The organism is Archangium sp. (assembly GCF_036277355.1).
Classification (GTDB): Bacteria; Myxococcota; Myxococcia; order Myxococcales; family Myxococcaceae; genus Archangium.
In genome coordinates this window covers 1-56481 of record NZ_DASUNC010000202.1, presented here as the reverse complement: position 1 = coordinate 56481, position 56481 = coordinate 1, and the positions used below count along the sequence as shown (strand labels likewise).

At 70.6% G+C, this 56481-nt stretch carries 51 protein-coding genes (1 of these 51 only partly in view); 30 read left to right on the top strand and 21 right to left on the bottom strand.

Features of this window, described 5'->3' with window-relative positions:
- Positions 1-4228, top strand: the 3' portion of a protein-coding gene (locus VFZ09_RS49950; RefSeq protein ID WP_329734948.1) for a lamin tail domain-containing protein. 437 nt of this gene lie to the left of the window's left edge; the window shows 4228 of its 4665 coding nt (coding positions 438-4665); its start codon lies beyond the left edge, outside the window; it ends in the stop codon at positions 4226-4228.
- A gap of 104 nt (positions 4229-4332) precedes the next feature.
- Here VFZ09_RS49950 and VFZ09_RS49945 read toward each other — a convergent pair whose 3' ends face one another.
- From VFZ09_RS49945 to VFZ09_RS49930, 4 genes are all read right to left on the bottom strand, one after another.
- The gene (locus VFZ09_RS49945) at positions 4333-4968 is read right to left on the bottom strand and encodes a TetR/AcrR family transcriptional regulator (protein WP_329734947.1); all 636 of its coding nucleotides are present in this window, start codon (positions 4966-4968) and stop codon (positions 4333-4335) included.
- Positions 4969-5015: 47 nt separating this feature from the next.
- The gene (locus tag VFZ09_RS49940; RefSeq protein ID WP_329734946.1) at positions 5016-6227 is read right to left on the bottom strand and encodes a metallophosphoesterase; all 1212 of its coding nucleotides are present in this window, start codon (positions 6225-6227) and stop codon (positions 5016-5018) included.
- Between the two features lie 73 nt (positions 6228-6300).
- Entirely contained in the window at positions 6301-7206 is a 906-nt protein-coding gene (locus tag VFZ09_RS49935) for a TIGR01777 family oxidoreductase (RefSeq protein ID WP_329734945.1), read from the bottom strand.
- A complete protein-coding gene (locus VFZ09_RS49930) occupies positions 7203-7637 on the bottom strand; it encodes a hypothetical protein (protein ID WP_329734944.1) in 435 nt (144 codons plus the stop codon). The genes VFZ09_RS49935 and VFZ09_RS49930 overlap by 4 nt, the downstream gene beginning before the upstream one ends.
- 266 nt (positions 7638-7903) lie before the next feature.
- On the opposite strand from VFZ09_RS49930, the gene VFZ09_RS49925 reads away from it, so the two are divergent.
- From VFZ09_RS49925 to VFZ09_RS49860, 14 genes are read left to right on the top strand one after another with little or no spacing between them, the layout of a single operon-like run.
- A complete protein-coding gene (locus tag VFZ09_RS49925; protein ID WP_329734943.1) occupies positions 7904-8956 on the top strand; it encodes a polyprenyl synthetase family protein in 1053 nt (350 codons plus the stop codon).
- Between the two features lie 13 nt (positions 8957-8969).
- Entirely contained in the window at positions 8970-10514 is a 1545-nt protein-coding gene (locus tag VFZ09_RS49920) for a phytoene desaturase family protein (protein ID WP_329734942.1), read from the top strand.
- Positions 10511-11536 carry a phytoene/squalene synthase family protein gene (locus tag VFZ09_RS49915; protein WP_329734941.1) on the top strand — a complete coding sequence of 342 codons (1026 nt, stop codon included), beginning with the start codon at positions 10511-10513 and terminating at the stop codon, positions 11534-11536. Before VFZ09_RS49920 ends, VFZ09_RS49915 begins: the two co-directional genes overlap by 4 nt.
- Positions 11533-11727, top strand: coding sequence for a hypothetical protein (locus VFZ09_RS49910; protein ID WP_329734940.1), 195 nt, complete (start codon positions 11533-11535; stop codon positions 11725-11727). The genes VFZ09_RS49915 and VFZ09_RS49910 overlap by 4 nt, the downstream gene beginning before the upstream one ends.
- Positions 11724-13181: a phytoene desaturase family protein gene (locus VFZ09_RS49905; protein WP_329734939.1), complete on the top strand. Its 1458-nt coding sequence runs from the start codon at positions 11724-11726 to the stop codon at positions 13179-13181. The genes VFZ09_RS49910 and VFZ09_RS49905 overlap by 4 nt, the downstream gene beginning before the upstream one ends.
- The gene (locus tag VFZ09_RS49900) at positions 13178-14155 is read left to right on the top strand and encodes a carotenoid 1,2-hydratase (protein ID WP_329734938.1); all 978 of its coding nucleotides are present in this window, start codon (positions 13178-13180) and stop codon (positions 14153-14155) included. The genes VFZ09_RS49905 and VFZ09_RS49900 overlap by 4 nt, the downstream gene beginning before the upstream one ends.
- Positions 14152-15306, top strand: coding sequence for a glycosyltransferase family 2 protein (locus VFZ09_RS49895; RefSeq protein WP_329734937.1), 1155 nt, complete (start codon positions 14152-14154; stop codon positions 15304-15306). Before VFZ09_RS49900 ends, VFZ09_RS49895 begins: the two co-directional genes overlap by 4 nt.
- Positions 15303-15689 carry a lycopene cyclase domain-containing protein gene (locus VFZ09_RS49890; protein ID WP_329734936.1) on the top strand — a complete coding sequence of 129 codons (387 nt, stop codon included), beginning with the start codon at positions 15303-15305 and terminating at the stop codon, positions 15687-15689. Before VFZ09_RS49895 ends, VFZ09_RS49890 begins: the two co-directional genes overlap by 4 nt.
- Positions 15686-16033: a lycopene cyclase domain-containing protein gene (locus VFZ09_RS49885; protein WP_329734935.1), complete on the top strand. Its 348-nt coding sequence runs from the start codon at positions 15686-15688 to the stop codon at positions 16031-16033. Before VFZ09_RS49890 ends, VFZ09_RS49885 begins: the two co-directional genes overlap by 4 nt.
- Positions 16030-16713 carry a lysophospholipid acyltransferase family protein gene (locus VFZ09_RS49880; protein WP_329734934.1) on the top strand — a complete coding sequence of 228 codons (684 nt, stop codon included), beginning with the start codon at positions 16030-16032 and terminating at the stop codon, positions 16711-16713. Before VFZ09_RS49885 ends, VFZ09_RS49880 begins: the two co-directional genes overlap by 4 nt.
- Entirely contained in the window at positions 16710-17573 is an 864-nt protein-coding gene (locus VFZ09_RS49875) for a MerR family transcriptional regulator (RefSeq protein WP_329734933.1), read from the top strand. The genes VFZ09_RS49880 and VFZ09_RS49875 overlap by 4 nt, the downstream gene beginning before the upstream one ends.
- 27 nt (positions 17574-17600) lie before the next feature.
- A complete protein-coding gene (locus tag VFZ09_RS49870) occupies positions 17601-18503 on the top strand; it encodes a MerR family transcriptional regulator (protein WP_329734932.1) in 903 nt (300 codons plus the stop codon).
- A 57-nt stretch (positions 18504-18560) separates the two neighbouring features.
- Entirely contained in the window at positions 18561-19118 is a 558-nt protein-coding gene (locus VFZ09_RS49865) for a hypothetical protein (RefSeq protein WP_329734931.1), read from the top strand.
- A 56-nt stretch (positions 19119-19174) separates the two neighbouring features.
- Positions 19175-19879 (top strand): hypothetical protein, encoded by a 705-nt coding sequence (locus VFZ09_RS49860; protein ID WP_329734930.1) that lies wholly within the window; start codon positions 19175-19177, stop codon positions 19877-19879.
- A 13-nt stretch (positions 19880-19892) separates the two neighbouring features.
- Here VFZ09_RS49860 and VFZ09_RS49855 read toward each other — a convergent pair whose 3' ends face one another.
- Together VFZ09_RS49855 and VFZ09_RS49850 are read right to left on the bottom strand one after the other, a co-directional pair.
- The gene (locus VFZ09_RS49855) at positions 19893-21443 is read right to left on the bottom strand and encodes a peptide MFS transporter (protein ID WP_329734929.1); all 1551 of its coding nucleotides are present in this window, start codon (positions 21441-21443) and stop codon (positions 19893-19895) included.
- A gap of 46 nt (positions 21444-21489) precedes the next feature.
- Entirely contained in the window at positions 21490-23421 is a 1932-nt protein-coding gene (locus tag VFZ09_RS49850; protein WP_329734928.1) for a thiamine pyrophosphate-binding protein, read from the bottom strand.
- Between the two features lie 333 nt (positions 23422-23754).
- Here VFZ09_RS49850 and VFZ09_RS49845 point away from each other — a divergent pair, with 333 nt between their 5' ends.
- Genes VFZ09_RS49845 through VFZ09_RS49830 form a run of 4 tightly spaced genes read left to right on the top strand, consistent with a single transcriptional unit; the run spans position 23755 to position 27315 of the window.
- A complete protein-coding gene (locus VFZ09_RS49845; RefSeq protein ID WP_329734927.1) occupies positions 23755-24183 on the top strand; it encodes a hypothetical protein in 429 nt (142 codons plus the stop codon).
- A gap of 13 nt (positions 24184-24196) precedes the next feature.
- Entirely contained in the window at positions 24197-25336 is a 1140-nt protein-coding gene (locus VFZ09_RS49840; RefSeq protein ID WP_329734926.1) for a DegT/DnrJ/EryC1/StrS family aminotransferase, read from the top strand.
- Complete coding sequence (locus VFZ09_RS49835) at positions 25333-26685, top strand: coproporphyrinogen-III oxidase family protein (RefSeq protein ID WP_329734925.1); 1353 nt, start codon at positions 25333-25335, stop codon at positions 26683-26685. Before VFZ09_RS49840 ends, VFZ09_RS49835 begins: the two co-directional genes overlap by 4 nt.
- A 21-nt stretch (positions 26686-26706) precedes the next feature.
- The gene (locus VFZ09_RS49830) at positions 26707-27315 is read left to right on the top strand and encodes an MBL fold metallo-hydrolase (RefSeq protein WP_329734924.1); all 609 of its coding nucleotides are present in this window, start codon (positions 26707-26709) and stop codon (positions 27313-27315) included.
- On the opposite strand, the gene VFZ09_RS49825 is transcribed toward VFZ09_RS49830, so the two are convergent.
- From VFZ09_RS49825 to VFZ09_RS49815, 3 genes are all read right to left on the bottom strand, one after another.
- Positions 27304-27531 carry a hypothetical protein gene (locus VFZ09_RS49825; RefSeq protein ID WP_329734923.1) on the bottom strand — a complete coding sequence of 76 codons (228 nt, stop codon included), beginning with the start codon at positions 27529-27531 and terminating at the stop codon, positions 27304-27306. The genes VFZ09_RS49830 and VFZ09_RS49825 overlap by 12 nt on opposite strands.
- 108 nt (positions 27532-27639) lie before the next feature.
- Positions 27640-28983 (bottom strand): MFS transporter, encoded by a 1344-nt coding sequence (locus tag VFZ09_RS49820; RefSeq protein WP_329734922.1) that lies wholly within the window; start codon positions 28981-28983, stop codon positions 27640-27642.
- 138 nt (positions 28984-29121) lie between these two features.
- Positions 29122-29811 (bottom strand): HPP family protein, encoded by a 690-nt coding sequence (locus tag VFZ09_RS49815; RefSeq protein WP_329734921.1) that lies wholly within the window; start codon positions 29809-29811, stop codon positions 29122-29124.
- A 133-nt stretch (positions 29812-29944) separates the two neighbouring features.
- Between VFZ09_RS49815 and VFZ09_RS49810 the strand changes: the two genes are divergently transcribed.
- Entirely contained in the window at positions 29945-31285 is a 1341-nt protein-coding gene (locus VFZ09_RS49810; RefSeq protein WP_329734956.1) for a M24 family metallopeptidase, read from the top strand.
- 21 nt (positions 31286-31306) lie between these two features.
- Here the strand turns inward: VFZ09_RS49810 and VFZ09_RS49805 are convergent, their stop codons facing one another.
- A complete protein-coding gene (locus VFZ09_RS49805) occupies positions 31307-32497 on the bottom strand; it encodes a hydroxymethylglutaryl-CoA synthase (RefSeq protein ID WP_329734920.1) in 1191 nt (396 codons plus the stop codon).
- Positions 32498-32654: 157 nt separating this feature from the next.
- Between VFZ09_RS49805 and VFZ09_RS49800 the strand changes: the two genes are divergently transcribed.
- Positions 32655-33425 carry a DUF2071 domain-containing protein gene (locus tag VFZ09_RS49800; protein ID WP_329734919.1) on the top strand — a complete coding sequence of 257 codons (771 nt, stop codon included), beginning with the start codon at positions 32655-32657 and terminating at the stop codon, positions 33423-33425.
- Between the two features lie 3 nt (positions 33426-33428).
- Here VFZ09_RS49800 and VFZ09_RS49795 read toward each other — a convergent pair whose 3' ends face one another.
- On the bottom strand, positions 33429-34331 hold the full coding sequence (locus tag VFZ09_RS49795) for a hypothetical protein (protein ID WP_329734918.1): 903 nt from the start codon (positions 34329-34331) through the stop codon (positions 33429-33431).
- 333 nt (positions 34332-34664) lie between these two features.
- A complete protein-coding gene (locus VFZ09_RS49790; RefSeq protein ID WP_414640817.1) occupies positions 34665-36056 on the bottom strand; it encodes a serine/threonine-protein kinase in 1392 nt (463 codons plus the stop codon).
- A gap of 207 nt (positions 36057-36263) precedes the next feature.
- Here VFZ09_RS49790 and VFZ09_RS49785 point away from each other — a divergent pair, with 207 nt between their 5' ends.
- Together VFZ09_RS49785 and VFZ09_RS49780 are read left to right on the top strand one after the other, a co-directional pair.
- Entirely contained in the window at positions 36264-38579 is a 2316-nt protein-coding gene (locus VFZ09_RS49785) for an ATP-binding protein (protein ID WP_329734917.1), read from the top strand.
- Entirely contained in the window at positions 38576-40399 is a 1824-nt protein-coding gene (locus tag VFZ09_RS49780; protein WP_329734916.1) for an OPT family oligopeptide transporter, read from the top strand. Before VFZ09_RS49785 ends, VFZ09_RS49780 begins: the two co-directional genes overlap by 4 nt.
- A gap of 7 nt (positions 40400-40406) precedes the next feature.
- Here the strand turns inward: VFZ09_RS49780 and VFZ09_RS49775 are convergent, their stop codons facing one another.
- The 3 genes from VFZ09_RS49775 to VFZ09_RS49765 form a co-directional block, all read right to left on the bottom strand.
- The gene (locus tag VFZ09_RS49775) at positions 40407-42044 is read right to left on the bottom strand and encodes a hypothetical protein (protein ID WP_329734915.1); all 1638 of its coding nucleotides are present in this window, start codon (positions 42042-42044) and stop codon (positions 40407-40409) included.
- A gap of 87 nt (positions 42045-42131) precedes the next feature.
- A complete protein-coding gene (locus VFZ09_RS49770) occupies positions 42132-46142 on the bottom strand; it encodes a protein kinase domain-containing protein (RefSeq protein ID WP_329734914.1) in 4011 nt (1336 codons plus the stop codon).
- Positions 46143-46251: 109 nt separating this feature from the next.
- A complete protein-coding gene (locus tag VFZ09_RS49765; RefSeq protein WP_329734913.1) occupies positions 46252-46878 on the bottom strand; it encodes a TIGR02265 family protein in 627 nt (208 codons plus the stop codon).
- A gap of 469 nt (positions 46879-47347) precedes the next feature.
- Between VFZ09_RS49765 and VFZ09_RS49760 the strand changes: the two genes are divergently transcribed.
- The 7 genes from VFZ09_RS49760 (at position 47348) to VFZ09_RS49730 (ending at position 53502) form a co-directional block, all read left to right on the top strand.
- Positions 47348-47905, top strand: a complete 558-nt coding sequence (locus VFZ09_RS49760; protein WP_329734912.1) for a hypothetical protein — start codon at positions 47348-47350, stop codon at positions 47903-47905.
- A gap of 29 nt (positions 47906-47934) precedes the next feature.
- A complete protein-coding gene (locus VFZ09_RS49755; RefSeq protein WP_329734911.1) occupies positions 47935-49113 on the top strand; it encodes a protein kinase domain-containing protein in 1179 nt (392 codons plus the stop codon).
- Positions 49114-49121: 8 nt separating this feature from the next.
- Positions 49122-49544, top strand: a complete 423-nt coding sequence (locus VFZ09_RS49750) for a helix-turn-helix transcriptional regulator (protein WP_329734910.1) — start codon at positions 49122-49124, stop codon at positions 49542-49544.
- Positions 49545-49551: 7 nt separating this feature from the next.
- Positions 49552-49944, top strand: a complete 393-nt coding sequence (locus VFZ09_RS49745; protein ID WP_329734909.1) for a helix-turn-helix transcriptional regulator — start codon at positions 49552-49554, stop codon at positions 49942-49944.
- Positions 49945-49952: 8 nt separating this feature from the next.
- Entirely contained in the window at positions 49953-50327 is a 375-nt protein-coding gene (locus tag VFZ09_RS49740; protein ID WP_329734908.1) for a helix-turn-helix transcriptional regulator, read from the top strand.
- A 47-nt stretch (positions 50328-50374) separates the two neighbouring features.
- On the top strand, positions 50375-52450 hold the full coding sequence (locus tag VFZ09_RS49735) for a serine/threonine protein kinase (protein ID WP_329734907.1): 2076 nt from the start codon (positions 50375-50377) through the stop codon (positions 52448-52450).
- Between the two features lie 110 nt (positions 52451-52560).
- Positions 52561-53502 carry a DUF2381 family protein gene (locus tag VFZ09_RS49730; protein ID WP_329734906.1) on the top strand — a complete coding sequence of 314 codons (942 nt, stop codon included), beginning with the start codon at positions 52561-52563 and terminating at the stop codon, positions 53500-53502.
- A gap of 82 nt (positions 53503-53584) precedes the next feature.
- Here the strand turns inward: VFZ09_RS49730 and VFZ09_RS49725 are convergent, their stop codons facing one another.
- The 6 genes from VFZ09_RS49725 to VFZ09_RS49700 are packed head-to-tail and all read right to left on the bottom strand — an operon-like array spanning position 53585 to position 56480.
- Positions 53585-54055, bottom strand: a complete 471-nt coding sequence (locus VFZ09_RS49725; RefSeq protein WP_329734905.1) for an NUDIX hydrolase — start codon at positions 54053-54055, stop codon at positions 53585-53587.
- 21 nt (positions 54056-54076) lie between these two features.
- Positions 54077-54547 carry an NUDIX hydrolase gene (locus tag VFZ09_RS49720; RefSeq protein ID WP_329734904.1) on the bottom strand — a complete coding sequence of 157 codons (471 nt, stop codon included), beginning with the start codon at positions 54545-54547 and terminating at the stop codon, positions 54077-54079.
- A gap of 21 nt (positions 54548-54568) precedes the next feature.
- The gene (locus VFZ09_RS49715) at positions 54569-55039 is read right to left on the bottom strand and encodes an NUDIX hydrolase (protein ID WP_329734903.1); all 471 of its coding nucleotides are present in this window, start codon (positions 55037-55039) and stop codon (positions 54569-54571) included.
- Positions 55040-55060: 21 nt separating this feature from the next.
- Positions 55061-55531, bottom strand: a complete 471-nt coding sequence (locus VFZ09_RS49710; RefSeq protein ID WP_329734902.1) for an NUDIX hydrolase — start codon at positions 55529-55531, stop codon at positions 55061-55063.
- Positions 55532-55553: 22 nt separating this feature from the next.
- Complete coding sequence (locus VFZ09_RS49705; protein ID WP_329734901.1) at positions 55554-56024, bottom strand: NUDIX hydrolase; 471 nt, start codon at positions 56022-56024, stop codon at positions 55554-55556.
- Between the two features lie 21 nt (positions 56025-56045).
- Positions 56046-56480 carry an NUDIX hydrolase gene (locus tag VFZ09_RS49700; protein ID WP_329734900.1) on the bottom strand — a complete coding sequence of 145 codons (435 nt, stop codon included), beginning with the start codon at positions 56478-56480 and terminating at the stop codon, positions 56046-56048.
- Between the last annotated feature and the right edge of the window lies 1 nt (position 56481).

The following is a 56481-nucleotide window of genomic DNA, read 5'->3' as shown; positions in this document are numbered from 1 at the left end:
GCAGCCGACGGCCGGTGAGACCTGCAAGGTGCTCGCTGGTACCGGCACGGCGCGCCTCTACAAGGGCGTGGTGCTGATGGATGGCAAGACGCTCAATGGCGGCCAGGTGCTGGTGGACGACAAGGGCATCATCCAGTGCTCGGCGTGCGACTGCTCGGGCACGGCGGGGGCGGACACCGCCACGGTCATTGCCTGCCCGCAGGGCGTCATCTCCCCGGCGCTCATCAACGCGCACGATCACATCGACTACCAGAAGGCGCCGGAGGCCGGGCGTGCGGAGCGCTACGAGCACCGCCACGACTGGCGTGTGGGCGGGGCCGCGCATGACGGGCACACCAAGCTGTCCGCGGGCTCCACGGCGGCGGACCTCGGCGTGCGCTGGGCCGAGCTGCGCCAGGTGATGGCCGGCACCACCGCCATCGCCAGCAGCGGCGGCCGTCCCGGCTTCCTGCGCGATCTGAACTCCTCGGGCACGGCCCAGGAGGGCCTCGCCGAGCCGGAGCTGAACTTCCAGACGTTCCCCATCGGTGACTCCGGCGGCGAGGAGCTGTCGAGCGGGTGCAACTACAGGACGAGCCTCGACACGCCGAGCGAGATTCCGCCCCTGTCGGCCTACCTGCCGCACATCGCCGAGGGCATCGCGGAGTCGGCGCGCAACGAGTTCCGCTGCCTCTCCGGTGAGGGCACGGGCAGCCAGCAGCTGCTGGCGTCGAACACGGCCATCATCCACGGCATCGGTCTCACGGCGGCGGACATCGCCAAGATGGCCGCGAAGGGCACGGGCCTCATTTGGTCGCCGCGCTCCAACATCTCCCTGTACGGCGAGACGGCCATGGTCACCGCCTACAAGCAGCTGGGTGTGAACATCGCGCTGGGCACGGACTGGCTGCAGTCGGGCTCGATGAACATCCTGCGCGAGCTGCGCTGCGCCAGCTACCTCAACGAGGTGCACTACTCGCGGACCTTCACCGACGAGGAGCTGTGGCGGATGGTCACGGCGAACGCCGCGGACCTGACGGAGACCTGGGAGAAGATTGGCCGCATCGCCCCCAAGAAGGTGGCGGATCTGGCCATCTTCAAGCTCAAGACCTTCGCCTACTCCCCGCACCGCGCCGTCATCGAGGCCCGGCCGGACGACGTGGTCCTCACCGTGCGCGGCGGCAAGCCGCTCTTCGGCGACAAGGCGGTCGTGGCCGCGCTGACCGTGGGCGCGACGGAGCCCTGTGAGGACCTTCCCATGTGCGGCAGTGCCAAGGCGGCGTGCGTGAAGTCCGAGACGGGCAAGACGCTGGCCGAGCTGAGGGAGGTCAACAAGAGCGCATACGAGCTGTTCTTCTGCGCCGATGTGACCCCGACGAACGAGCCCTCCTGCGAGCCGCAGCGCACGGCCACCGCCCCGGTGGCCGCCTCGCAGAATGGCTCCACCGTCTACAGCGGCATCCGCCGGCTCGCCGACTTCGATGGTGACGGCGTCGCCAACGCCGAGGACAACTGCCCCATCGTCTTCAACCCCATCCGCCCCCTGGACGACCGCAAGCAGGCGGATACCGACGGCGACGGCGTGGGTGATGCGTGCGACCCGTGCCCGCTGGAGGCCGGTGTCTCCACCTGCACCGCGCCCAACCCGGCGGACGAGGACGGTGATGGCAAGTTCAGCCCCGGTGACAACTGCCCCGGTGTGGCCAACCCGGAGCAGACGGACACGGATGGCGATGGCCGCGGTGACGCGTGCGACGCGTGCCCCAACGCCAACCCGAACGACGTGCTCTGCTCGGTCTCCCTCTACGACGTCAAGCGGCCGGTGTCCGGCGCCATCCCGCTCATGGGCTACACCGTCACCATTCCCAAGGCGGTGGTGACGGCCATCGCGGGCAACAGCTACTACGTCCAGATTCCCACGGCGGAGCTGACCTCCGGCCCGGACTGGTCCGGCGTCTACGTCTTCTCCTCGTCCTCCACCGCCGCCAAGCCCGCGGTGGGCGATCTCATCGAGATCAAGACGGCCCTGGTGAAGGACTACTTCGGGCAGCTCCAGCTCAACAACGTCACCTTCACGAAGCTGGGCACCGCCCCGCTGCCGGCGCCCGTCGCCGTCTCCCCCTCCGATGTGAACACGGGCGGCTCGCGCGCCGCGGCGCTCGAGAGCGTGCTGGTGGAGGTCACCAACGTCTTCGTGTCCAAGCAGGAGCCCACCCCGGGCACGGCCGACTACGCGCCCACGTACGAGTTCGTCGTGGACACCCGGGCGGATGGCACGGAGACGCAGGGCCTGCGGGTGAACGATCTCATGTACCGCCACCCCATGCCCGAGGTGGGCACGGAGTTCCGCCGCGTGCGCGGCATCCTCGAGTGGCGCAATGGCAACTCCAAGCTCGAGCCGCGCAGCGCGGACGATCTGCTCCTGCCTCCGCCGCCCCTGGCCTCCTTCGGGCTGCCCTCCACCCCGTTCATCCGGGTGAATCCCGCGTGTGACCCCAACGGGTGCTCGATCATCGGGCCGGCGAAGCTCCTGGTGTCGCTGCCGGCGGCCTACGGTGAGGACGTCGAGGTCACCGTCACCTCGTCCGACACGGCCAGCCTGCGGGTGGCTCAGAGCGGCAAGGTGATCATCCCCAAGGGGCAGCTCAGCGCCGAGGTGAAGCTCATCCCCGTGGCCATGGCGAGCAGTGTGACGCTGAAGGCCACGATGGGTGCCTCCTCGAAGGAGACCACGGTGCGCGTGCTGGGCGCCGCGGAGCAGCCCAGGCTCACCACGCTCGCCCCGGGCCGCATCGTCACCGCCGCGTCCAACGACGTGACGCTCCTGGCGACCCTGGATATCCCGGCTCCGGCGGGCACCACCCTCGAGCTCGAGGTGTTGCCCACGGAGCTCGGCACGATCGATCCAGTGACGGTGGGCACCGACAGCCTCCTGGTCCCCTTCACCTTCAAGACGTCCGCGGCGCCTGGCACCGGCCCGGGGACGCTCACCGCCCGGGTGGCGGGCACCACCGCGTCCCAGAGCTCCACCATCGAGCTGGCCACCGCCAGCCTCCCGGAGATCGTCAGCATCACCCCGAGCCCGGTCGCCGTCTTCCAGGGCACCACCCAGCCGTTCACGGTGACGCTCAGTGGGGCGGCTCCGGGAGACATGCTCGTGCGGCTGGTGGCGACGCCTCCCACGGCGGGAGCGGCCTTCGGGACGGTGCCCCTCACGGTGCCGGTGGCCTCGGGGGCCAGCACGGCCGTCTTCGACTTCACCGCGGATGCCACGGGCAGTGGCACGGGCACCATCAAGGCCTCGCTCGGCGCGAAGGAGGTCACCGCCAACGTGACGGTGCGTCTGCCCTTCCCGAGGATCGCCAGCATCACCCCCGCCCAGGCCAAGCTCGTTCCCAAGGCCTCGCGCACCTTCACCGTGACGCTCGACAAGGCGGCCGAGACCGACGGCTTCACCGTGCTGCTCGCCCTCACGCCTCCTGAGCTGGGCACCCTCAACGCGGCGACCGCGACCATCGCCTCGGGCGCCAAGACGGTGGATGTGACGTTCACCGCGGGCGAGCAGGAGGTGACGGGCAAGCTCGTGGCCTCCAACACCCTGGGCGCGGGCAGCTCGGCCACGGCCAACATCGAGGTCGCGGCGCTGCCTCCGCACGTGGTCATCAGCGAGATCTCCGCGCGCGGCGGCCCCACGAGCACCAGCCCGGACGAGCAACAGGACGAGTTCGTGGAGCTCTACAACCCGTCCAGTGAGCCCGTGGACCTGAGCGGCTGGAAGCTCCAGTACAAGAGCGCGGGCGGGACGACCTACGGCAGCTCGAACACCTACACCATCCCGGACGGCAAGAGCATCCCGGCGTATGGGTACTTCCTGCTCGCCAACGGGAACTACCGTGGCGCCGTCACCCCGGATGCGACCCACGCGCTCAACATGTCGGGCTCGGCGGGCGCCCTGCGCATCGGCAAGCCCGAGGTGGGCGCGTCGCTCGATGACCCGAACGCGGTGGATACGCTCGGCTACGGCTCCACCGCCGTGGGTTCCGAGACCAGGTACGGCCCCGCGCACCCGTCTCCGGGCGGCAGCCTCGAGCGCAAGGCGCTCGCCACCTCGACGGCCGCCACGATGGCCACGGGCGGCGCCGACGCGGCGAAGGGCAACGGCTACGACTCCAACGACAACTCGGTGGACTTCCTGCAGCGCACCACGCGCGATCCGCAGAACTCCTCGAGCCCGACCGAGCAGCCCTGACGGATGCCGGGCCCGTCCGCCTCCACCGGGGGGCGGGCGGGGCCGGTGAAGTCCCAACGCCCTCCGTGTCACGCAGTCCGGGTGACGCGGGGGGCGTTGCCGTTTCAGCGCGTGACGGTGCCTTCCACCAGCAGCTGCGCCAGCGCGGTGTGCATGCCGTCGTACGGCACCGACTCGCGGAACAGGTTCTGATGCAGCATCGCGCCGATGAAGGCGCCGATGATGCCGTGCGCGGCATGCTTCGCGTCCACGTCCTGGCGGAACTCCTTCGTCTGCTGCTGGCCGTGGAGGATGATGTTCTCCACCGCCGTGACGTAGATGCCCAGCTTCTCCCGGAGGGCCTCCGCCACCCGGTCGTTGTTCTCCGCCGACTCCGCCGCCACCATCCCGAAGAAGATGCCGTACTCGCGGTGGCTGCGCAGGAACTGATGCGTGCGCTCCATGAACGTCTTGAGCCGCACGCTCGCCGGAAACGTCTGCTGCTCGGTCAGCACCGGATCGAACTCGGCGTAGTAGCGCCCGTGCAGCTCGTCGATGGCCGCCAGCAGCAGATCCTCCTTCGTGGGGAAGTGCCAGTAGAGCGCCCCCGGCGTCATCCGGATGGCCTTGGCCAGCTGGGCCATCGTCGTCGCGAGGATTCCCCGTCGCGCGAACAACGTGATGGCCGCCTCCAGGATTTCCACTCGCGTCCGAGCCGCGCGCTCCTGCTTGATCTCCCGCTTCTCCGCTGCCTTACGCATCCAGTTAGATATCCTACCCAGGCTCGAGATGTGGCGTCACGTTCGTGTCACGCCAGGAGCGTCACCTTGACGATCTCCGGCGGGGCGGCCACCCGGAGCGGCGGGCCCCAGAAGCCCGTGCCGCGGCTGACGTAGATGTGGCTGTCGCCCTCGCGGAACAGGCCGGCGTCGTGCTCCCAGATGGCGGAGACCACCAGGTTGAAGGGGAAGAACTGCCCCCCGTGGGTGTGCCCGGACAGCTGCAGCCCCATGCCCGCCTTCAGCGCGTGCTCACGCCAGCCGGAGGGCTGGTGCGCCAGCAGCACCGCGGCTCGCGACGGGTCTCTCCCCGCCGTGGCCGCCGCCAGGTCATAGCTGCGCTCGCGCGGATAGCCCGAGCGGTGCGCGCCCCAGTCATCCACGCCCACCAGGTCGAACGAGGCCCCCGGCTCGCCGATGCGCACGTGGCGGTTGCGCAGCACCGTCACCCCCATGCGCGTGAGCGCCTCGGCCCACTCCTCGTCCCCCGAGTAGTACTCGTGGTTGCCCGTGACGAAGTACGTGCCGTGCCGCGAGCGCAGGTTGTTCAGCGCGCCCACCCCGTGCGCCAGCTGCGCCACCCGGCCGTCCACCAGGTCCCCCGTGATGCACACGAGGTCCCCCTTCAGGGCGTTGCACTGCGCCACCACCGCGTCCATGAAGCGGCGCTGGATGAGCGGCCCCACGTGCACGTCGCTGAGCTGGATGATGCTGAAGCCGTCCAGCGCCTTGGGCAGGCCGGGCAGCTTCACCGCCACCTCGTTCACCACCGGCGGGTGGAAGGCGCGCCACACGCCATAGCCGGCCATGCCTCCCGCGGCCGCCACCGCCACCCCCGCCGTCGTCCGGGCGAGGAACTGCCGCCGCGCTTCATCCACCACCGGCTCCACCACCGGGGCGGCCACGGGCGTCTCCTCCACGCGGCGGCGCTCCAGCCAGCCGGAGAGCGTGCGCAGGCCTCCCAGCGACAGCACCGCCAGCAGCAGGTAGGTGGCCACGCCCATCCAGAACCAGTTGAGCTGCGAGAGGACGGACGCCGTCTCCTGGGGCAGCAGGCGCGGCACGAACCACCAACTCGTCATGAGCGTGGCCAGCAGGCCCATCAGCACCACGCCCGCCCGCCGCCAGTGGGGGTGCTTCGCCGTGTCCCGGAAGAGCCGGCGGTACAGGTAGACGTGCCCCAGCACCACGATGAGGGACATGGTGCCGAAGAAGATGAGCGACTGAAGGGTGAAGCGCATGGTGGTCCCAATACTCACCGGCGCTCCGCGCGCCGCAACCCCATCGTACGTGAAGAAACGTGAAGCCGGGCCCTCACCCCACGAGCGTGCGGAGGGCCTCGGACAGCTCGGGGTGCTGGAAGCGGTAACCGGCCTCGAGCGCGCGCCGGGGCAGCACCCGCTGGCCTCCCAGCACCACCTCGGACATCTCCCCCAGCGCCGCCTTCAGCGCGAAGCCGGGCACCGGGAGCACCGCCGGCCGGTGCAGCGCCGCCCCCAGGGCCCGCGAGAAGTCCGCGTTCGTCACCGGCTCCGGCGCCGTCACGTTCACCGGGCCCGTCAGCTCCGGCTGCTCCAGCGCGAAGAGCAGCAGGCCCAGCGTGTCGTCGCGGTGCACCCAGCTCATGTACTGCTGCCCCGAGCCCATCTTCCCGCCCAGGCCCAGGCGGAAGGCGGGCAGCATCTGCTTCAGCGCGCCGCCCTCCGGGTGCAGCACCACGCCGATGCGCGCCACCACCGTGCGGATGTCCGCCGCGGCGGCCCGCTGCGCCTCGGCCTCCCAGTCCCGGCACACCCGAGCGAGGAAGTCCTCTCCGGGGGCGCTGCTCTCCGTGAGGGGCTCCGCGCCCCGGTCTCCCCCGTAGTAGCCGATGGCCGAGGCCGATACGAAGTGCCGCACCGTGCCCGCCGCCTGCATGGCCTCCACCAGCAGCCGCGTGCCCACCACCCGGCTGTCGTGGATGCGCCGGCGCGCGCTCTCCGTCCACCGCTGCGCCACCGGCTCGCCCGCCAGGTGCACCACCGCGCCGGCGCCCCCCAGCGCGTCCGGCGGCAGCGGCGTGGACGCGTCGAAGAAGGCGCCGCTCACTCCCGCCGGCAGCCCCTTCAACGCGCGCTCCACGTCGCGCGCCAGCACGTGCACGGCATGGCCCTTGTCCAACAGCCGCCGCACGAGCTGGGGACCGAGGAAGCCACTGGCTCCGGTGAGGGCGACCTTCACGGGTGCTCCTCCTCGGGAATCTCCCGGCCGAGCAGCCCACCGAGCGTCTGGAAGAAGGCCCTCTGGTCCTCGTCCCCCATGCGGCCGGAGTACCGGTAGACGAGCGCTCCGTTCCCATCCAACAGCAACACCGAGGACGTCTTGGTGGGCAGGTTCCACGGCGAGGCCCCCAGCGTTCCCTTCAGGTCCACCAGGATGGGAATGCCCCACTTCTTCTCCTCGTCGCGCACGTAGGACAACGCGATTCCCCGCGCGGGGAAGAAGTCGAACGACTCCAGGTTGGCCACCGCCACCACGAACGCCGCGTCCAGCAGCCCCATTTTCTGACCCTTCGAGAAGAGGGCCTCCTTCAAGGGCGAGTTGAGTGTCGTGGAGTGGCGATCCTCATAGAAGAGAATGACGGGTTTTCCCCGCCATCGGGAGATCGCCACTTCCTTTCCATTGGAGCCCCGCAAGGTTGCGTCCATCGGTCCAACCTGTGGCTCGGCGGCGCGCGATGGACTCGCGGCCAACAGAGCAGCCGTCAGCATGCCAGCAATCCGTGCAGTCATCGGGGCCTCCTGTGAACGAAGCTTGTACGAACCTTGAACATAACCTTGACAGAGCCTGGACACAAAGGTTACCTCCAGGACAGTCGTCATCCATCCGCCGGGAGGAAGGTTGTATGGGGCTCACGCCCTTCATCTCTGCAGCGCCCATGCCGGCTCCCTCGGTGGAGCAGGCGTGGCTGCAGTTGGTGCAGGCCCGGGTGGATGCGTCGCTGGCGGAGCTGTTGGAGCTGCCGGACGAGAGCAGGTTGGACATCCGTTGGACGGAAGCCCTGGGACACGTCCGCGAGTACGTGTCGCGCCCCGCCTGGAGGATGCGCCCGGCGCTGCTGCTGGCCGGCTACTGCCTGGCCCGGGGCTCGGCGTCCGTGCCGGCGGGGCTGTGGCGCTTCGCCGCGGGCGTGGAGCTGCTGCACGCCTTCGCGGCCGTCCATGACGACGCGACGGAGCAGTCGGTGCTGCGGCGCGGAGGGCTGACGCTGCACCACCTGCTGGGGCCGGGCGCCACGGGCCAGCACCTGTCCGTGGTGGTGGGGGATCATCTCTTCGCCCGCGCCATGGAGACGCTGCTGGGCTCGGAGCTGCCGGGCGCCACGCAGGCCAGCCAGTACTACCTGAAGCTGTGCCGCTACTCGGCGGTGGGCCGCTACGTGGAGCTGGAGCGCGGCGGCGAGTGCCTGGGCCCCGGGGGCGTGATGCGGGCCTGGCGGCTGGCGCGCATGCAGGTGGTGCGCGAGGGCCTGGCCCCGGCGCTGGTGTGCGGGGCGATGCTGGCGGGGGCGGACGCGGGGCTGCGGCTGCGGCTGGCGCGCGTGGGCTGCCACGTGGGGCTCGCCTACGAGCTGCGCGAGCAGGTGCTGGGCCTCTTCGAGGACGGCCGGGTGGGCGTCCGGGCCCCGCGGTGCGACTTCCTCCGGGGCCGGCGGACCTTCCCGGTGGCGGCGGCCTGGTCGCGGGCGTTGCCCGAGGTGCGCCGGGAGCTGGAGGCGCTGTGGGCCCTGCCCGTGGAGCGCAGGGACGAGCTCGCGCTCGGGCGGGTGCGGCGGCTGGTGGAGGAGGGCGGGGGGCGGAGCGCCACGGAGAATCTGGTGACACGGGCCTCGCACGGCGCGGTGCGCGCGCTGGCCGAGCTGCCCAACCCCAACGGTCTGCGCGAGCTGGTGCAGTCCCTCATCGGCCAGCTGGCCCACCGTATCGTCTGAGAGGAGCCGTACCGTGAGCCGTGGCAAACGACAGGCGGTGGTGGTGGGCGCGGGCGTGGGTGGGCTCGCGGCGGCGGCGCGGCTGGCCCACCAGGGCTTCGACGTGCAGCTGTTCGAGAAGACGGGCGGCCCCGGCGGGCGCTGCAACCGCCTGCAGGTGGACGGCTTCACCTGGGACATCGGCCCCACCATCGTCCTCATGCCCGAGGTGTTCCAGGAGACGTTCGCCTCGCTCGGCCGGCGCCTGGAGGACTACCTCACGCTGCTGCGGTGTGACCCGAACTACCGCATCCACTACCGCGACGGCTCGGCCATCACCTTCACCTCCGAGCTGTGCGCCATGGGGCGCGAGCTGGAGCGGATAGAGCCCGGCAGCTACGCGCGCTACCTGGCCTTCCTCGCGCAGGGCCGCACCCAGTACCGCACCAGCCTGGACCACCTGGTGGGCCGCAACTACGCGGGCATCTCCGACTACTTCGCGCCCTCGGTGCTCAAGAAGATCTTCCAGGTCCGCGCCCACCGCCGCATGTACGCGGACGTCAGCCGCTTCTTCCAGGACGAGCGGCTGCGCGCGGCGATGACCTTCCAGACGATGTACCTGGGCGTGTCGCCCTTCGCATCGCCCGCGGTGTACGGGCTGCTGCCCTTCACGGAGCTGGGCGTGGGCGTGTGGTTCCCCAAGGGAGGCCTGTACGCCATTCCCCTCGCGCTGGAGAAGGTGGCGCGCGAGGAGGGAGTGCGGCTGCACTACAACACGCCCGTCCAGCGCATCCTCACCGACGGCGCGCGCGCGGTGGGCGTGCGGCTCGAGGACGGGCAGGTGGTGAAGGCGGACGTGGTGCTCTGTAACGCGGATCTGCCCTACGCGTACGAGAAGCTGTTGGACCCGGGCGTCACCCGGCTCAAGCGCGCGAAGAAGCTGCGCTACACGTCCAGTGGCTACATGCTCTACCTGGGACTCAAGCGCCGGTACGAGGGGCTCCAGCACCACAACGTGGTGTTCGGCAGCGACTACAAGGGCTCGTTCGACGACATCTTCGAGCGCTTCCGCGTGCCCGAGGACCCGAGCTTCTACGTCAACGCTCCGGCGCACACGGATGAGAGCCTGGCGCCTCCGGGCAAGGACTCGCTCTACGTCCTGGTGCCGGTGCCTCATCAGCACCCGGGGTTGGACTGGAAGGTGGAGGGCCCGAAGGTGAGGGCCAAGGTGTTCCGGCGCCTGGCCGAGCTGGGCTACCCGGAGCTGGAGCGGGACATCGAGGTGGAGCGCGTCTACACGCCGGATGACTGGGCGGCCACCTTCAACCTGGCCCGGGGCAGTGCGTTCGGGCTGGCGCAGAACTTCTTCCAGATTGGCCCCTTCCGCCCCGCGAACCAGGATGCCCGGGTACGGAATCTGTTCTTCGTGGGGGCCTCCACCCAGCCGGGCACCGGTCTTCCCACGGTGCTCATCTCCGCGCGGCTGGTGGTGGAGCGTATCCTGGAGTGGTCGGGCGCGGCGCAAGTGGTGAAGGAGCCCGGAAGTGACGGGCGCGGAGCAATCGAGGAGGCGGCATGAAGAAGTCGGACAACATCCTGGTGACCCGTGGTTACGACATGGCGGAGCGCGTGACGCGTCATCACGCCAAGAGCTTCTTCTTCGCCTCGTTCATGCTCTTCGGGCTGCGGCGCAAGGCGGCCTTCGCGCTCTATGCCTACTGCCGGCGCCTGGACGACATGGTGGACGTGGCGGACGGCGCGGACCGGGGCGCGGTGCCCGAGGACCTGGGCGAGCGGTTGAGCCGCGCGCGCCGGGCGGTGGCCGAGCTCTTCGTGGACGTGCCGGAGCTGGGAGACCCGCGCATGCCTCCGCCCTCCACGCGCGCCAGTGGGGGCGATGGCCCGTGGGATCCGGCCGAGTTCGCCGCGCTCCAGGACGTCATCCGCCGCTTCCGCGTCCCCGAGCAGCCCATGCAGGACCTCATCTCCGGCATGGAGATGGACCTGACGAAGCGCCGCTACGAGAGCTGGGCCGAGCTGGACCTGTACTGCTACCGCGTGGCCGGCGTGGTGGGGCTGATGATGGCGCCCATGCTGGGGTGCTCGGCGGAGTGGGCGCTCGGGCCGGCGGCGGACCTGGGCCGCGCCATGCAGCTCACCAACATCCTCCGGGACGTGAAGGAGGACCTGGACCGCGACCGCGTCTACCTGCCGCGGGAGGAGCTGGAGGCCTTCGGCCTCACGGTGGACGACCTGCGCGCGGGCGTGGTGGATGACCGGTGGCGCGACTTCATGCGCTTCCAGATCGACCGGGCGCGCGCCTACTACGCGCGGGCGGCGGCGGGCATCCCCGCGCTCACCGGCTTCGGCTGCCAGCGCATGGTGAAGCTGATGGGCTCCATCTACGGGGACATCCTGCGCGTCATCGAGCAGAACGACTACGACGTCTTCAAGGGCCGGCTGTCGGTGCCGGGCAAGCGCAAGCTGGCGCTGGCCTCCACCATCCTGGTGCGGCCGGCGGCCGTGCTGCCCGCGCCGCCGACGCCCGAGGTGACGGTGCCTCTTCTTCCCAGGGGGGTCACCACGGGAGTGAGGTTATGAGCGACGACAAGGTACAGACGTTGAAGGTGAAGCGCTCCTCGCGCCTGTCGGGTTTCTACCGGCAGTCGCCGGAGCGCCGCCGGACGCGGCTGGTGGAGTCGCGCTGGCTGGCGCGCGAGCGCGTCTACCGGCCCGAGCGTGCGCGGGAGATCCTCGCCGAGGAGGCCCGTCGGAAGGGGACCGTGCGATGAAGACGATGCGTGTCGCGGTGGTGGGCGGCGGAATCGGGGGGCTGACGGCCGCCGGGCTCCTGGCGAAGGAGGGCCACGACGTCACGCTCTTCGAGGGAAGCCCCACCCTCGGAGGAAAGGCGCAGTGCGTGCGGGTGGACGGGCTCCGGCTGGACACCGGGCCCACGCTGCTCACGCTGCCGGACGTGGTCAAGGGGCTGTTCGAGCGCCTGGGCGGTGCGGACCTGTTGCCGCCCATCGCCGAGCTGGAGCCCCAGTGCACCTATCGCTTCGCGGACGGGTGCGGTTTCGTGGCGTACAAGGACGTCGAGCGCACGGCGCAGAGCGCGGGTGAGATGCGGCCCAGCGAGCGGCGCGGGGTGCACGGCTTCTATGAGGAGGCCGAGGCCATCTGGCGCGCCGCGGGCGAGCCGTACCTGGAGGCGCCCTTCGAGGGCCTGGCCGGCTTCATGACGCGGGTGGCGCGGCGGGGCGTGACGGCGATGGCCAAGGGGATGAAGCTGGCCACGCTGGATGAGCTGGCGCGGGCCCACTTCAAGACGGACCACATGCAGCAGTTCGTGGGCCGCTTCGCCACGTACGCGGGGGCCTCGCCCTACGAGGCGAGCGCGGCCTACGCCCTCATCCCCCACATCGAGCGCGCGTATGGCGTGCACCACGTACAGGGCGGCATCGGCGCGCTGGTGGATGGGCTGGGCGCGGCGGTGAAGCGCCAGGGCGTGAAGGTGCACCTCAACGTGCGGGTGGGCTACACGCGCGACGCGCGGGGTTACCGCGTGGGGCCGCCGGGCGGCGAGGAGCGCTTCGACTCGGTGGTGGTGAACGCGGATCCGCTGGACAAGCTGGGGCGGGGAAGCGAGCCGCTGTCGCTGTCGGGCTACGTGCTGCTGCTGGAGGTGGATGGCCGCCCCGCGCTGCCGCACCACACCGTGCTCTTCGGCCGGGACTACCGCCGCGAGTTCGACGAGCTCTTCGGGGGCCAGCTGGCCAATGATCCGACGGTGTACTTCTGCAACCCCTCGGCGACGGACCCGACGGTGGCACCGCCGGACAAGACGGGCCTCTTCGTCATGGTGAATGCCCCGGCGCTGCCGCGCGAGCCGGCCGCGTACGAGCGGGCGGCGGCCGCGTGGGAGCTGCAGGCCGAGCGGGTGAAGACGCAGATGTTCGACAAGCTGCTGGTGCACTACCCGGAGCTGCGCGGGCGCATGCGGGTGGTGGGGCAGCGCACGCCGGTGGACCTGGCGGCCCTGGGCGCGCCGGGCGGCTCCATCTACGGCTTCCTGCCGCACGGGAAGTTCGGCCCGTTCCGCCGTCCGCGCATCCGGGGCGGGACGCCGGGGCTCTTCTTCGCGGGCGGAGGCACGCACCCGGGCGGCGGGGTTCCGCTGGTGATGCTGTCCGGCCGCTTCGCCGCGGAGATGGCGTCCGAGCACCTGCGGAGGAGCGCATGAGGCGCATGGACTTCGCCGTCCCCGGCTCGCCGAAGGGGTATGCGTGGCGCGACGCGCTGCCGCCGCTGCCGGACACCCCGGGGGCGTACCGCTGGTTCTACGCCGACGTGACGGCGGGCGAGTACAGCGCGGTGTGCATCTTCATGGTGGGCTCGCTCTTCTCTCCGCGCTACTCGGCGGGGGTGAAGCGGGGCGCGCTGCCGTTGGAGCACTGCGCGGTGAACTTCGCGCTGTACCACCGGGGCACGGGCCGGCGCTGGGTGCTGAGCGAGTACCCGCACGCGGCGGTGCAGGTGCAGCGGGGAGGCCGGGCGCTGCGCGTCGGCGGCTCGCTGCTGGAGTACGGGCTGGACGGCGCGGTGCGCATGGAGGTGGACGAGCGGTGCGCGCCCTTCGGTGGGCCGCTGCGCGCGCGGCTGGAGCTGGAGCCCCAGGTGACGGCGGCGGAGGAGGTGCAGCTGGTGCCGGGGCTGCCGCACTACTGGCGGGCGCTGGCGCCGCGGGCGAAGGCTCGGCTGGAGGTGTCCTCCGAGGGCGTGGTGGCGGAGGGAATGGGCTACCACGACACCAACCATGGCGAGGAGCTGCTGGGCGCGCGGCTGCCGGGGTGGCACTGGGCGCGGGTGCACGGGCTGGAGGAGACGGTGGTGGACTACCACCTGCCGGGCGGGGTGGCGCCGCTGCGCGTGACGGCGGGCGCGCTGGGCACGAAGGCCGAGCGGAGGCCGCTGCTGGCCGAGGCGCGCGACACGAGCCTGACGGGCTGGGGCTTGCGCGTGCCGGCGAAGCTGTACGCGGGCAACGAGGCGGTGGGCGCGCCGAGGCTGTTGGAGTCCTCGCCCTTCTACGCGCGGGTGGAGGCGCGGCGGGACGGGCTGGACGTGATGGGGGAGGTGGCGGACTTCCGCCGTTTCCACTCGCCCTTCATCCGCTGGATGGCGCACTTCCGCACGCGCGTGGAGCGTGGGGCATGAATGCGCTGGTGGCCATGGGCCTGGGCTGGGTGGTGCTGGCGGGAGGCTTCAGCGCGGTGGCGCTGGGGCGCCTGTTGAGCCAGCGCCGCCGTGCGCCCGGGTCCACGCGGGTGCCGGTGCTGCTGCTGCGTCCGGTGGACGCGCCCACGGAGCGCGAGCTGGAGAACCTGGCGAGGCCCATCGACTACGCGGGGCCGCTGACGCACGTGGTGCTCTCGCCGCAGCGGCCGAGGCTGCCCCAGGACGTGCTGTGGCTGAAGAGCGACCCGGTGGCGCCGAACCGGAAGGTGGGGCACCTGCTGTACGCGCTGGAGAAGCTGCCGCGGGACGGGCGGGTGGTGCTGGTGGTGGACGCGGACGTGGCGGTGACGGGAGCGCTGGTGGAGGGCCTGGCGGCGCCGGTGGAGGCGGGAGCGGCGCTGAGCACGGCGGTGCCGACGCCGGTGGGCGAGCGGGCGCTGGCGGACCGGGCGGTGGCGGGGCTGCTGCGCCGTACGCACCACAGCTTCCGGGCGCTGCACGTGATGAGCGCGGGGGCCAAGGCGGTGTGCGGCAAGGCGCTCGGGTTGAGCGATCGGGCGATCGCGGAGCTCCGGCCGCTGGAGGACCACATCGGCGAGGACCTGGAGCTGTCCAAGCGGTTGCACGCGAAGGGGCTCGAGGTTGAGCTGTGCGAGGTGCCCGCGCTGGTGCCGATGGCGCCGGGCACGTGGAGCGCGGCGCTGGAGCGCTTCACGAGGTGGATGCAGGTGCTGAGCAGCCACCGGCCGGGGCTGTACCCGACGGTGCCGCTGCTCTTCACGCCGACGTGGCCGTTGCTGGCGCTCAGCCTTTTGATGGGCTCCATGTGGCTGTCGGCGGGAGTCGCGGGTCTCCTCATGGTGAGAACCCTGCTCTCCTGGCGCCTGACCGTGCTCACCACGCCCACTGCGCCTGCTTCCCCTCTCCCCTCGGGAGAGGGACGGGGTGAGGGTATCGGGTTCACCCCTCCGGCCCCGTTGCTGTGGGACTGGCTGCTCGGCGAGGCCCTGTTGCTCGCCGCGTTCATGACTTCTCTCGTGCGGCCGTCGCGGGTGACGTGGCGGGGCCGCACCTACGCGTTGTATTCCGGGGGCCGCATGTCGCCGGAGCTCGGTGGAGGCCGGGGATGACGTACGCACGCTTCCTGGGACTGTTCGTCGTCCTGCCGATTCTCTTCCAGCTGGTGCGCTACCGGCGCACGCTGACGCCACGGGGGCTGGCGCCCATGGGGCTGCTGATGGTGGTGGTCTACGCGGCGACGTCTCCGTGGGACAACCTGGCGGTGAAGTGGGGCCTGTGGGGCTTCAAGCCGGAGCTCATCTGGGGCATCAAGCTGGGCTACCTGCCGGTGGAGGAGTACCTCTTCTTCGGGCTGCAGACGCTGCTGGTGGGGCTGTGGGCGCGCGCGCGGCTGCTGCGGGTGCTCGAGTCTCCCGAGCCCCAGCGCCGTCCGGCCGAGGGCGCCGCGGTGCCCAAGCCTCGGCCGGCGGACGCCAAGGAGGTGGCGTCATGATGGAGTCGCGCTGGGCGTACATGATCCACCTGCTGTCGTGGGCGGTGCCCTTCATCGTGCTGCAGCTGGCGGTGCTGGTGCACCACTTCCGGAGCCGCACGGGGGCGGTGCTGTGGGCGGTGCTGCCACCGGCGCTGGTGGTGGGGACGTACCTGGCGGTGGCGGACCACCTGGCCATCCGCGTGGGCATCTGGAACTTCGGCGAGGGCAAGCACCTGGGCGTGTACGTGGCCGGGGTGCCGCTGGAGGAGATCCTCTTCTTCCTGCTGACGAGCGTGATGGTGTCGCTCGGGCTGACGCTCTTCACGGTCCTCCTTTCGCGGCGGGAGGCGCGGGTGCCGTGATACGCGCGGCGAAGGGAGGGCTCTTCGGGTGGGTGCTCGACGGGTACGTGGGGTGGAAGTTCCGGTCGGCGTTCCGGGGCCTGTGGGTGCGCGGGCAGCTGCCGGGAGGAGAGGGGGCGCGGCTGGTGTACGCGAACCACTCCAACTGGTGGGACGGCTTCGTGCTGCACCAGCTGGGGAAGGCGGCGGGCTGGGATGCGTACTGCGTGATGGAGGAGCAGAACCTGGAGCGCTACCGCTTCCTGTCGAGGCTGGGCGCCTTCAGCATCCGCCGGGGCGAGGCGGCCTCGTCGCTGGAGACGCTGCGCTACGCGCGTGAGCTGCTGCGCAAGCCGGGCGCCGCGGTGTGCATCTTCCCGGAGGGCGGACTGCGCCCCTTCGGGGTGCTGCCGTTGAAGCTGGAGCGCGGGGTGGAGCTGCTGGCGCGGGTGGGGCAGGTGGAGTGCGTGCCGCTGGCCATCCGCTATGTCTTCCTCGAGCACGAGCGGCCGGACGTGCTGGTGGAGGTGGGGACGCCGCACGGGGCGGGGGCGCTGGCGCGCTTCCAGTCGGAGCTGGAGGGAGCGGTGCGCCGGCTGGCGGAGGTGACGGGCCTGGAGGGCTTCACGCGGGTGGTGTCGGGGGGCATGGGCGTGGCGGAGCGCTGGGACGCGGTGCGGGGGAGGGCGCCCTCGGCATGACGCTGCTGCGCATCCGGACCATCGCCCGGCTGACGGGCATCCGCGAGGCCACGCTTCGGGCGTGGGAGCGGCGCTATGGCTTTCCGCGCCCGCACCGCAACGAGAGCAACTACCGCGTCTACTCGCGGGAAGAGGTGGAGAACGTCCGCCGGGTGGCGACGCTCATCTCCGACGGCCTGTCGGTGAGTGAGGCCATCGCCCAGGTGCGCACGGTGCCGGTGGCGGAGCTGCCGGTGCGCGAGCGGCTGGAGGAGCGCTTCTGGTCGGCGGTGATGGTGCTGGACGGGGACGCGGCGGACCGGGTGCTGGGCGAGGCGCAGGCGGCCCTGGCGGTGGAGCCCTACGTGGACACCGTGCTCATGCCGCTGCTGCGGGAGATGGGTCATCGGCTGGACATCGCGCGGGAGCACCTGGCCTCGGCGCTCATCCGCCAGCGGCTGCGGGCGCTGCTGCTGGCCGAGGATTCCCGGCCGGGGGGCCCCCGGGTGCTGCTGGCCTGTCCAGAACGTGACATGCACGAGGGCGGGTTGCTGGCACTGGGCCTGCATCTCAAGCGCAGGGGCTGGCAGGTGACGCTGTTGGGGGCGGACACTCCGGCCGAGGCGTTGCGCGGAGCGTGCGTGCAGGTGACTCCGGACGTGGTGGCGCTCTCGTGCGTGAGACGACGGGAGGCGGACGAGCTGCGCCAGGTGTTGCAGAGCGCGGTGGAGGCGTGTGCTCCGGCGATGGTAGTAGTAGGGGGGCCGGGCGCGCGTGAGCACCTGAAGGTCATTTTCAACGTGGGAGCACAGTACGCGGAGTCCACGGAGGAGCTGATGGCCCTCTGGCAGCAGGCGCGCGGCGCGTCGAACCGCACCTGAGGAGGTTGGGGGCGGAGGAGGAGTGGGATGGCCGAGCGCAGCTATAGAATCCACGTCGCCGCCGAGCTGTCGGGGGTGAGGGTGGAGCTGATTCGCGCGTGGGAGCGGCGCTACGGGGTGCTGGCGCCCCGGCGCACGCCGTCGGGCTACCGGGTGTACACGGACCGGGACGTGGCGCTGCTGCGGCGGCTCAAGCAGCTCACCGAGGAGGGCGTGTCCATCAGCGAGGCGGCGACGATGTTGCCGCAGCTGCAGGAGGAGCTGGACACGGCGCCGCCGGCGCCCGAGGCCACGCCGGAGCCAGGGGCCACGAGCCTGACGGCCTGGCGGGACGAGGTGCTGGGGGCGGCGGCGGCATTGGACCAGCGGCGGGTGTCGCGGGTGCTCGACGAGGTGCTGGCGTCGCTGACACCGCTGAAGGCCTACGAGCAGGTGCTGGTGCCGCTGCTGCGCGAGGTGGGCGAGCGCTGGCACGCGGGGGCGTTCTCGGTGGGGCAGGAGCACCTGGTGACGCAGGAGGTGCGGGCGCGGGTCATCAGCCTGCTGCACGCGGCGCCGGACACGGGGCGCAGGCGGGTGGTGCTGGCATGCTTTCCGGACGAGCAGCACGAGCTGGGCCTGTTGGGCGCGGCGCTGCGGATGCGGCATGGGGGGCTGTCGGTGACGCTGCTGGGCCAGCGGACGCCGGCGGCGGAGGTGGGCCGGGTGGCGCGCGAGCTGAAGGCGGAGCTCGTGGGGTTGTCGGCGGTGACGGACCACGGGGCGCAGGACTTCGAGGAGTCGCTGGCGCGCATCGTGGCGGGGGTGCCCAAGGAGACGCCCATCTGGGTGGGCGGAGCGGCGGCCCGGGTGCACCAGGAGGTCTGCGAGCGGCTCGGCGTGCACCTGTTCGACAGCGCGGACGACTGGCCACGGCTGTTGGGCGGGTGAATTCACCGCCGGTGCGGCTGCACCGGACCGGGTCACTCCCGCTATGCTGTCTGGACGATGAGCACGGCGAGAAGCACCCACAGGTGGAGCGGGTCTGTTCTCCTGGTGGTGCTGCTCTTCTGTCAGGTGGCGCGGGCTTCTGCTCCCGGGCCACAAGACGAGTCGATCCGTGCCCGGCTCAAGGCCTGTCTGCTCATGGGGGAGATGAAGTGTGTCGTCGAGCAGTACCTGCTGCTCAGGGACCTGGGCAGGATGCCGGGCTGGCTGGTGGCGTTCCAGAATGCCTTCGCCGTGGCGAACCGCCGCGCGGGTGAATGCGAGAAGGTGGCCAGGGCCATCCACGAGGGACTGCGCGAGCTCGCGCAGAAGCCGGTGTTCATCCGGTTCACCGTGGAAGGCTCACGAAAAAACCTGGGCTTCGATGTGCTCAAGGACGGAGTGCTGGTCAAGAATCTACAGATCTCGTCGACCGGGCATCATGTGGCGGTGCAGCTGGATGACAGGGTCATCGATGCCTATACAGGGCTGGCGGGTCTTCCCCTTCGCGAATACATCGCCAGGCTGAGCACGGACTCGGGCAGTCGTATCGTTCACGAAATCGTGGAGACACTGTGAGCGGCAAAGAGGTCGTCAAGACGGTTCCTCTCCCCGAGGAATGGCGTGGGCGGAGGGTGGGGCTGCTCGATGTGCTGGTCCGGGATCGCCAATGGGTGATGGAGCGGCATGCGTTGTGGTTCGTCACCGGCAGTGAGAGCGCTGATTCCATCCTTCCCTTCATTCATGGCTGGAGCGCTCATACCCATTTCAACGGGGGGTATGACCTGGCATGGCAGGAGTTCCTGGACTGGTACCACGACAGCCAGGGAGAGCCATTGCATCGAGATTGGTACGTCAAGCCTCTGCGAGACTGCCAGGGCGACCATGAGAAAGCCGCGTTGGTGCTGCTCGATCTGGTTGCCGGGTACGTGGAGCGTTTCGGTCTAGCTCCAAGAGGCAAGGCCGGGGCCCTGGACGGGAGAATCGCCGCGACCTACGGACCTCTTCCCAGGGAGTGGGGGGGGCGTCAGGTGGAACTGGTCGATGCGTTGCTCTGGCTCCGGCAGCGGATGCACGAAGGGCAGGACCTGTCTTTTCTCACGGGACAGGACACCGTCGAATCCCTCTATTGTTTCACCACGGGATGGATCCGGAACTCCGTCTTCAACCAGAGCAAGGACCTGACGGTGGAGCCCTTCCAGGACTGGCTCCGGGACGTCAAGAAGGAGGCCCCGGGCGAGGGCTGGCACGTCAAATACCTTCAGGACTGCCAGGGGGACCACCGGAAGGCGGCCCTGAAGTTCCTCGATTTCGCCGCCGAGTTCAGGGCCTCGCGCTGAGCCGTCCGCGGGCTCAGTGCACCCCGCTCATCATCCGCCGGATGGGGCGCACGAAGAGCGACAGCACCAGGCCCGCGGCGATGGCCACGGCGGCCACCGCGCCGAAGAGCTGGGGCAGGGGCATCGCCTCGAACTGCCCGGCCACCCGCCCGGCGATGAGGTTGCCCAGCGACATGGACATGAACCACACCCCCATCATCTGACCCACCGCCCGCTGGGGGGACAGCTTCGTCACCGTGCTCAGTCCCACCGGGCTGAGGCTCAGCTCCCCGAGCGTGTGCAGCAGATAGGTGAGCACCAGCCACAGCGGGCTCACCTGCTGGCCTCCCGCGGCCGCCAGTGACGCCGCCACCATCACCCCGAAGCCCGAGCCCAGCAGCACCAGGCCCAGCGAGAACTTGGCCGGGCTGGACGGCTCGAGCCCGCGCTTGTTGAGCCACACCCACAGCCACGCGAACACCGGCGCGAAGCTGATGATGAGCAGCGCGTTCACGGCCTGCAGGTAGCTCGCCGGCATCTGCCAGCCGAACACCGTTCGGTCCGTGAGCTCGCGGGCGAAGAGGTTGAGCGAGGAGCCCGCCTGCTCGAAGCCCGCCCAGAAGATGGCCGAGCAGATGAAGAGCACGCCGATGACGGACAGCCGCCGCTTCTCCGTGGCGTCCAGCCCACCCGCCGTGAACTGGAAGAGGAAGAAGGCGAGCGCCAGCGTCACGATGATGAGGCCGCCCGCGTTGGCCAGGCCCACCGCCGTCGTCAGGTCCACCACGCCGAGCAGCTGCAGCACCACCAGCAGCCCGCCCAACACCCCCACCACCGCGAGCCCCAGCGTGCGCGAGCCGCCGCCGCGCTCCGCCTGTCCGGGAGCCGGGGGCTCGCTCGGGAGCTTCTGCCCCACGTTGCCCAGGTGCTTGCCGCCCACCAGGTACTGGATGACGCCGAACACCATGCCCACGCCCGCGGCGCCGAAGCCGAGGTGCCAGTTCACCTTCTCCCCCAGGTAGCCCACCAGCAGCGGCGCGATGAAGGCGCCGATGTTGATGCCCATGTAGAAGATGGAGAAGCCCGCGTCCCGCCGGGCACCGCCCTCGGGGTAGAGGCCGCCCACCATGGTGCTGATGTTGGGCTTGAGCAGCCCCGTGCCCATGACGATGAGCAGCAGCCCCAGGAAGAAGAAGAGCGTCCCGGGCAGCGCCATGCTGAAGTGCCCCAGGGCGATGATGATGCCGCCATACAGCACCGCGCGCCGCTGGCCGATGAGCCGGTCCGCCAGCCACCCGCCCGGCATGGCGGTGAGGTACACACCCGAGGTGTACAGGCCGTAGATGGCCCCCGCCTTGCCCGTGTCGAAGCCCAGGCCGCCCTTCTCCACCGCCGCCGTCATGAAGAGGAAGAGCAGCGCCCGCATGCCGTAGTAGCTGAAGCGCTCCCACAGCTCCGTGAAGAAGAGCGTGGAGAGCCCGCGCGGGTGGCCGAAGAAGCCCCGCGGCTCCGGCACGGGAGCTCCTGTCGCGGCGAGGGGGACGGCCGATTCGCTGGCGGACGGCGTGGCGGGGGGCTGGTTCATTCCGGGCTCCTGGGCCCGGACTCTACCCGCGAAGGCGGATCCGCGCTCAGCCCTCCTTCGGGGCCGAGGCGACGGCGGCGAACCGGTCCCCGTACGGCGGCACCTCGCGGTAGTCGATGCGGCACACCAGCACCTGCGGCCGGCGCTCCGTGTCCGCGCGCTGGAGCACCTCGGGCAGCAGCTCCGCCAGCTGGCCCGGCCGCGTCACCTCGTACGCCCGCGCGCCCAGCGACTCGGAGAACTTCACCAGGTCCGGATCTCCCAGGCTGAAGTACGGGTCGTCCAGCTCGTACTCGCCCCCCGACTGGGCGTGCTCGCCGTGGTTCACCATCCCCAGGTAGTTGTCGTTGAGGACGATGTAGACGGCCCCCACCCCGTAGCGCACCGCCGTGACGAGCTCCGTGCCATTCATCAGGAACGAGCCGTCCCCGGTGAGGGCAATCGCCGTGTTCTCCGGCCTGCCCACCTTCCCGCCGATGACCGCGCCCATGGACCAGCCCATGGAGGACAGGCCGCACGGGTAGAAGACGCGGGCCGGCGGGGTGATGCGCAGACAGTGCGTGGCCCAGCCGGTGCAGTTGCCCATGTCCACGTACAGGTCCGTGTGGGCGCGCAGGTGCGGGTTGAGCTCCTCCATCACGTGCTGCGGCTTGAGCGGGCCGTCCTCGGGCAGCACGGGCGCGGCCGCGCGGTGGGCCAGGTTCAGCGCGTTGAGGTGCTGGCGGCGCTCGCGCACCTGCGCCTCGCTGCCCGGCGTGGCCCCGTGGCCGAACTCCACCAGCCCCGCCACCACCGAGCCCACGTCCGCCACGATGGGCAGGTTCACCTGCAGGAACTGGCCGATGACCGACGGCGTGGCATCCACCTGGATGACGGTGTGCGCCGCCTCGAAGAGCGAGGAGAAGCTCTTGCTGGCCCACTCGCCCAGGCGGCTGCCCAGCACCATCAACACGTCCACGCCCTCGCCCAGGTACTGCTCGGCGCGCTTGCTGCCGGCGATGCCCAGCACACCCAGCGAGAGGGGATCCTCCTCGGAGAACAGCCCCTTGCCGCGCAGGCTGGTGGCCACGGGGAGGCAATAGCGGCGCACGAACGCGGAGAACTCCGCGCCCCGGCTCTCCAGCGCCTCGCGCGCGCCCGAGCCCAGGTACACCAGCGGCCGCTTCGCGTGACGCAGCAACTCGAAGGCCGTGTACACCTCGGAGGCCGGCGCCGCGGGCAGGGTGCCCTTCCAGGAGCCCGGTGCCGTGGGCACGCACACCTTCGCCAGCTTCTGCCGGGCGATGTTGGTGGGCAGGCTCACGTGCACCGCGCCGTGCGGCAGCGCGTGCGCCGTCTTCAGCGCCCGCTCCATCAGCCGCGGAAAGCTCCTGGCGTCCACGATGGTGGTGCTCGAGGCCGTGCAGTGGCGGAACATCTCCGCGGTGTTGATGCCGCCCTCGTCGGTGCTCTCCTGGATGGCGCCCAGCCCGAAGCGCTCGGTGGACACCTGCCCGCTGATGGTCAGCACCGGCACTTGATCCAGATGCGCCGAGGCCACGCCCGTCATCGCGTTGGTGGCCCCGGGGCCGGCCGTCACCGCGCACACGCCCAGCTTGCCCGTGGCGCGCGCGTACCCGTCCGCCATGAAGGCCGAGCCGCCCTCGTGGCTGCCGATGATGAAGCGGATGCGCGACTGCCGCCGCAGCGCCTGCACCAGCGGCGCGATGTTGCCCCCGGGGATGCCGAACACCGCGTCCACCTGCTCGGCCTCCAGGTGCGCCAGCAGCGCCTCCGCCACCGTGAGATCCTCGAACGAGTGGAAGGAGCGCAGCGCCAGCCGCGTCTGGGGCTCCTCCTGCCGGGCGTGCGGCTCCGCTCCCTCCGCCTCCATCCTCCCGTCCCTCAGCGGGCTCATCCCCTGCGGGAACAGGGCGGAGGTGCTCTCTCCACGGAGGAGGGCACGGGTGAGGGCCTTGGCGAGGGCGGGCTGGGACACGGATTCCCCTTTCTTCATTCGACGTTCGGGGTGCGCGCTTCCCCAGAACAGCGGGTTTGTGGACCTCGAGGAAATCTCGGGTACTGAGATTTCGAGGAGCGCGTGCGCGCGACGCGGTGTGTCGGTTGCGCAAATTACCCCAGATTCTTCAGCGGGAAAACAAGTAAGTTAAAAGATTTCAATTCGGCTGGATTTTGGATGTGATAGGGGCGCGCGCCCCGCGTCCAACCCCTTGAATTTCCGAGTGGAAGAGAGTTCGGGCTAAGCTGGGCGTTCCCATTCCGGCAGAGCGGGGCGCGAGGGGCGCCTCCCACCGGGAACACGAGGCAAGTGATGCCTGTCCCACAAAACGTCGTCACGGACTACGGCTTCCGGGTGCACGCGCCCGGGTACATCACTCCGGCGGAGGCGCGGGCCTGGTTCGAGGATCTGCGCTCGCGGGTGGTAGCCCTGAACGGGAAGCCCTTCGGGTTGCTGGTGGATTCGCGATCACAGAAGGCCAACCCGCCGGACACCCAGGAGCTCATCAAGGAGTCGATGGTGTGGCTGCGTGGCCACGGCATGGAGCGCTCCGTGGTGGTGTTGGACAGCACGGTGGCGTTGATTCAAATCCTCCGGCTGGCGAAGGCCACGGGCGTGTACGCCTATGAGCGCTACCTGGACGCGCTGAAGGATCCGGAGTGGGAGACGAAGGCGGTGGATTGGATCGCCCGGGGCATTGATCCGGATCTGCCGCAGCCGGCGCAGAAGCAGGCGCGCTGAGCGCGGAGGCGAGATGGCGCGCTATCGGTATCCCTGCACCGGCCCGGTGGAGACGGAGGGCTTCGAGCATTTCGTGGCGGAGCAGCTGGGCCCCGCGAGGGCGAACCTGAAGGCCTTCGCGGGGGAGCTGGGCGGGCGTTTGGGTGCGGGACACCTGGCGCTGGTGAACTCGGGCAGCTCGGCGAACCTGGCGGCGGCGCTCGCGTTGGCGGAGCGCACGGGCCCCGGGGCGCACGCGGTGACGGCGGGCTTCACCTTTCCCACGACGGTGTCGTCGCTGCGCACCGCGGGCTTCGCGGTGACGGTGGTGGACACGGAGCCGGGCGGCTTCTGCATCGACCCGGAGGCGGTGCGGCGCGCGTTGCGGCCGGAGACGCGGGTGGTGTGCGTGACGCACTTCCTGGGCTTCCCGGCGGCGCTGGAGGCGCTGCTCGAGCTGGCGCGGGAGCGGGACCTGCTGGTGCTGCAGGACGCGTGCGAGACGATGGACCTGCGCATCGGCGGGAAGCCGGCGCACGCGTACGGGACGTTGGCGACGTGGAGCTTCTACCATCCGCACCACCTGTCCTCGTTCGGAGGGGGCGCGGTGGTGTGCCCGGACGCGAGCTGGCAGCGGGTGGTGGAGTCGGTGACGCACTGGGGCCGCGAGTGCACCTGTCACTATGACCCGGGTGCGTGCACGGCGCCGCCGGGCATCCACCACAACTTCCACTACGTGCGCATGGGGCACAACCTGGAGATGTCCGAGCTGAACGCATGCTTCGGGCGCTTCCAACTGCGCAAATGGGAGGCGCACGAGGCGAAGCGGCGCGCGCACTACGCCACGCTGTACGAGGCGCTGCGGGACGAGCGGGGCCTGACGGTGTACGCGGCGCCGGAGGACAACGGCTCGCCCTTCGTGTTCCCGTTCTCGGTGAAGCAGGGGAGCGCGGCGGGGCTGGCCGAGCGGCTGATGGGGCGCGGGGTGGAGGTGCGCACGTTGATGGGCGGAGCCATCACCCGGCAGCCGGCGTGGAAGGACCTGCCGCACGACGGGCTGGCGAACTGCACGGCGCTGGCGGAGGCGTCGCTCTTCGTGGGCATCCACCAGACGCTGGCGGAGGAGGACGTGGCGGCGGTGGCGCGCATCATCGCCGAGGAGTCGCGGCGGTGAGCTGGAGGCGGGCGCTGGCGCTGGCCTCGGCGCGGCCGCTGGACTTCACGATTCAGTACCCGCCCTCGCGGGAGTACTTCCGTGAGCGCTTCACGTCACCGGCTGGAGCGGGCGTGACGCTGGAGACGCTGAAGCGGGTGCTGCTGTACGTGCACGTGCCCTTCTGCGAGGCGAAGTGCTTCTACTGCAACTTCGCGGTGGATCTGCGGAAGGGCGCGGCGGTGCACGCGCGCTACGTGGACGCGCTGTGCGCGCAGCTCGAGCGGTTGGACGCGGCGCTGCCGTCGGGGTGCACGGTGCCGGGCATCGACATTGGCGGAGGGACGCCGACGCTGCTGGCGCCGGAGTGGCTCGAGCGGGTGCTGGAGGCGTTGCGCCCGTGGAGACGGCGGTGCGAGGTGGCGTGGCCGGTGTCCATCGAGACGACGCCGCGGGTGGCGGCGACGGACGGGGAGCGGCTGGCGGTGCTGAAGGCGGGTGGGGTGGATCGGGTGTCGATGGGGCTGCAGAGCACGAATGACGAGACGCTGGCGCAGGTGAACCGGCGTGCGCAGCGGAGCCTGGGCGAGCGGGCGGTGGAGGCGCTGGCGGCGGTGGGCTTCCGCCGGGTGAACGTGGACCTGGTGTTCGGGCTGCCGGGGCAGACGCGGGAGCACTGGTGGCAGGACCTCGAGCGGGTGACGGCGCTGCCGGTGGACTCGGTGACGACGTACGACTGCCTGTACCGGGGAGCGGGGCGCGCGATGCCGAAGCTGACGGCGGTGCGGCCCACGCCGGGGGATTACGGGACGCTGTACGACCTGGCGTATGAGCACCTGACGGCGAACGGCTTCCACGCGCCCTATGGCTCGGTGAACTTCTCGCGGCACGCGGGGGAGACGGGGACGTCGCCGTACTTCGAGGGGCGGCTGTTGGACGGGCTGCCGTACGTGGGCGCGGGCAACTACGCATCGAGCCTGGTGGGCTCGCGCTGGTGGTTCGCGCCGTACGAGGTGGACGCGTACGTGAGGGCGGTGGAGGGCGGGGCGGTGCTGCCGGAGGAGGACGGGTACACGCTGCCGGACGCGGAACGGTGCGCGAAGTACGTGCTGCTCTCGTTGAACTTCGGGCTCATCGACCCGGCGCGCTTCCGGGCCTTCGCGGGCGTGGAGCTGGAGACGCTGTACGGGCCGCAGTTGGAGCACGCGCGGGCGGTGGGCTGGCTGCGGGAGGAGGGCGGGGTGTACGGGGTGGAGCCGGGCCGGTTCCGCGAGCTGCCGTGGATCCGCGCGCTCTTCTACGCGCCGGGAGCGGTGGAGTGGTTGTCCGAACGCACACCCTTGCCGGAAGCGTTGCGGACCACGGGTTGAGCCCGCGTAGTCTCGGGCATCATGAAAGCCTTGCACCGCAAAGATCTCTTCGGCTGGTCCGTGTTTGACGAGGCGCGCAACCTCGACTTCCACAGCGTCCTGTGGGTGCGCCCCGAGGGCAACGTGGTCATCGACCCGCTCCCTCAGTCCACGCACGATGCCGCGCACCTGCGCTCGCTCGGTGGCGTGGCCTGGGTGGTGGTGACCAACTCGGAGCATGTGCGCAACACCCGCGAGCTGGTCTCCACCTTCGGCGCGAAGGTGGCCGGTCCCCGCGCCGAGGCGGACACCTTTCCTCTCGAGTGCGACCGGTGGCTCGTCACGGGGGATGAGCTCGTCCCCGGGCTGATGGCGATGGAACTGCACGGCTCCAAGACGCCCGGCGAGCTGGCTCTGCTCCTCGAGGACACCACGCTGGTGACGGGAGACCTGATTCGCGGCCACATGGGTGGCCGGCTCAACCTCCTGCCGGACGCGAAGCTGAAGGACCGGGACCGGGCCCGGGCCTCGGTGCGTGAGCTGCTCACGGCATGGCCGCGCATCGACACGGTGCTGGTGGGGGATGGCTGGCCTGTATTCCGCGGCGGGCGCGCGGCCCTGGAGGAGCTCGATCGAGCGTTACAAGGGTGAGGTGCGCGGAGTGCCGAGCAACTCCAGCGTGCGCACCGCGACATCGACGAGCGTCTGCGAGCACGGGTAGCAGCCCCCGCCGCAGCACTGGGGCCATTCGCCCTCGGGGTCTCGCAGGAGCGGATGGACGCAGCCACGGTAGGTGAGGGGCAACCCGAGCTCGTCACATGCCTGCCGCAGCGCGTCCTGTACGTGCGGGTCTCTCACGTCGGTCACCCCATGGGTGTAACCGCCCGCTACCTCACCCGCAAGGAGCCCCGGGCCGCCCTCCCAGCAGGACGGCGTGCCGTGGCCCGGTGGCACGCATCGAGCCAGGGACAGCGGTCAGACCTGCCCCTCGAGGGAGACCGGTTGCGGCTCGGCTCGAGGTCCCTCCACCTCCCGCACCGCCGGCCACAGGTAGCCTCCCAGGCTCACCAGCGCCATGAGCAGGCCGGAGAGCACGCAGAGCAGCGCCATGCCCGCTCCCGGGCCCGTGCCCACCCAGCCGCCAAACAGCCCCGTCAGGCCTCCACCCTCCTTCATGCCCGGCTCCAGGACGTGGTCCGCCAACGGGCCGGCCAGCAGGGGCGCGAGCGGCACCGCCAGCCACGCCACCAGCCTCCTCGCCGTGAACACCCGGCCTTGGATGTCCGGCGCCACCTGCGCCTGCCAGAGCGTCTGGTTGCAGGTGCTGCTCACCGCGGCCACCAGCCCGAGCACGAACATCGCCGTGCCCCATGCCGGAAGGCTCCGTCCCATCCCCAGCAGCACCTGGCCGAACAGCCCCGCGATGAGCCAACTCATCAGCACCCCGTGCACCCGGCGCCGAGGTCCTCCCCATGCGCTCATGAGCACCCCACCCACCACTCCGCCCAGCGCGCCCATGGACTGTACCGTGCCGAAGACGAGCCCATCGTGCCCCGTGCGCAACAGCAGCAGCGGCGCCAGCACCGTGAAGCCCATTCCCACCACCATGTTGCCCGCGAACACCACCAGCTGCAGCCCCAGCAGGCCCGGCCGCGCCACGATGTAGCGGAAGCCGTAGAGCGACTCCTCCAGCATGCTCCCCCGTGCCCGCCGTCCCTCGGCGCTGGCCCGCGGTGCGGGCACGTGCACCCTCAGTATCGTGCCCACCGCCACCAGGAAGGTGAGCACGTCCAGCACCAGCAGTCCCCGCAGGTGGATCAGCGGCATCAGCGCCCCCGCCAGCAGCGGCGCCAGCACGCCCGGCCCCGCCTCCACCAGCGACATCATCCCGTTGGCCCGCCCGTGCTGCTCCTTCGGCACCATCGTGCTCACCGCCGCGGACCAGGCGGGCCACTGCAGGCTCTGGAAGGCCCCCATCACCGCGTTCACCACGTACAGGTGCCACGTCTCCAGCCATCCCAGGGACTGCAGCACCAGCATCGTCACCGTGCCCAACCCCGCCCCCAGGTCGCTCGCCACCATCAGCCACTTGCGGTCGTAGCGGTCCACCAGCACCCCGGCCAGCGGAGACAACAGCAGCAGCGGCGCCATGTAGCAGGACTGCGTCAGCCCCAGCGCCGTGGCGCTCCCCGTCCGCTCGTACACCCACAGGGTCACGCCAAACGCAGTCATCTGCGTGGCGAGCACCGACACCACCTGGCCCAGCCACACCGTCGTGAAGCCCGCCATGCCGCTCAGTTTCGGAGTCCGCTCAGACACGCTGTTGCCTCGCCGCTCGCATGCCACGAGCGCTACCGGTGGCTCACCTGGAGCGCTGGCGCGGGCGCACTCTACAAGCACGGTGCAGCACGGGCCAGCCCACCCGGCTCCCACGAGGCGTTCGACGGTGCGGGGGGCTCACACCGCGTAACACGCCTTGCGCGCCACCCAGCGGACCACGTCCATCGCGCTGAGCACTCCCACCACCTTGCCTTCGGCGGACACCACCAGCACACGGTGGACTTTCGCGGACGCCATCACCGCCGCCGCCTGGGGCACCGTCGTTCCCTCATGCACCACCACGGGCGAGGCGTTCATCAACTCGGAGGCCGTGGCTCCGGCGCGCTCGGGGTGCAGCCTCGGCGTGTCCTCCTCTTCCTCCGAGGTCCGCAGCAGGTCCGCCCGGCTCACCACTCCCACCAGGCGCTCGTCCTCGTCCAGCACCGGCACGCCGCTCACCTTGCGCGTGGCGAACAGCTCCGCCAGCTCCTCGGCGATCACCTCCTCGTCGACGCAGTAGACGTCCTGCGTCATCAGCTCGTGCACGCGGGTGTGCTCGAGCAGCGGGGGCAGCAGTGGATCGTAGGCTTCGCTCGGTGGGGGGGCGGACGGCCTCACCTGGGGATGGCACTGGAGGCGCTCGGGCCCGGCCACTCCCCGCTGGATGTGCTCCAGGTGTGGGCAGCCTTCGCACGTGTCCAGCTCCACCACGTGGTGGGAGTCCGGACACTTCACCGTCCAGCGGATCTCCTCCTCGTTCTCGCCGAACCCGGTCGACACCCGGTGGATGGACAAGCAGTTTCCTTCCGTTTCGCGCAGTTCCTTCATGGGCAGCCTCCCCCCGGCCATTCCAGGCGCAAGACTTGCGCCTCCAGATGGGCCAGGGAGGGAGTGGAGCAAGCCGCGCGCCACCGGCTCGCGGGAGTAACCTGGGCGCCCCTCGTTCTGGAGTCGCTCGATGATGTCGTTGGACCGTCGTGCAGTCGTCACCTGTCTGCTTGCCCTGAACCTGGCGTGTGCCACGGCCCGCCCCGCTCCCACCGGCGCGGAGGCTCCCCGGCTGCTGTCCTGGTCCCAACAGCTCGAGGTGCGCGAGGCCTGGCTGAAGAAGCGCCACGCGCTGCTCCTGCCGATGATGCGTCAGCACGGCGTGGGCATGTGGATCATCGTGAACGAGGAGTTCCACGATGATCCGCTCACCCAGTACGTGGCGCCGCCGCGGCCCTACGCGGGGCTGCGCGACGTCTTCGTCTTCATCGACGCGGGCGAGCAGGGGCTGAAGAAGTACGCGCTCCCGGCCTACGAGGAGGAGAACCTCACCCGTTTCTTCGATGTGCCGGAGCAGACGCGGGTCTACAAGCAGGTGCTGGGGGAGCTCGAGAAGCAGTACAAGCCGGCCACCATCGCGCTGGGAATCGGCGGCAGGCGCGCGGTGACGCACAGCCTGACGCGGGATGCGTACACGTACCTCGTCGAGGCGCTGGGGCCCGAGGCGGAGGCACGCTTCGTCAGCGCGGCGCCGCTCATCGAGGAGTACCTGGACACGCGCATCCCCGAGGAGCTGGAGCACTACCGCACGCTGGTGGCGCTCACGGAGCGGATGGTGAAGCGGGCCTTCTCGCCGGAGGTGGTGAAGCCCGGCGTCACGACGGTGGGGGACGTGCGCCGCTGGCTGTATGACGAATTGGGGCGGCACGGCGTGGGCACCTGGTTCCAGCCGGACCTGCGGGTGCAGCGCAAGGGGCAGGACGGTGGCTCGTCGCGGGGCTTCCTCGCGGTGGCGAGGGAGGACGTGGTCATCCAGCGGGGAGACCTGCTGCACGTGGACTTCGGCGTCAGCTACCTGGGCCTGCACAGCGACTGGCAGAAGATGGCCTACGTGCTGCGCGAGGGCGAGCAGGACGCGCCCGAGGGCCTGAAGCGGGTGCTGGCCAACACGAACACGCTGCAGGACGCGATGGTGAGGGAGTCGCGTCCGGGGCGCTCGTCCGGCGAGGTGTACGAGGCGGTGATGGCCGCGATGAAGGAGAAGGGAATCGTGGCCCAGGTGTACTCACACCCGCTGGGCAACCAGGGGCACGCGCTGGGCGCCTCCATCGACTTCCGCTCGGCCAGCCGCAAGGACGAGCCGAAGAAGCTGCGCGAGGGCTCGTACATCTCCATCGAGCTCAACACGCGCGGCCCGGTGCCCGAGTGGGACGGCCAGGAGGTGTTCGCGATGCAGGAGGACCCCGCGTACCTCACCCCCGAGGGCTGGCGCTTCTTCGTCCCCCGGCAGGAGGCGTACTACCTCATTCCGTAGCCGCCTCCCGCTCGCACCGCCTCAGCGCGCGTAGATGCGCTTGTGGTCGCGCGTGCCCTGGTAGCGGAAGCCCTCGCCGGGCGTCTCCTCGGCGGGCTTGTCGTCCAGCTTCTCGCGCGCGGCCATGATGGCCTCGTACTCGGGGATGCTCAGCGCGCGCCGCTTCTCCAGCAGCGTCTCCAGGCCCAGCGCCTTCACCCGCGCCTGGGCCTCGGGCTGCACCACCGCGCTGAAGAACTCCGCGCACGAGCCACTGCCGTACGAGAACAGGCCCACCCGCTTGCCCGTGAGGTCCTCGCGCGAGCACGACAGCAGGCTCGCCAGCGCCAGGTACATGGAGCCCGTGTAGATGTTGCCCACCTGCGAGGGCAGCACGAGGCTCGGGCCCACCAGCCGGTCGAAGCTCGCGTCCGGCTCCTTGTCCCCGTCCAGCGCGCGCACGTGCCGGTGCGCCTTGCGCGACATCTTCCCGTACGGCACGTGGTACACGAGCGCCGCGAAGCGATCGCTGTACATGCCCTCGCCCCCCGCGTCCCCGGCCGCCTCCTGGTAGGCCCTGTACGCCCCCTCCAGCGCGTCCAGGTAGCACTGCACCGAGTAGTGCCCGTCCACCACCGCGTCCTTCGAGTAGAGCGGACGCCAGAAGTCCATCACGTCCTTGGCGTACGCGCCCGTCTTCCCGGCCTCGAAGGCCAGCAGCTTCGGCTTGTCGGACACGAGCAGGGCCACCGCGCCCGCGCCCTGCGTGGGCTCACCCGGCGTGCCCACGCCATAGCGCGCGATGTCCGAGCAGATGATGAGCGCCTTCTTCCCCTTGGCGCTGCCCGAGCGCACCCAGTCCATGGCCAGCAGCAGCGCCGCGGTGCCGCCGTAGCAGGCGTGCTTCGTCTCGAAGACGCGGCAGCGCGTGGACAGTCCCAGCAGGCCCTGCACGTACGAGGACACCGGCTTGGAGTGGTCCACCGCCGTCTCGGTGCCCACCACCAGCATGCCCACGTCGTCCGCGGTGCACCCGGCCGCCTCCATCGCCATGCGCGCCGCGCGCGCCGCCAGCGTCACCGTGTCCTCTTCCACCTGCGGCACGGCCATCCGCGTCACGCCCAGCCCGTCCACGTACTTGCCCGGCGCCACTCCGCGCGCCTTGGCCAGCTCCGCCAACTCCACGTACGTGGGCGGTACCGCGATACCAAGGCTCTCCAGTCCTGCCTGCATCCAGCACTCCTTCAATTCTTCAGTGGGGGGACACTGAAAGTGGGGGGGGGGAACAGTCTGACCCATCGGCCGGGTGCGTTTCCACCCCCCGCCGGCTCCTTGGTCCCGGGGACAAGGTGGGCGCATGTGGGGCCCCATCCAGGAAGGCACCGGGGGTATGAAGGGGTCCGTGCCCGAGATCGATCGCCTCAGTCCCACGCGCCGGCCGGAGGAGCGGCCCGTCATGTACCAGCGCTGGCGCCACCTGCTCTTCCTGCACTGGGCGCTGCCGCCGGAGGTGATGGCGCCGCTGCTGCCGCCGGGCCTGACGCTGGACACCTTCGATGGCAAGGCGTGGGTGGGACTGGTGCCCTTCACCATGCGCGGGGTGCGTCCCCGGGGCCTGCCCGCGGTGGGCTTCCTGTCGGATTTCCACGAGACCAACGTGCGCACGTACGTGCACTTCCAGGGGAAGGACCCGGGTGTCTGGTTCTTCAGCCTGGAGGCGGCCAACGCCATCGCGGTGCGGCTCGCGCGGGCGTGGTTCAAGCTGCCCTACCAGTACGCGCGCATGGAGCTCACCCGGGGCGGGGAAGGGGAGCCCATCGCCTACCGCTCCGAGCGCCTGTGGCCCGGGCCCACGCCCGCCACCTGCGCCGTGCGCTGCACGCCCCGGGGGCCGGCCGCGCCGTCGACTCCGGGCACGCTCCAGCACTTCCTCGTCGAGCGTTACTTCCTCTACTCCACCGCCCGGGGCTCGCTCTTCCGCGGCCAGGTGCACCACCCGCCCTACCAGGTGCGCGGTGCCGACGTGGAGGGCCTGGACGAGTCACTGCTGGCCGCCGCCGGCATTTCCCGCCCCGCCGAGCCGCCGATGGCGCTCTTCTCGGAGGGCGTCGACGTGGACGTGTTCCGCCTCCGGCGCGTCCAATCCCTCTCAGGGCGGTGACGTTCAGCAGGCGCCGCAGTCGGCGGCGCAGCTCTTCGCGGTGGTGCCGGTGCCGCAGCTCTCCGTGGCCTGGCACGTGCCGTCGCCGCAGCTGTAGAAGTCCGAGGGCTTCATGCGCGTGGTGACGGGCCGGTAGGTGACACCGTTGTAGCTGCACGAGGTGTAGAAGGTGTTGGTCGCGTCGCGGGTGCAGTAGGTGGAGCAGCTGCCCACGTACGTCATGGGCGTGCACTGCGAGGCATTGGGCGAGCCGGCCATGCCACACACGCGCGGGCTGCTCTGGCTGCTCGTCAGCGTCAGGCCATCGTTGCCGCCGAAGACGCCCGTGCTCCCGTCGAAGAGGTTGCCGAAGAAGCACGCCTCCTGGGTGCTGTAGTCCGCCAGCTCCTGCGTCGTATAGGTGATGGTGTTGCCGGCCCCGTCCAGCCCCAGCAGCGAGATGGTGACGTGGATGCCGAACTTGTTGGCGTGCGCCGCCATGCACGCCGACACCACCTGCAGCTCCGCCGTGGTGGCCGCCGAGCCGCTGGCCCAGCTCGGGGCGAGTCCCAGCAGGCCGTTCCACGTATAGGTGGTGCCCCCTCCCGTGTACGTGCGCGTCTGGCCCGCGGGCACCGCGCACGTCACCACGTACTTCATCACCTCGTTGCGCACCGTCGGGTCGCCCTGGAACCAGCTGTCGAAGCTGCTCGTCGACAAGCCATTGAGGCTCAGCCCGTTGAGGCTCAAGCCATTGAGGCTCAGCCCGTTGCCCACGATGACTTCCTGGGCCGTGCACCCCCACTCCTCCTGCCCGCCCGTTTCTTCTGGCCACCCCTCCGCTGGTCCGCAGCCCACCGCGCAGGACAGCACCAGTGCCAGAAACTCCCAACCGCTGCGCCGAGACTCGAAGGTCTTCAACAGCATGGTCCACCCCCTGGGAACGGATGACGCGGGAGATGTCGCTCTGCCTGTCACTCCCCCTCGTGGAGTCCTTCGGAATTCCAGCCCGACAAGCTGAACTCCACGTCATCAGTGTGATTACCGGGAGCGATGAAATAAAGGATACCCCCGCGAAAACAGTCTAATCGGTCAAAATTGAGACACCCGAAACGTCGGTTCCGGGCAACCGACCCACGTGCGGCGTCGGGCAGTGAAAGGCATTTCACGTCCCGTCGGGGAGACGTGCGAGGACGACGCGAGGCGCGCGAGGCCTCACGTCGTCTGGGATTGAGAGGGGAAGGGGAGTTGCGGCCTGAGTCAGCCGGCCAGCGGCAGGGAGCAGGCGCGCGCGGCCGAGGGGGTGACGCCGAAACCGCTCGCGTCGCGCACCACCCAGCCGGCGATGTCCGCCAGGGGTCCACCGGTGATGTCGAGGCCCTCGGGGCCGCGCCGTGCATCCACCTGGCCCACGTGGACGCAGGCGTGGACGCTCACGCGCGTGCCGGCCGCGAGCTTCTGCGCGCGCTGGTGCAGCTCGCGCGCCTTCTCCAGCAGCTCGCGCGCATCCGCGTGCGGGGGCTCGTCGAGCGGGCACACGCCCAGCAGCGCCATGCCCGTCTGCACGGCGAGCACGAAGCCCGCCGCGCGCAGCTCCTGCTCCAGCCCGTCGAGCACCTCGGAGACGGCGGCATACGCGGCGTCGTCCTCGGCACCGTCCTCGAGCACCACCTCGGCGTGCAGGGCGAAGGCGCGCACGCTGCGGCCCTGCGCCGTCATCTTGCCGGGGCTCGCCGGGTCCACCGCCTCGCGCAGCGCGGCGCGGAAGGAGGCCACGTCCGGGTAGCGCCGCTCCGCCTCCTTCTCCAGGCAGCGCAGCACCACCGCGTCCACCGCGGGCGCCACGGGCACTTCCGTGCTCGGCCTCGGGGCCGGCGCCTCCAGGTGCATCCGCTCCACCTCCAACCGGTCCTCGGATTGGAAGGGGTAGTGGCCCGTCAACATCTGGTACAGCAGCACGCCCAGCGCGTAGATGTCCGTGCCGGGCCCGATGTGGCCGCTGCGGAACTGCTCGGGCGCCATGGCCTGCGAGGTGCCCAGCCGCTGGCCCGCCACCGTCAGCCCCTCCTGCCCCGGCTCCGGGTGGATGAACTTGGCGATGCCGAAGTCCAACAGCTTCACCACCGGCGGCTCGCCCTCGGACACCACCGCCACGTTGCTCGCCTTGAGGTCGCGGTGCACCACGCCCGCCTGGTGCGCCGCCTCCAGCGCCGCGCACACCGGCTCCAGGTACGCCAGCGCCCGCTCCGGCGACAGCCGCCCGCGCTCCTGCAACAACTGGCTGAGCGTGCGCCCCGGCAGCAGCTCCATCACGTAGTACGGGCTGCCGTCCTGCAGCATGCCGAAGTCGTACACGTCCACGATGTGCGGGTGGCGTATCTGATTGACGACGCGCGCCTCGCGCACGAAGCGCTGCAGCATCTCGCCCTGATCCGTCAGGTGCGGATGCAACACCTTCACCGCGGCGCGCCGGCCCAGAATCCGATGTTCAGCTTCGTACACCGCGCCATGGCCGCCCGAGGCGAGCACCGCCTTGAGCATGTACTCACCGGCGAGGGCACCCGGAGCGAGCTGCACGCGGGCGGGATGCTCTCGGGGCGGCGTCCGCTCGGTGCGGGGGAGGATGTGAAAAGTGCTGTCCGTGTCCGCCATTGCTTCAAGTTTACCACCCCCGCACGAGGGACTCAGGAGGGGGGTCCCCCTCTGTCGAGCGCAGGGCACTTGGGTTGCCCTCGTGCAACGAGGTGTCCACTGGTGGATGGATGGGCTCTCGGGACACCGGGAGGGTGAGGTGCCCCGAGCCCCGACTCTGCGGGATACTCGCTCGGCTGACGAACCACTCCTGCCCCCGGGAAGAGCATGGCCATGAAGATGGTGGACGATCTCACGATGTGCGGAGGGCCCGCGAAGCCGCTCCAGTCCTCGGAGAGCGCGTGCCTCATCCTCACCAGCACGACGACGCCGGCGGCGATCGGAAAGGTGTTCCGCATCGAGTCCGCGGAGCACGTGCTGGGACGGGGAGCGGACGCGGGCTTTCAGATCAACGACCATGGTGTGTCGCGCCGGCACGCGCGCATCACCCGGGCGCCCGAGGGCAGCTTCCACCTGGAGGATCTGGGCTCCACCAACGGCACCTACCTCAATGGCGTGCGCATCGCGTCCGCCGAGCTGCACGAGGGGGACCGGGTGCAGATCGGCACCGTGACGGTGCTGCGCTTCTCCATGCGAGAGCTGGTGGAGCAGGGCGAGGAGCAGCTGCGCCAGGCCCTGAGCGCGGCGCGCGTGGGCATCTGGGATTGGAACGCCGTCACCGGCGCGGTGACGTGGAGCGAGCAGGTGGACCGGCTGCTGAGCCTGCCGGTGGGCTCGCTGTCGGGGCGCCCCACGGACCTGTCCGAGGTGGTGCACCCGGGAGACCTGCAGCGCGTGCGCGAGGCGCTGGCCACGGCGCTCGCCCAGCGCGTCCACCTGGACGTGGAGTGCCGCATCGAGCTGACGGGCGCGCGCGGCCGGTGGCTGTCCTGCAAGGGTGACGTGCTGTGCGACGAGACGGGCACCCCGGTGCGTATTACGGGCACGGTGATGGACATCACCGAGCGCAAGGTGGCCGAGCAGGAGCTGCGCCGCCAGGCGCTCATCTTCGAGAGCCTGTGCGAGGGCGTCGTCGTCACGGACCGGGCCGGGCGCATCATCGACTGGAACGCGAGCGCGGAGAAGATGTTCGGCCGGGGCAAGGCCGAGGCGCTCGGGCAGACGCTCTTCTCGCTGCTGCACCCGGGCGTGGAGGACAAGCGCACGGGCGAGGTGCTCGCGGCGCTGGAGCGCGACGGCCGGTGGACGGGGGAGATGGACTTCAAGCGGGCCGACGGCACGCAGAGCTACTGCGAGTCCGTGGTGGCGCCGCTGCGGGACGCGGAGGGCAGGACCATCGCCCACATCATGGTCCACCGCGACACCACAGAGCGCCGCCTGCTCCAGTCGCGGCTGCAGATGGCGGACCGGCTGGCCTCGGTGGGCACGCTGGGCGCGGGCGTGGCGCACGAAATCAACAACCCGCTGGCGTACATGCTCGTCAACCTGCACCTCATCTCCGAGGGGTTGGACAGGCTGAGGAGCTCGCCGGTGGCGGAGACGGTGGAGCCGCTGCACCAGGTCATCCGCGAGACGGTGGAGGGCGCCGAGCGCATCGCCTCCATCGTGAGGGATTTGAAGACGTTCGCCCGGGGCCAGCAGGAGGACCGGCTGGGCCCGGTGGAGGTGAGCAAGGCGGTGGAGCTGGCGTGCAAGATGGCGGACAACGTCATCAAGCACCGCGCGCGGCTGGTGACGCAGTTCGAGCCGGTGCCCTCGGTGCAGGGCAACGAGTCGAGGCTGTGCCAGGTGTTCCTCAACCTGCTGCTCAACGCGGCGCACGCCATTCCCGAGGGGGATGCGAAGGACCATGAGATTCGCGTCGTCATCCGCGAGAGCGGCACGGGCGAGGTGGTGGTGGAGGTGCGCGACACGGGCGTGGGCATGTCGCAGGAGGTGCAGGCGCGCATCTTCGATCCCTTCTTCACCACCAAGCCGGTGGGCGAGGGCACGGGGCTGGGGCTGTCCATCTGCCACGGCATCATCGACTCCATGGGCGGGCGCATCGCGGTGGAGAGCCAGCCGGGCAAGGGGAGCACCTTCCGCGTGAGCCTGGGCGTGGCCGGTGTGCCGGCCGAGGTGCGGGTCGAGCCCGCGCCCGTGCCCACCGCGGGCCGCGCGCGCATCCTGGTGGTGGATGACGAGCCCTATGTGACGCGGGCGCTCCAGCGCTCGCTGTCGCCGGACCACGAGGTGGCCACCGTCAACGGCGCCCGGGCCGCGCTCAAGCTGATGGACCAGGGCAACCGCTTCGACCTCATCCTCTGCGACGTGATGATGCCGGGGATGACGGGCATGGACCTGTATGCCGAGCTGAACCGCTCCACGCCGGACCAGGCCCAGCGCGTGGTCTTCATGACGGGTGGCGCCTTCACCCCCAGGGCGTTGAGCTTCCTGCAGGAAGTGTCCAACCCGAAGCTCAGCAAGCCGTTGGATCTGCGCCAGCTGAGAGCGTTGGTGAGCCGCTCCGCGCAGTCGCCGGCCTCGGCCGCGACACCGTCGGCGGGCGCACCGGTGGCCGTGCTCCAGGGAGGCGTGAGATGAGTGAGCGGCAGTCCGGGCGCGCCGCGGCCGCCCCCGTGCTCGTTCCGGACGAGTCCTCTTCTCCCTCGCTCCACCCGGTGCCTGCCGTGGCGCCGGTGCCCACTCCCCCCGAGCTGACGGCTCGTGCGCTGGTGGCCGGAGGACTCATCGGCGCCGTGGTGGCCGTCACCAACGTCTACACGGGCCTGAAGACGGGCTTCTGGGAGTCGGGGTGCGTGCTGTCCTCGCTGCTGGCCTTCGGTGGCCTGTCGGCGATGGCCCGGCGCGGCCCTCCGGTCTCCCCGCTCGAGACGAACCTCTCCCAGACGGCCGCCGTCTCCGTGGGCGCGGTGCCCGCCACCGCCGGACTGCTGGGCGCGGTGCCCGCGCTCGCGATGCTGGGCACGCAGCCGCCCGGCTGGGCCGTGGCGCTGTGGGGCGTGGGCCTGGGGACGCTCGGGGTGCTGTTCGCCTTCGCGCTGCGCAGGCGCCTGCTCGAGGACGAGGCCCTGCCGTTTCCCACCGGCGCCGCCACCGCGGAGCTCATCTCCACGCTGCACTCCACCGGCTCGGCCTACGCGGAGCGCGTCCGGGGCCTGTGGGTGAGTGGCCTCGCCTCCATGGGGCTCACCCTGTCGAGGGATGCGTTGAAGCTCGTGCCCCAGGCGTCGATGCTGCCCGGGTCGCTGACGCTGGGGGGGCTGGGCGCCAACACCCTGATGCTGGGCATCGGCTGGCAGCCGATGATGCTGGGCATCGGCGTGCTGGTGGGCCCGCAGACGGGGCTGAGCATCCTGCTGGGCTCGGCGCTCGCGTGGGCCGGACTGGCGCCCTGGCTGGTGAGCACGGGTGTGGTGGAGGTGGTGAAGGGCCAGGAGTTTCCCGCGCTCCTCGGCTGGCTGCTGTGGCCCGGTGTCGGGCTGATGGTGGGCGCGGCGGCCACGTCGCTCCTGTCCCAGGTGGGGGCCTTGCCCTCGGTGATGCGGGATTTGCGCAAGCTGGGGCAGGACGGCGCGGGCTGGGAGTCCACGGCCGGCCGGTGGGTGGCGAGGGCGGTGCTCCCGGCCATCGTGCTCACCGGGGTGATGGCGTGGTTCGCCTTCCAGTTGAGCCCGCTGTACTTCCTGCTCGCGCTGCTGCTGACGTTCCCGCTGTGCGCGGTGTGCGCGCGGGCGACGGGCCAGACGGACATCGCGCCCATGAGCCCCGTGGGACAGCTCGCGCAGGTGGGTTTCGGCCTGGGCGTGCCGGGACATCCCGGCCTCAACGTCGCGGCCGGTGGTGTGGTGTCGGGCGCCGCGTCGCATACCAGCGTCAGCCTGTGGTCGCTCCAGGCCGGGCGCCTGCTCGGGGCCAGCGCCTCGCGCCAGCTGCTCGTGCAGCTTCCGGGGCTGCTGCTGGGCGCCGCCGTGGCCATCCCCACCTACGCGCTGCTGGTGTCCGCGCACGGGCTGGCTTCCGAGACGCTGCCCATGCCCACGGCACAGCAATTCAAGGCCGTGGCGGAGTTGGCCTCCAAGGGGCTGGGAGAGCTTCCGCGCTCCTCCGCGCTGGCCACGGGCCTGGGCTTCCTCGCGGGCGTGCTGCTGACGGTGGGCGCTCGCGGACGGCTGGCGAAGCTGTTGCCCTCGGCGGCCGCCATGGGCATCGGCTTCGTCGTGCCGGCCTATTACGCGGTGACGCTGTGCCTCGGGGCCCTGCTGGCCGCCGCGGTGGCCCGCTTCCGTCCCTCCGCCACGCAGACGGTGCAGTCGGCGGGCGCGGGTGCCATCATCGGCGAGTCCCTCTTGAGCGTCCTCATCGCGGCGCTCGTCGCCGCCGGTCTCATCCAGCAGGGGTGAGCGCGGCTCAGGGTTGGGCGTCCTCCACCATGGGCTGCGCGGAGGGCGCCGCCGCGCACGTGTAGCGCCACCGGTTCGACTTGCGCGCGTACACGCCTCCCACGCCGGGGGCGCACTCCATCAACAGGCGCGTCCCCATCTCCTCCTGGTGCGAGACGGTGTACGCGGTGCTCGTCTGGAAGGTGCCCGCGATGCGCAGCCCGGACTTGTCGTCGGGTTGGATGGCGGCCCAGCCCTTGGTCCACTCGAGGAAGCGCGGCGGGTGCTGGGTGAGCCAGGCCTGCGCGTCCTCGCTCAGCATCTGCGGCGTGTTGAGGCCGAGCAGGTCCACCACGAAGGCGTTGCCGAAGAAGCGCGAGGCGCCCGCGTCGAGCACCCACACCACGTCCCCGGGCGAGGCGTGCGAGAGGAAGAGGCCCTCCTGCACCTGCAGGTCGTCGATGTTGTGCGCGTCGTTCTCCAGCCGCGCCAGCCGGGGCGCCAGTCCCGTGGCCATCACGAGGGGCAGCACCGCCACGGCCAGCGCGGGGATCCGGGGGCCGTGGCTCGCCAGACGCCGCCGCAGCCACCCGCCCAGCAGCACTGGCAGGGCCGCCAGCAGGAAGGGCAAGGCGGGCAGCACGTAGCGCTGGGCATAGAAGCTCTCCACCTGGCCCATGCGCCGCAGCGCCAGCGAGGTGGAGCAGAACGCCAGCGCCACCGCCACGAGCCCGGCCGTCAGCCGCTCCGTGTTGCTCGCGGACTGGCGGCGCCACACGGTCCACACGGCCAGCGCCCCCAGCACCAGCAGCACGGGCCAGGGCCAGGAGACCTCCGGCAGCAGCTCGGAGTAGCCCACCCGATGCGAGTGCAGCAGGGCGGGGAGCAGCGGGGCGCGCGAGGAGGTGACCTTGGCGTAGAACGTCGCCGGCAGTGGCCGGCCGGAGGCATACAGGTTCCACGCGGCCCACGCGCCGCCGCCGAGCATGAGCCCCAGCGCCGCCTCGAGCCAGCGCCTCACCACGGGCCTCCACCCGGGCTGGGGGCGCACCACGAGCGGCAGGAGCACCAGGAAGACACCCACCTCGGGGCGGGCGAGCGGACCGAGCGCTCCGCACAGCGCATACAGCCAGGGGCGCTGACTTCGCAGCACGAGCACGAAGCCCACCGCCGCGAGCGTGGCCAGCGGCACCTCCATGCCGGAGATGCTGGCCGCCACCAGGTGCGGGCTCACCAGCACCACCAGGGCCGCGCTCACGGCCACGAGCCGGCCCGCGCCCCGCAGCACCGCGTACAGGCCGGCCGCGGTGAGCGCATGCAGCAGGAAGCCCAGCAGCTTGGTGACGAGCACCGCCCGCCCCGCGCTCGCCCCGCCGAGGTGCGCCACCGACAGCACGAAGGCCCACAGCGGGGACGTCTCCCCGGTGGCCGGCACGCCGGGGTTGTAGCTGAGCCAGTCCCCCCGGGCCACGCTGCGCGCGTAGACGGCGTGGATCCACGCGTCATCGAGTGGAAAGCCGCGCGCCTGCCAGTACTCGGGCGCGAGCGCGAAGGTGAGCGCCAGCACCGCCACCCCACAGCCCACTCCGGCCAGCCAGCCAAGGCGCCTTCCCGGAGTCGTGGAGTCGGGGACGGAGGGAGTCGGGGCGGAGGGGTCGCTGCTCATGGCAAGGGCGCGACTCTACCTCATGGGGCGTGGACGGCACGGACCTTCCACCGGGCTTCCAGGCGAGCGCCCCGCTGGTTCGCGGCCTCACGCCTCGGGGGGGCGGCGCGCGCTCTCCAGGCTGTGCTTCAGCCGCTCCCTCATGACGTTGGGGATGGTCTCGGCCCGGCGCAGGGCCTCCTCCAGGATGCGCACGGCCTCCTTCCAGCGGCCCCGCTGTCGCAAGGCCCGCCCCCTCAGTTCCAGCACCTCCAGGGGCTCCTGCTCCACCGAGAACTCGTTGGAGCGCGCCAGCAGTGCCTCCCACTCCGCGTCGGTGGCGTCGCGCGTGGCCAGCTCCACCGCGTCGAACATGACCTCTTCCGAGGGGCTGAACTCCGCGCCGCTCTGCTTCAACGTCTGGCGGATCTCCTTCAGCAGCACGCGCGTCTTCTCGTCCTGTCCGAGGTAGGCCAGGGCCCGGGCCTGGAGCAGCAGCGCCCAGGGCCTCGGGGCCATCTCCGGGTGGTGCCGCTCCAGCTCGATGGCGCGGATGATGTGCGGGGCCGCCGCCTCCACGTTCCCCGCCTGGTGGAGCAGCTCGCCCATGTTGTGCTCGGCGAAGTACTCCCAGCCCACCATGCCCAGCTCGCGCCCCAGGTGCAGGAAGCGCTCCTGGTCCTGCATCGCCCCCTGGACGTCGTTGCGCGCCACCCACAGGTTGCGCCGGTTGTTGATGGCGCTGCCCAGGTGCAGCCGGTCCCCGCGCTCGCTGCACTCGGCGATGACCTCCTCGAGGATGTGCTCCGCCTCGTCGATGTGGCCGATGTTGGGGAGGATGACGCCCAGCAGCAGCTGCGCCACCACCAGCGACTCGTAGCCGGCATCTCCCAGCTTCCGCGCCCGCTCGGCCGCCTCCCGCAGCGGCTCGCAGCACTCCACCCACTGGCCGTTGCGGAACTGCGCGCGCCCCAGGCCCAGCAGCAGCCGCAGCTGCAACAGCGGCGATTGCAGCTTCCGGGCGAAGGCCAGCTCCTGCGCCGCGTACACCCGAGCCTCCGAGCGCGCGTAGTCGTTGATCCAATCGTAGGCCATGGCCTCGTCCAGCAGCAGGTCCACCTCGTCGAAGACCGCCTCCAGCTGCCGGGCCAGCTCGCGCGCCGCGGCGAAGTCCGCCAGCGAGTCCTCGTAGCGCCCCACGCGGTAGCGCATGAGGCCCCGTCCCCGGAGCACCGTGAGGCGCCGCCGCCGGTCATCGGCCTCCAGCAGCTCGAGCGCGCGCGTATAGGTGGACTCGGCCTCGATATAGGCGTGGCGCCCCCGCGCGGACTCGGCCAGGTCGATGTAGAGCGCGGCGGCCTCGTCGCGCAGGCCGGCGGCGGCGGCGTGCAGGGCCAGGCGGGGCAGGCGCTGGCGCTCGGCGGCCCCGGCCTTGCTCTGGTAGTAGCGGAACGCGGCGCGGTGGATGCGTGCCCGGTCCGCTTCCGGCAGCGAGCGCTCCACCGTGGCGCGCAGCAGCTCGTTGCGGAAGCTGAGGCCCTCCTGGCGGTGGCTCACCAGCAGGCCCAGATCCAACAGCCGGCGCGTGGCATGGCGGGGATCCAACGGGAAGTCCGCCGCGCCGCCGTCCTCCTCCAGCGCGTGCACCACGCCCTCGGCCTCGGCGGCGGTGAAGTCCGGGCCGAGCAGCGCGCACAACCGCGCATGCGCCGCGAGCTCCACCGGGAGCGCGCCCAACTCGCGGTCCGCCAGCCAGTCCACCAGCCGCAGCTCCGGCATCCGGTCCAGCTCGTCCGTGGCCAGGTACCAGCTGCCGCCATTCGCGCGCTGACGCACGAGGCCCTGGCGCTTGAGGCCCCGCACCAGCTCCACGAGGAAGAGGGGGACGCGCTGGGCACGCTCGGAGATGTACTCGAGCGCGGCGGCGGGGATGTTCTCCGCGGGGCGCAGCAGGGTGCGGCACAGCTCCACGGCGCTGGGCGGCGACAGGGGGCCGAGCGGCAGCACGTGCCTGCGGGCGGCGCGCGTACCCCAGGAGGGGCGCAGGCGCTCGAAGCCGGGGCGCGCCAGCACGCACACCCAGAGGGGCAGGCGGGACTCGGCGAGCGCGGCGTACTCCAGCGCGTCCAGGGCCGTCTCCTCGGCGTACTGGGCGTCGTCGAGGATGAGGCACAGGGGCCGGCGGCGGGCGCGCGCGGCCAGCAGTTCACCGGCGGCGCGCATGGCCAGCGAGCGGAGGGCGCCAGGGGCCGCGGCCCAGTTCTGCAGTCCGGCGGCGCCCGGGGCCATCCATCCGAGGGTGGAGGCCACGCCGGGCCACAGCTCGGTGGCCAGCGGGGGCCCCAGCAGCTCGAAGCACGCGGCGCGGCCCTCGTGGTCGGAGCCCGTCAGCTCGGCGTCGCCGCGGAAGTCGTAGAGGGCGCCGCGCAGCAGCATGCGCAGGGTGCCCTCGGGATCGCCCTGCACCGGCTCGCGGGCGCGCCACGTGGTCACCCGCGCGTTGGGCAGGCCCACCTGCAGCTGCTGGGCGAGCGCGGCGCTCAGGTGTGTCTTGCCGTGGCCCCGGTCCCCCAGCACGGTGACGAGCGTGGGCGCTCCCTCCACCAGCGCCATGCCCGCGCTCTCCATCAGCTCGGCCAGCTCGCTGCCCCGGCCCACCAGCACGCCACTGCCATGCTGGAGGATGGTGACGTCCTCGCGGCCCAGGCTCGCCGGCGCGCGCCGGAAGACGCCGTCGCGGCCCGTCACCGGCTCGCACGGCAGGTCCGGCAGGGCCTCGGCCGCCGCGGTGGTGAGCAGCAGGGTGGAGGGATCTTCGTCGGTGGGGTAGCGATCCTTGCGCGCGAAGATGGGGCCGAGGTAGCGCGCGGGGCCACCGGGGCGGCGCTGCACCGTCACCGTGGCCACGTCCACCAGCGCTGCGGGCGCGAGGTTCTGCGCGGCGAGGCCCTCGGCGGCCTGCCGGGCGCGCTGCACGGGATTCTCCCCCGCGTCCGGATCGAAGACACCGGCGAAGCGGGTGCCCTCGTGGGAGGCCATCTGCCCGCCGAAGCTGGCGAGCGCCTTCTGCACGGTGACGGGGTTGGCGCCCGAGCGGAAGAAGAGCACCGCCACCGAGCGGCGCACGGGCGCGGGCGGCGTGGGCGCGGCCTTCTCGCGCGCGTGGGGCACCGGGGTGGAGGGCTTCCCGGTGCTGGCCAGGGCCTCCTGGAGCGCGAGGCGCAGGGCGGCCACGGAGTCATGGCGGCGCTCGCGCTCCTTGGTGAGGCAGCGCAGCACCACCTGCTCGAGCGCCGCGGGCACGGGCACCAGCTCCGAGGGGCGCAGGGGCCGGCGCGCGAGGTGGGCGTGGATGACGTCGGCCGGAGTGCCGAAGAAGGGCGGGCGGCCGGTGAGCATCTCGTAGAAGAGGATGCCCAGGGAGTAGATGTCCGAGCGGATGTCCAGGCCGGACTGGCCCGAGCACTGCTCCGGGGACATGTACTCGACGGTGCCCGCGAAGGAGTCGCCGATGGGAGGCGTGGGCTCGTCGGCGGAGGAGAGGGCCGGCGTGCTCACGGAGCGCGCGAGGCCGAAGTCGAAGAAGCCGGCGGAGCGCGCGGCCTCATCGAGGAAGACGTTCTCCGGCTTGAGGTCCCCGTGGAGGTAGCCGTGGCCGTGCACCACCGCGAGCGCGTCCAGCAGGGCCAGCGCGCGCGAGGAGAGCTCGGCGAGCGGCATGGGGCCGGCGACCTGCGCCATGCGCTGCGCGAGGGTGGGCCAGGGGATGAACTGCATGACGAGGTAGGGGGCGCCCGTGGGGAGGGTGCCCGTGTCATGCACGGCGGGGACGGTGGGAGGGCCGATGACGCGCAGCACCTCGGTCTCGCGGGCGAGCTGCGCGCGGGCGAGGGGGACTTCCGGGTGGGCCACCTTGATGGCCACGCGCAGGCCGTCTCGCTCGCGCCAGGCGGAGTAGAGCGTGCCGAAGCCACCGCGCGCGACTTCCTCCTCCAGCCGGTAGCCGGAGAGGACGAGGGACGGCGACGGCCGGCCACGCCCCGGGGAGGGGGCGTTGGTCGGGGTGGCTCCTCGAGGACAGTGCGCATGGGTCCCCTCCCAACGCTGCCCGCATGTCACACAACGCGGCACGTCCCCAATCTACCGCAACCCGGCCGGCTTTCGCCGCTTCCGGGCCGAAATCAGGGGAGTCCCCAGGGTTGGAAGCAACCCACCTGGCGGGGTGGCTTCACTCCCAGGAAATCTCGTACTCGCTATCGAGGGGCCCCGTCGCCCAGGAGCGGACCCTCACGCCGCGGACGTTCGCGGAGAGGAAGAGCGCCAGCAGCCCGCCCTCCATGTTGGGCCGGGGGAGGAGGTCGTGCTTGTAGGTGAGGATGCCGCTCGCCGGTCCCGTCATCCGCGTGGTGAGCTGCTCCATGCTCGTGGCCACCACCTGGAGACTCGCGCGCAGGCTGTTGAACAGCCGCTTCGGGTTCTGCTGAACCAGCGACATCATCAGCTTGCCGGACGCGGAGGTGAGGAAGTTCGCCGCGGTCTGCTGGCCCAACTGCCGGAGCGCCCCCTCGAAGTCACCCGTCTCCGCGCTCAGGAGGCGTGCCGCCGCGTAGATGAGGGTGACGAACTTGCTCAGTGGATGGCTGAAGACGTCCACGAACTTCGGCTCCCCCTCCACTTCCTGGCAGTGCCGCACTTCGGCCTCGCTCTTCGTCCAGCGCACGACCTCCAGGATGGAGTTGAAGAGGAGCCCTCGCGAAGTGTCCGACTCCTTGATGAAGGAGCGCTGGTGCTTCAGCTCTTCCGGCGAGCCGAGCCGTAGCGTGTCCGGGGTGACGGCCAGGGTCTGCGTGCTCATACGTGACCTCGCGCTCGGGCCCCGCACTCGTTGACGTCAATGAGTGGTGTGGGGGGAGGTGTGATGCTCGTTGATGTCAACGAGTGAGGCGGAGGAGGCGCCGGCTCGTTGCCCTCCCATCCCTGTGTCGTGGCGCACCACCGCAGGTAACGCCCTTTTCTTTGGCTCCGTTTGTCCCCTGACTCCGCCCGTTGTGGGGCCCGCGCTTCAGCATGACGTCACAGGTTGGGGGGCTCGGACTCACTTATCGGTTCCAAACCACCGAGGAGGGCTTTGCTGTCTCAAAAACAGGCTTCTGCCGCTCTGACGGGTTGGCCTGTTTGTATGACCTGGGCGGTTGGGCAGGGCTTTCCTTCTTGTGTTGGCTGTGCTACCTGTTTGGTCGTCAGCTCAATCCACAGCAGGCGTTTCTGGAGGTGCCATCGTGCCGAGCGAATCTCTTTCGTGTCGGAAGTGGAGTCGTGTTTCCGTGGGAGTCGTCCGTCTCCCGCCGGGCTTGTTTGCAGTGCTCTCTCTCGTGTTGCTGTGCCCCCTGGCATGCGCCAGCGGTACGCCGCTCCCGGCGTATGCCACTACCCGGGACGCGCTCGCGGAACTGGACGAGTTCGGTGCCCTGCTGCTGAAAGCCGGGCTCTCCGCGGAACTACTGCCCAAGGGGCGGGACTTGTCCCCGGAGCACGCCAGGCAGCTCCGGCTTCACTTCCACCTCTTTCCGCCCAAGGCATCGGAATACGCCCCGTGGCTGGTGGCGGACGTGCTGCTGCTCGATGTGGTGCTCAAGAATGAGGCTGTTTCCCGGGCGGAACTGGGCCGCCGTGTCCAGGAGTTCCAGCCGCTCGTGGTGCTGCGGCCCGATGGCTACCTGGCCTTTGCGCTCAGTGGCAGGGAACTGCAGTGCGTGGGCCCCGTGGGCGTCCAGGACGGGGCGTATCGGGCGGGCTCCTTCGAGGTGGGTACCTTCTACAGGAAGGACGAGACGGACAACTGGCAGCCCGTGTCCGTCCCTGGTTCCACCGTCGCGCGCTAGGCACTCCTCTCCCGCTTCCACTCTCTCTCATGTCCGAATCGAAGAAGCCCGATGGTCCCGGGCCCGGCAAGTCCTTCGCGGTCGGCGACTTCCGCTACGCGATTGTCCGCCACCTCGTCGAGCACCCCGACTACGACACCCTGCTGCTCGCCACGCGAGAGCCGCTGCAGGGTGGCCCGGTGAAGCTCGTCGTTCTCAAGCCCATCGTCATGGAGCACGGGCGCGAGGCCCGGCACCGGGCACTGGAGGAGGTGAGTCTTTCCAAGTCCCTGCGCCACCCCAACATCGCCACCGTGTACGGGTACGTGGTGGACGGAGAATTGCCCTACATCGTGATGGAACACCTGCGCGGGTGCTTCCTGCTCACCCTCATGGACGCGGCCTGGTTGGTGGGTCGCAAGTTGAGTCCCGACTTCGCCGCCTACGTCGCCGCCGAGGTAGCCGACGCACTCGACTACGCGCACCGCTGCGAGGACGAGGACGGCAACCTCCTCAAGCTCGTCCACCGCGCCGTTGGCCCCATGCGCATCCGCCTGGGGGACAATGGCCGCGTCAAGCTCACCAATTTCGGCGCGGCCTATTCGGAGTTGCTCGGTCGCATTCCCACCCGCCATGGGTTGCTCCGGGGAGACCCGGCCTACATCGCCCCGGAAATCCTCCTGGGTTTCCTCAAGCCGAAGGCCCGCCAGCGCGACCCACTCACCCCCCACCGGCTGGACGGCAGGGCCGACATCTTCTCGCTCGGCCTGGTGTTGCTCGAGATGTTGCTCGCCCGCTACCCGTTGGACCCGCCCGACAGGTTGTGGGAGGACCTCGACGAGCGATTCCCTCCCGAGGTGCGCGCCGAGCGCTCCTCGCTGCTCCCCCTGGAGACGTTGGCCAATCGCGTGCTGCACTTCGGTCCGGAAGAAGTGGAGCACGCGGCGAAGGATCTGCCCGCCGCCTTGCAGAAGATCGTGGCCCGGGCGTTGCGGCAGAACCCCACCGAGCGCTACCCCTCAGCGGACGACATGCGTTACGACCTGCGGGACTTCCTGCATGCCCGCCATGGCCGGCCCTATGGAGCGAAGGAGGCGGAAGCGGAGCTGAGCGACATCCTCAAGGAGGCCTCGGACCTGCGCAAGCTGACCGCCCACCCGGACGTGGAGAAGGGCGTGCTGCCCCTGCCACCGGACTTGAAGGGCGACGAGCCCGGCGGCGTTCACTGAGGTGCACCGTGGGCAGCTTCAACAAGATGAACGTCTCACTCGCGAGGCACGTGGGGGCAGTGGCCCGTGAGGCACGTGCCCGCGCGGGGCTGACGCAGGCGGAGGTCGCCGAGCGCGTCGAGCTGGCGACGGAGGTGTACGCGCGCCTCGAGCGCGGCAAGATGCTCCCGAGCGTGCCCTCCCTGCTGCGGCTGTGCCGCGCTCTGGGCGTGGATGCCAACTCCCTGTTGGGGCTCGTCGCCGGCACGCCGCCGCAGTGGCTCGCGTCGGCCGCGCCTCCGTCCGACGATCCACCCGCCCTCCGCCGTCTGCTGCGCTCCGTGCGCCGGTTGGGGGTGGCTCAAGTCCATGCGCTCACCCTCGTGGCCCGCTTCATGGACCCGGCCCGCACGACACGGGGCAACCGCGAACTGGACAAGGCCGCACGCTGAAGGAGCGATGATGCCCACGGCATTGCAACGCCACCTCGGAAAGGTGGCCAGGGACACCCGGCTGCGCCTGGGCCTCACCCAGGCCCAGATGGCCAGACGCGCCAGCCTCGCTCCCATCGTCTACGGTCGCATCGAGCGCGCTCGGATGATGCCCAGCGTGTCCACGCTGCTGCGGCTGTGCGGCGCGCTGGAACTGGATGCGAACACGCTCCTGGGCTTCTCCTCACGGGAGCCGCCCTCCTGGCTCACTCCTCCGGAAGATGCCGCCGATGGCACCCCGGAGGTGCGCCAGTTGCGCCGCGCGATTCGCACGTTGACGGAGCGGCAGCTCGCCGCGCTCGCCACCGTGGCGCGCTCCATGGTGGCCCCTCCACGCAAGCGGGCGCCGCGCGGCGGGTGAGACAACCCATGCAACTCGAACACCTGCAGAAGTCTCTCGGTGATGTATGCCGCATGGCCCGCGAGCGGCTGGGGCTGACCCAGGCCCAGGTGGCCAGGCAGGTCTGCCTCGCCACCGAGGTCTACGGCCGCATCGAGCGCGGCGGCCTGTTGCCGTCCGTGCCCACACTGCGCAAGCTGGCCCTCGCCCTCGGAATCTCCGCCGACGTGTTGCTGGAATTGAGCCGCACGGAGGTGGCTCCTTCCCTGGCGGTGCCTCCTCCCGAGGGCGGCCTGTCGCCCGAGCTGCGGCAGCTCGTCCGCATGCTGCGCGGGTGGAGCCCCGGGGAGGTGAAGCGGCTGATTCGCGTGGCGAAGGTGCTGGAGAGTCCCGCGGGGGAGTAGGCCCCCTGCCGTGCTAGCCTCGCGAGCCCCGAGGACGTCCCGCTCCCATGCATGCTCCGCCCTTCAAGCCTCCCCAGCCAGGTGACAGGGTGGGGGACTACCGTGTGGACGAGAAGCTGGGCGACGGTGGCTTCGGCTTCGTCTACAGGGTGGAGCGCGCGGGCCGCTTCTACGCCATGAAGGTCATCCGCGCCCGCGAGCTGGAGGGCTGGGGCCAGCGGGAAATCACCATTCTCCGGCACGTGGTGCACGACAACGTCGTCCGCTTCCGGGCGTGCGACAGGTGGCCGGACCCGGACCATGGCTACCTGTGCTTCATCATGGACCTCGTCGTGGGCCGGACGCTCGAGCAGTGGGCGTTGGAGGAGAACCCCACGGCGCGCCAGGTGGTGCGCGTCCTGCTCGAGGTGGCGCTCGCGCTCGCGGAGATTCTCGAGCAGGGAGTGCTTCACCGGGACTTGAAGCGGGAGAACATCCTCATCCGCGACTCGGACGGGCGGCCCGTCCTCGTGGACTTCGGAATCGGCTACCTGGCGGGAGAGCCCACCCTCACCGGCGAGCGCTCCCTGCCTGGGACGGACGAGTACCGCACCCCCGAATTCGTCCGCCATGAGCAGGACAACACCCCGGGCAAGGCGGGTTACCGGCCCGGCGTGGGCGACGAGCTGTGGGCGCTGGGTGTCACCCTCTACTGGCTCCTCACCGACGTGCTGCCCTTCGGCCACCGCGCCGAAGGGGGCCTCTACGACAGGATTCTCCACCAGAGGCCCGTTGCGCCGCATGCGCTCAACCCGCGCGTGCCCCTGGCGCTGAGTGCCGTGTGCATGCGCATGTTGGAGAAGCGCCGGGGGGCGCGCTTTTCCGGCTACGGGGAGCTGTGCGGTGCGCTGGACGCCGCTCTCGCCTCGGCGGACGAGCGCTGGGACGTGCCGCTGATGGACCCGGACGCGCCGGACGCGACGCCCACGGTGAAGGTGCCCGGCATGGGGCCCCCGGCGGGCGAGGAGCAGGCGGGCCTCGTCTGGAAGGCGGACCGTCCCCGGCGTGGGCGCAAGGCCGCCCGCGAGCCGCGGCCGGTGCCGGAGCGCGGCGGCCCCCCCGCTGTCCCCGAGCCCCCGTCGGCGAAGCTGGCCGAGCCGCCTGCCCCCGCGAAGGTGGCGCGGGGTGCGGTCTCGCCAGCCGAGGCCCTCGTGGCGGTGTTGGCGGAAGTGGCGCCGCGACACGCCTGGGAGGGCCTGCCGCCCCCGGTGCCCGAGTCCGCTCCGCCGGCGCCTGGAGTCCCTTCCGCCGCGGCGGTGGCAATCCTCCGCCCCGCGGCGCTCCTCGTGGTGGCGGTGGGGGCGCTGGCCCTGGCGGGCGTCGGCGCATGGGTGGTGCATACGCGCCCGGCACCCGGCTCTCCTTCCACGGTGCGGCCGGTGGCCCTGGCTTCACCACGTGTCGAGTCCCCGCGAGAGGGCCCTCCCGCGCGGGCCTGTGCCGTCCGTGAAGTGGCGGGTTTCCAGGAGTGGCCTGAAGCTGGGGGGGGCGCGGCCTTCTCCCTGCCCCCCACCCCCGCGTCCGTACTCGCCACCATGCTTCGCAAGGAAGACTCCCGCTCGAGGCCCGAAGAGACGCCCGCTGCTCTGCCGCAGCGCAAGGGCATACGCGCCCGTTTCATGGAGAAGTGCGTCGGCGCGGCCTGCTGCGCCGTCCTCGGCGCCTGCACCGGCGCCCCGGTGCGCCCCTCGCCCCAGCCCGAGGCGTGCTCCTCCAAGGCCCTGGCCACCATGAAGGAGTTGGAGATCGACATTGGCGACGAAGCGGCCGGCACCTTCCCCGTCGTCGGAAGCGCCAAGCCCGTCCCCGTACAGGAGTCCACGACGTTCGCCCTGCAGGACGACCTGGGGAAGCTGAAGGCGGGCACCGTCCTGTCCGGACGACTCATCTTTGGGCAGGACCGCGTCTATGGGCGCTTCACGCAGGCCAGGCAGGCCAGGTCGAAGGGCGGACAGACCTACCCCGTCTGTTTGGAGCTCCAGTACCGAGGACAACGGGGCACCGGATATATGCGTGACAGCGGGCCTGCCTCCCCTGTGGTCGGGTCCGTGGCAGAGGTCCAGGCCGTGGACCGCTTCGAGTAGAGACGTACGTGGGCCCGGCAGGCAGCAGGTCGGGCATTTCGAGCACGGAGGTGTGGTAGAGGCCCATCCTCCCAGGCTGATTTCCGCGCCTTCCTGGAGGTTGACCGTCCGTGCTCCCCGCATCTCCTGTCGGCCTCCTGGCGCTGGCGCTCGTGTCCACTCCCGCCAGCGTGTCCGCGGCCACGGCCGTGGATGAGTGCGAGTCGCAGAGCCCGCGTATCGAGCTGTCCGCCTTCCCCCCGGGCAAGTCACCCGGGGTGTGTATCGGCCCGGGCTTGACCATCACCTTCCGCTTCGACTCGCCGCTCCAGCGGGAGTCCCTGAAGCTCGAGGACCGGGGCTGGTTCGTGGACTGGGCCGTGGGGCAGCAGACCGTCACGCTGGTTCCCCGCGACAACCTGGTTTCTGGCAGACGGAGCGACGTGACGGTGTGCTTCACGGACGAGGCCGCACCGCCATGCACCACCCTCACGCTCCTCGTGCATCCCGGTCTCGGCATGCAGGAGGTGAAGGTGCTGCGTCAGGCACGCTCGGTGACCGACTTCCAGCAGGTGGCGGAGGAGTCCGAGGCCGACGCCCAACAATGCCGGGAGGAACTGCGACAACTCCGCGCCGAGCGCGTCGTGCCGGACGGGCTGCGGGGCGCCATCGCCTCCGGCCTCGTGGACCGCAAGCGGGGCATTGCCCTCAAGGAACTGACGTGGGACGTGAAGGAGAAAGAGGGCAATGCTCTCATCCATGCCGCCGTGACGAGCTACCGCGCCAAGGAGCGGGTGGCGGTGGAGGTGTACCTCACGAATCCTGGCTCGGTGCCGTGGACGGCGGCGGGCGCGGTCCTGCGCGGCTCCAATGGCGAGGTGTTGAAGCCGCTCCCGCTCTGGGCGTCCGAGCCCATCCTGCCTGCCGTGCCTGGAGAGGAGGGCAAGCGGGGCCGCGTCGTGGTGGAACTGCTGGCCACGGAGAAGCAGGCGCGGGGCACGTACACGCTCGTCCTCTGGGACGCGGATCGCCAGCGCACGGTCACCCTCGGCAACGTGACGTTTCCTCAGTAGATGTCGCCTGTCGTGCGCGCTGGGCTCGTCCGTGGCTCTGGCTCGTTTTGCCAGTGCTCTCTCCTGGAGGGGCAGGGGAGGATCAGGCTTCTTCGTCAGGCAGGAGCGTGAGCAGCAGCTCGTCGTCGGGGCCGAGCGGGCGCCACCCGGGCGGTGGAGGTGTGGCGAGGAACGCTGTCCTGACCTGCCTGGCACGCTCCTTATGGGTCACCGGGGTATCGGCAATCCATGAGCCGAGCGCCTTTGCAACCTTGAAGCGGTTGCCGTCGTCCAGCACGGCCGGCCAGCCGTCGGGAAGACATACGGCCAGTTCGCGCACAAGCACATCGCGCACAAAGCGAGTGAGCTGTTTGCGCTGCTCCGCCTCGGCGAGCAACCCGCTCAACACCTGCGCTCCGACGACATCGTCTGGACCAAGCTCCTCGGCCAGAGCCACAAGCGAGGCGGTGGGGCGCGCCTCGGCGAAGGCCGTGAGTGAATCGTAACCCCGTTCGCGGACCCGCTCATACAGGCGCGCCACCCAGTTACCTTGAAAAGGATGTCTGTCGCTCATGACCCCCTCCAAGGCGAACGTTCAGACTTCCTCGTCGGGCAGGAGCGTGAGCAGTAGCTCGTCGTCGGGACCGAGCGGACGCCAGCCGGGAGGTGGTGGCGTGGCGCGGAGCGCCGCCCTGGCTTGTTCGACGCGCTTCTGATGCGTCTCTGGCGTGTAGGCGGACCATCGGCCAATCGCCATGGCGATCTCGAAACGGTTTGTATCGTCCAGCACAGCCGGCCAACCACCGGGGAGACCTTCGGCAAGCTCGCGCACGAGAACATCGCGCACCAAGCGTGTGACTTGCTTACGGCGCTCCGCCTCGGCAAGCAACCCGCTGAACACTTGCACTGCGGCGACATCATCCTTACCAAGCTCCTCGGCCAACAAATACAGCGGGACGGCAGGACGCGCCTCGGCGAAGGCCGTGAGCGAGTCGTAACCGCGCTCGCGGACCCGCTCATACAGACGCACCTTGATGTTGCCCTGCCACGCACGTCCGTCGCGCATCGTCCTCTCCAGCGGAAACGTTCAGACTTCCTCGTCGGGCAGGAGCGTGAGCAGTAGCTCGTCGTCGGGGCCGATCGGGCGCCACCCGGGCGGGGGCGGCGTGGCGCGGAGCGCTGCTTTGGCCTGCGTGACGCGCTCTTCATGGGTTTCTGGGGTGAAGGAGGACCAGAAACCGAGGGCTTTGGCAACCTTGAAGCGGTTGGCGTCGTCCATCACGGTCGGCCAGCCGTCGGGGAGACATTGGTACAGTTCACGCACGAATTGACTGCGTACCAAACGCGTGACCCGGCGAGTTCGCTCTGCTTCGGCCACCAGCCCTTTGAACACCTGCACTCCAGCGACGTCGTCCGGACCAAGCTCCTCGGCCAGAGCCACCAGCGAGGCGGTGGGGCGCGCCTCGGCGAAGGCCGTGAATGAGTCGTAACCCCGTTCGCGGACCCGCTCATACAGGCGCGCCACCCAGTTACCTCGAAAAGGATGTCTGTCGCTCATGGCCCTCTCCACGGGGAACGTTCAGGCTTCCTCGTCGGGCAGGAGCGTGAGCAGCAGCTCGTTGTCGGGAGCGAGCGGGTGCCAGCCGGGCGGCGGTGGTGTGGCTCGGAACTCTGCCATGACCTGATCGACGCGCTCTCGGTGGGTTTCTGGGGTATAGGCAAACCAGGAGCCGAGCGCCTCCGCGACCTTGAAACGGTTGGCGTCGTCCATCACAGTCGGCCAGCCTTCTGGGAGGTTCTCGGCGAGTTCTCGTACGAGCACATCGCGCACCAAGCGCGTGACTTGTTGGCGCCGCTCTGCCTCGGCAAGCAATCCACTGAACACCTGCACCGCAGCGACGTCGTCCTTGCCAAGCTCATCGGCCAGCACGTACAGCGGCACGGCAGGGCGTGCGTCGGCGAAGGCGGTGAGCGAATCGTAACCGCGCTCGCGGACCCGCTCGTACAGACGCACCTTGATGTCGCCCTGCCACGCACGTCCGTCGCTCATCGTCCTCTCCAGTGGATGCAGTTCAGACTTCCTCATCGGGCAGGAGCGTGAGCAGTAGTTCGTCGTCGGGGCCGAGCGGGCGCCACCCGGGCGGTGGATGTTTGGCGAGGAACGCTGTCCTGACCTGCCTGGCGCGCTCCTTATGAGTTTCGGGGGTAAAGGCAATCCACGAGCCAATCGCCTCGGCAACCTTGAAACGGTTGGCGTCGTCCAGCACAGCGGGCCAGCCGCCGGGGAGGCACTCGTACAGTTCACGCACGAGTTGACTGCGCACCAAACGCGTGACCCGGCGAGTTCGCTCTGCTTCGGCTACCAGTCCTTTGAATACCTGCACTCCAGCGACGTCGTCCGGGCCAAGTTCCTCGGCCAGAGCCACCAGCGAGGCGGTGGGGCGTGCCTCGGCGAAGGCCGTGAGTGAATCGTAACCCCGTTCGCGGACCCGCTCATACAGGCGCGCCACCCAGTTACCTTGAAAAGGATGTCTGTCGCTCATGACCCCCTCCAAGGGGAACTTTCAGACTTCCTCGTCGGGCAGGAGCGTGAGCAATAGCTCGTCGTCGGGACCAAGCGGGCGCCAGCCGGGCGGTGGTGGCTTGGCGAGGAGCGCTGCGCTGACCTGTCTTGCTCTGTCCTGATGCGTATCGGGGGTGTAGGTAATCCACGCGCTGAGCGCCTTGGCGACTTGGAAACGGTTGGCGTCATTCAACACGGCTGGCCAGCCATTGGGCAGACCTTCGGACAGCTCGCGCACAATCTGCGCGCGCACCAGACGTGTGACTCGACGACTCCGCTCCGCCTCGGCGACCAACCCGCTAAATACCTGTACTGCGGCGATGTCATCCTTGCCAAGCTCCTCGGCCAGCGCTAGCAGCGAGGCGGTGGGGCGCGCCTCGGCGAAAGCGGTGAGCGAAGCGTAACCGCGCTCGCGCACCCGCTCGTACAGGCGCACC

Bases quoted from the DNA above. Each gene is read 5' to 3' on its own strand.
- VFZ09_RS49945 (WP_329734947.1), bottom strand. From the start codon at position 4,968: ATGCGTAAGGCAGCGGAGAAGCGGGAGATCAAGCAGGAGCGCGCGGCT.
- VFZ09_RS49940 (WP_329734946.1), bottom strand. From the start codon at position 6,227: ATGCGCTTCACCCTTCAGTCGCTCATCTTCTTCGGCACCATGTCCCTC.
- VFZ09_RS49925 (WP_329734943.1), top strand. From the start codon at position 7,904: ATGCCGGCTCCCTCGGTGGAGCAGGCGTGGCTGCAGTTGGTGCAGGCC.
- VFZ09_RS49915 (WP_329734941.1), top strand. From the start codon at position 10,511: ATGAAGAAGTCGGACAACATCCTGGTGACCCGTGGTTACGACATGGCG.
- VFZ09_RS49910 (WP_329734940.1), top strand. From the start codon at position 11,533: ATGAGCGACGACAAGGTACAGACGTTGAAGGTGAAGCGCTCCTCGCGC.
- VFZ09_RS49905 (WP_329734939.1), top strand. From the start codon at position 11,724: ATGAAGACGATGCGTGTCGCGGTGGTGGGCGGCGGAATCGGGGGGCTG.
- VFZ09_RS49900 (WP_329734938.1), top strand. From the start codon at position 13,178: ATGAGGCGCATGGACTTCGCCGTCCCCGGCTCGCCGAAGGGGTATGCG.
- VFZ09_RS49895 (WP_329734937.1), top strand. From the start codon at position 14,152: ATGAATGCGCTGGTGGCCATGGGCCTGGGCTGGGTGGTGCTGGCGGGA.
- VFZ09_RS49890 (WP_329734936.1), top strand. From the start codon at position 15,303: ATGACGTACGCACGCTTCCTGGGACTGTTCGTCGTCCTGCCGATTCTC.
- VFZ09_RS49885 (WP_329734935.1), top strand. From the start codon at position 15,686: ATGATGGAGTCGCGCTGGGCGTACATGATCCACCTGCTGTCGTGGGCG.
- VFZ09_RS49875 (WP_329734933.1), top strand. From the start codon at position 16,710: ATGACGCTGCTGCGCATCCGGACCATCGCCCGGCTGACGGGCATCCGC.
- VFZ09_RS49870 (WP_329734932.1), top strand. From the start codon at position 17,601: ATGGCCGAGCGCAGCTATAGAATCCACGTCGCCGCCGAGCTGTCGGGG.
- VFZ09_RS49865 (WP_329734931.1), top strand. From the start codon at position 18,561: ATGAGCACGGCGAGAAGCACCCACAGGTGGAGCGGGTCTGTTCTCCTG.
- VFZ09_RS49855 (WP_329734929.1), bottom strand. From the start codon at position 21,443: ATGAACCAGCCCCCCGCCACGCCGTCCGCCAGCGAATCGGCCGTCCCC.
- VFZ09_RS49845 (WP_329734927.1), top strand. From the start codon at position 23,755: ATGCCTGTCCCACAAAACGTCGTCACGGACTACGGCTTCCGGGTGCAC.
- VFZ09_RS49840 (WP_329734926.1), top strand. From the start codon at position 24,197: ATGGCGCGCTATCGGTATCCCTGCACCGGCCCGGTGGAGACGGAGGGC.
- VFZ09_RS49830 (WP_329734924.1), top strand. From the start codon at position 26,707: ATGAAAGCCTTGCACCGCAAAGATCTCTTCGGCTGGTCCGTGTTTGAC.
- VFZ09_RS49815 (WP_329734921.1), bottom strand. From the start codon at position 29,811: ATGAAGGAACTGCGCGAAACGGAAGGAAACTGCTTGTCCATCCACCGG.
- VFZ09_RS49810 (WP_329734956.1), top strand. From the start codon at position 29,945: ATGTCGTTGGACCGTCGTGCAGTCGTCACCTGTCTGCTTGCCCTGAAC.
- VFZ09_RS49805 (WP_329734920.1), bottom strand. From the start codon at position 32,497: ATGCAGGCAGGACTGGAGAGCCTTGGTATCGCGGTACCGCCCACGTAC.
- VFZ09_RS49800 (WP_329734919.1), top strand. From the start codon at position 32,655: ATGAAGGGGTCCGTGCCCGAGATCGATCGCCTCAGTCCCACGCGCCGG.
- VFZ09_RS49795 (WP_329734918.1), bottom strand. From the start codon at position 34,331: ATGCTGTTGAAGACCTTCGAGTCTCGGCGCAGCGGTTGGGAGTTTCTG.
- VFZ09_RS49790 (WP_414640817.1), bottom strand. From the start codon at position 36,056: ATGGCGGACACGGACAGCACTTTTCACATCCTCCCCCGCACCGAGCGG.
- VFZ09_RS49785 (WP_329734917.1), top strand. From the start codon at position 36,264: ATGGCCATGAAGATGGTGGACGATCTCACGATGTGCGGAGGGCCCGCG.
- VFZ09_RS49780 (WP_329734916.1), top strand. From the start codon at position 38,576: ATGAGTGAGCGGCAGTCCGGGCGCGCCGCGGCCGCCCCCGTGCTCGTT.
- VFZ09_RS49775 (WP_329734915.1), bottom strand. From the start codon at position 42,044: ATGAGCAGCGACCCCTCCGCCCCGACTCCCTCCGTCCCCGACTCCACG.
- VFZ09_RS49765 (WP_329734913.1), bottom strand. From the start codon at position 46,878: ATGAGCACGCAGACCCTGGCCGTCACCCCGGACACGCTACGGCTCGGC.
- VFZ09_RS49755 (WP_329734911.1), top strand. From the start codon at position 47,935: ATGTCCGAATCGAAGAAGCCCGATGGTCCCGGGCCCGGCAAGTCCTTC.
- VFZ09_RS49745 (WP_329734909.1), top strand. From the start codon at position 49,552: ATGATGCCCACGGCATTGCAACGCCACCTCGGAAAGGTGGCCAGGGAC.
- VFZ09_RS49740 (WP_329734908.1), top strand. From the start codon at position 49,953: ATGCAACTCGAACACCTGCAGAAGTCTCTCGGTGATGTATGCCGCATG.
- VFZ09_RS49735 (WP_329734907.1), top strand. From the start codon at position 50,375: ATGCATGCTCCGCCCTTCAAGCCTCCCCAGCCAGGTGACAGGGTGGGG.
- VFZ09_RS49725 (WP_329734905.1), bottom strand. From the start codon at position 54,055: ATGAGCGACAGACATCCTTTTCAAGGTAACTGGGTGGCGCGCCTGTAT.
- VFZ09_RS49720 (WP_329734904.1), bottom strand. From the start codon at position 54,547: ATGCGCGACGGACGTGCGTGGCAGGGCAACATCAAGGTGCGTCTGTAT.
- VFZ09_RS49715 (WP_329734903.1), bottom strand. From the start codon at position 55,039: ATGAGCGACAGACATCCTTTTCGAGGTAACTGGGTGGCGCGCCTGTAT.
- VFZ09_RS49710 (WP_329734902.1), bottom strand. From the start codon at position 55,531: ATGAGCGACGGACGTGCGTGGCAGGGCGACATCAAGGTGCGTCTGTAC.
- VFZ09_RS49705 (WP_329734901.1), bottom strand. From the start codon at position 56,024: ATGAGCGACAGACATCCTTTTCAAGGTAACTGGGTGGCGCGCCTGTAT.